Here is a 51999-nt window from a genome sequence, read left to right on the forward strand (position 1 = left end):
ACTTTCTTTAACTGTTTAAAGTTCATTTAGTTCATTTATTGCAATACTCCTCATCCGAGGAGAAGGAGGCATTCGTGGATTTTTTGTCCTTTTTTTTAATGGACTTCGTTAAGCAGTTGCAGTCCCCAACACTTGGTTTTTTGATTGGTGGTATGGTCATTGCCGCTCTCGGTAGCCAATTGGTAATTCCAGAGGCGATTTGTCAGATCATCGTCTTCATGTTGCTCACCAAAATCGGTCTGACCGGTGGTATTGCGATCCGCAATTCCAACCTGACGGAGATGGTGTTACCCGCAGCGTTTGCTGTAGCAGTAGGGATTCTTGTTGTATTCATCGCGCGCTATACGTTGGCCAAGCTGCCGAAGGTCAAAACCGTAGATGCGATTGCGACGGGGGGGTTGTTTGGTGCTGTGAGTGGCTCTACCATGGCCGCCGCCCTGACGCTACTGGAAGAACAAAAAATCCAATACGAGGCATGGGCTGCCGCACTCTATCCCTTCATGGATATCCCAGCGCTCGTAACGGCGATTGTGGTGGCCAACATTTATCTCAACAAGAAGAAGCGTAGAGCAGAAGACCAGTATCTCAGCAAGCAGCCCGTTGCAGCAGGCAATTATCTCGATCAGCAAGATTATCCCAGCAGCCGACAAGAGTATCTCAGTAAGCAGCAGGGTCCTGCAAATAATCGGGTCAAGATATGGCCGATCGTGCAGGAAAGCCTCCAGGGTCCTGCCCTATCGGCAATGTTGCTCGGCATTGCTCTTGGCCTGTTCACCCAGCCAGAAAGTGTCTATAAAAGCTTCTACGATCCCCTCTTCCGCGGCTTGCTTTCGATCTTGATGCTGGTCATGGGTATGGAGGCTTGGTCAAGGATTGGCGAACTGCGCAAGGTGGCCCAGTGGTACGTCGTGTATAGCGTGGTGGCACCGCTGGTGCATGGGTTCATCGCCTTCGGTCTCGGCATGATTGCCCACTACGCCACGGGATTCAGCCTGGGCGGTGTTGTGATCCTGGCCGTCATCGCCGCCTCCAGTTCAGACATCTCAGGTCCGCCCACGTTGCGAGCTGGGATTCCGTCGGCCAATCCCTCCGCCTACATCGGTGCCTCCACAGCCATCGGTACACCCATTGCGATCGGCTTGTGTATACCGCTCTTCCTCGGACTCGCCCAGGCGATAGGCGGCAGCTAATCCCGACGGGTCGCGGTCTGTCGGCCCTCCCTTGACCCGGCAGACCAAGCGACTCAATATATAAGATCAATTACGGTAAGGAGGTAACCAACATGGCCAAGCCAGCCAAAAAGCTCGTCATCATCACGGAAAAGATTCTGCTGAAAAAGATCGCCGATATCATCGAAGAATCCGGGGCAACCGGTTATACGGTTCTGGAAACCGGCGGTAAAGGCAGTCGCAACGTGCGCTCGTCGGGACAACCCAGCGTTTCTGACACCACGGCGAATATAAAATTCGAGGTGCTCACCCCGGATCGGGATATGGCCGAGAATATTGCGGATCAGGTCGCAGTGAAGTTTTTCCTCGATTTTGCGGGCATGATCTATATCTGTGACGCGGAGGTACTGTACGGGCACAGTTTCTGTGGACCAGACGGCTGTTGAATCGAGACGACACAGACCTAAAAAGCCGGGTCATGACCCCGGCTTTTTGGTGACCGTTACTCAAAACGTTAGTCGATTTAGATGATGCCCAAGCGGAGAAGCTGATTGTGACTCAAGATAATCTCAACACCCATTCGCCCGCGTCACTCACTGACAACTAAGCTTGTCTCGATCCAGGCAACCGCATCCAAAGCATGACCATCTTTGATCGGTTGCCTTTTTCATACCCCCCGCAGTTTTATGACTTCCTCAGACCCTTAACCTTCATCGTTTTAAACTCATGATTCTGTCCAACATTCTGCCTCCTTTCAGTAGTGGGATCGCCGCTCTCATGGCTCCGATACCATTCCTGGCGACCGTTGTTGCTGAGGATTCACCCATTATTCTGTCTGGCGTATTGCTGACGCTGGTGGTGATTTATCTGGCCAGCAAGTTCGGCGCAGAAGTCGCTAGGCGATTGGATTTTCCGCCCGTCCTGGGGGAACTGGTCGCCGGTGTGATTGTCGGTGTTTCGGCGTTGCACCTGGTGATCTTTCCCGAAGGGGGGCTGTCTGCCTCTGACTCGGTGATTATGACGGCGCTGCAAGGATTGAATCAATTGGCACCGGATGCGCTGACCCGCATCTTTGAGTCGCAAAGTGAAGTGATTTCGGTTCTAGCTGAAATCGGCGTGATTATTCTGCTGTTTGAAATTGGACTGGAATCCGATCTGCGGCAACTGAAGGAAGTGGGAATTCAAGCCACGGTTGTCGCCTGTGTCGGAGTCGCGGCACCTTTTGCGGCGGGCACGGCAGGGTTAATGATGCTCTTTCATGTCGCAGCAATTCCAGCGATTTTTGCGGGGGCCGCGTTAACGGCAACGAGTATCGGCATTACCTCTAAAGTGTTATCAGAGTTAGGTCAACTCAAATCCAAAGAAGGGCAAATCATTGTTGGCGCGGCGGTGATTGATGATGTCCTCGGCATTATTGTCCTGGCTGTAGTCGCCAGCTTAGCCAAAACCGGTGAGATTGATGTCGCCAATGTCATTTACTTGATTGTCAGCGCTACGGCATTTTTGATTGGATCAATTTTATTGGGGGGTATCTTTAACAAAAGTTTTGTGGCGATCGTGGATCAGCTCAAAACCCGTGGAAATATTGTGATTCCGGCATTTATCTTCGCTTTCTTTATGGCATTTTTAGGGAACGCCATTCATCTCGAAGCGATTTTAGGTGCCTTTGCAGCGGGTTTGGTGCTCGATGAAACCGATGCCCGGAACGAGTTAGATGAATTAATCAAACCGATCGCCGATTTACTGGTACCCATCTTCTTTGTGACGGTGGGAGCGCGTGCCGACCTCGGTGTTTTGAACCCGGCGGTACCGGAGAATCGGGCAGGACTATTGATTGCTGTCTTTTTGATGGGGGTGGCGATTATCGGCAAGCTGATCACAGGTTGGGCAGTGTTTGGACAACCCGGCATCAATCGAGTGGCGATCGGGGTTGGGATGATCCCTCGAGGTGAGGTGGGTCTAGTGTTTGCTGGCATCGGCTCAGCTAGCGGCATTTTGGATAAGCCGCTGGAGGTGTCGATTATTATCATGGTAATTTTGACAACTTTCCTGGCTCCACCTTTTTTACGGGTTGCCTTTGGTTCATCCACGAATCCCATCCCAGAATCTACCACGGCTGTAGAAACAGCAAGTGAGTAACGGTTTTACGAGATTACGGCTGTTTACTCAATGGGTGTGGTCAAAAGTAGTTGGTAAGTGAGCGATCGCTTAATATCCGGCAGCTAAATATAATGATAATCGCCTGAGGTGGGATGGGGAGGTGGAGCATCGCTCCACCTCCCCAGGGCAAACGCATCTTATTTACTAATAAAAACTAAGGAAGATTTAAAAATGACATAGAGAATTGTAAAAATTGATAAAATGATAAATAAAATAAATCAAATATTTTCCCAAAATGTGAATTAGCTTATCTTCAACTGAATGACTAATCATTAATACTAAAATAATTTAATTATGGGACACATAAAATTATATTTACCTGGAGAATAGATAAAACTTTTATGTAAAATATTAAACTCAAGTTTGGATGTACTATTTTAAGCTAACGCTAAAATACTTAGTAAATATTTGTTATCCATCGCCGCGAGAAACTGTTTATTTTTGATTCCACGTTTGACACGCTTCTCTTGAGTTAAAAGATTGACTGCAATATGTCTGAGAATTGCAAAATTCTGTGGAGCATTATCTTTTCTAATCCGACAGTCATCTTCCCTCTTATAGTGCATTCTACTTTTATCCATGCTCATCAATATTTAGATGCGTTTGCCCTGGTTAAGCGCCCTTTCTCTCTTCCGAAACTTCCTCAATCCAAACTCGAACAGTACAAGGACGTGTTGACACACAAATTTGCCAGAATTCTGCGGTACTTTTTTAAAAAAAATACCATCCGTCTTTATTTCAGAAGATAAATGATTTTGATCTTTGACGACCCACTCCATCTAGAACTTTGAAGGCATAAAATTCTTTTACTTTAATAAGTTGAAGGTGCAATCTCTTCTTGCTAATGAAAGAAAGCGTTTTAGTATAGACAAATATTAGGGTAATAGAACATACATATAAAGTCCAATGTCTTATAATTCTGATAGCTATAACTTTTAGGTATACCCAATCAATTCATGGAATTACGGCATCTTAAATATTTTTTGACCGTTGCAGAAGAACTTAATTTTAGCCGTGCTGCCGTCCGACTGTATATTTCCCAACCTGTGTTAACCCGTCAAATCAAAAACCTTGAATTGGAAAATTATTGAAAAAAAGTTGCTTCAAAAAATTAATGAAATAGCTTTTATTTATTCAGTAAAAATATCCAATCTTTATAGATACATCGGAAAATAAAGAAAACACGGAGACACTTACGACGCGGAAAAAATTATCTCTGTGTCTTTTGATGTCTCCGTTTCTCATTGCCGCGACCAACAAAGCCGCAACCGTTCATTCTTGTTTCTCGGTTTTTTTTACACTCAACTCACACACACATAATGAGAGTCTATTGAAGGACGGGTTTTTATGGCATTGGTGAATTTACTGATTTTGTAAAGAAAATAGAAAGTTAAGGAGAAAATTGTGCGGAAATCAGGCATTGCATCCTGATAAATGTAAATGAAGAAGAAAAGAATAATCAAAAGTGAAAATTGAAAAATTTTCCACACTTACCTTCCTTTAAATGTTTCTAACCAACATTTAAGGAACACGAGTATAAAGGAAAATACTCTTGCCAAAGTACCTATTGGATTTACAGCACAAGTAGCATGGCAAACCCTTCAAATCCTGCACCAAAACCATGCAGATCAAATCAGGCGAATTCAAGTCCACTCAAGCGCCTAACTGAAAAATTCAAGGAAAAGCCTCAACAGGGAAGTTGGCTAGCGTCGATGGTAGCAATGACAGTTTTGTTATGCAGCGCTGGTTTAATTACGACTTTTGCCTGGATTAGCGTTCAATTTATACTTAATCCAGAGCAGGTAAGCTGGCTAAATAAATCTTTACCAGGATGGGGAAATATTTCCGACAATAACTCAAAACGCTCCCAAACCCTTAGAGAAATTCAAGATTCCCTCAGCAAACAAGGACAAATAGCGGGACAAATCCTACCTTTGGAACGCGACACAACAACTTCTTTTTTACTCCCTGTTTTTAAGCAGCGTGCTAATTGTCAGTCTGATTGCAAGTATATAGTTGAACTTAGGGTTTATCAACGCGCAGGAAACCCAGAACTGCAATCTGTATCAAAGGCATACTATCATCTAGCTGCTCAACTCAAAGTGACTGGACCAGAAGAATCTTTTGTCGTCGCTCCCATTGTGAATGCTACTGATGACAACCAAGGTTCCAGTTTACCTTTGCCTTTAAGCGAAGTAGGTCGTTTTGAAGGCGATACACCCTCGCCAGGTGTATGGTTTTATTTACGAGGACAGCGTCAACAAGGAACAAGTGGAATTGCTTATGGTCAGATAGTTTACTACAATCCTGATGGCGCTCACCTACAACTGATGCTGCCTTGGACAAGTCCCAGTGGACAACTCCCTCAATGGCGGGAAGTCACCGGTGGTGATGCAAAAGAGTTAGTTGTGGATCAAACAGTTGGTTTAGAACCGCAACTACGCGTTTATCAAGTCAACTCTGTCAAGTTTGTCCTTAACCCTATTCAACTAGAGCAAATTTCCCTGACTCCACCAGCCCTCGAAGATTCAGATTACCAAAATGCCTTGATGTTAGCCCGTAATGGACTGTGGACACCAGCCTTTAAACAGTTGGAATCTTTCAAAAAACAACTGACAGAGCAGCTTCCACAAGCAGCACAAGCGCAAATGGATGTGATTGATTTGCATTCCCAAGTTACCAAAACCCAAGCAGACACAACTTCGACAAGCCCCAGCCAACAAGTCCTGGCAGATTTAATAGATGGTCGTTGGGACAAAGCTTTACAAGTGTTTGAGGCTTCCCTGCAAAATGCCCAAGAAATTGGCACCCTACTAAAAGCAGATAAAGGACGGTTGTGGAGTCGTGTAGAAGCACAATTGCGGGTGAACCCAAATCAACAGTCGGTGCAAGCTTGGGGTGCCTTGATTTTAGCAGCCAAGTATGGGCAACAACGGGCAAATTCCTGGTTAAATACGCAATCCAAAACCACAACAGACACCCTTACCTATATTCAAGGGTTGTTAGGACAACTCAATGGTGACGCCGCATCTCAAATCCCTACTCACTCGAGCCAGATTGTTGGTTCGGTACAATCAATCGCTGAAGTTAACGCCGCTGACTGGCTAAAACCTCCCTCACAACAGACGCGTCATAGGGTTTTTGAAGATAAGCGCCATAGTATTTTTGTAGATACGCAGCAAGACGTGTCTCTACAAAAAGCTGATAACCAGGTTTGGTATCAGGTGGAAGTCTCTGCATTTCATGATGGAAGACGCTGGTTATATTTCCCGTTTACAAATTTAAAGCCTCCTCAAACTTCGCCAGAAAAATTTTTGTGGAAGGCTTTAGGTATAGATTCTGACCCGGAAATTCAAATAGTCGTCTGGCTGGCAAACAGAGAACAGGTAACGACGACAGCCACCATCAAAGCCGTGCAATTTCGCGATGGCGTCTTGCGGTTACTCGTTGCTGCAGATGAGAGTGTAGAGACTTTATATGCAACGTCTCTACAACAACCACTTTTAGCGATGACAAATTCTGCTTTAGAATGGGTTGAGTCAGTACCAATGACGCTCCAAGAACTGTACCAACAAGACGCGCTCAGGGTAAAAGCCATGCTACCGGTATTGTGGCGATCGCTCCAAGAATCTGGTCAGTTGCCTGATGGTACGGTTCCAGACTCGCAATATATCCTGCAAAACCTAGGAAGTTTGCCTGTTCAAGAGGTTGATTTAACAGGTGATGCAATGCCGGAAACTGTGCTAACCATTTCGCCAGAGGCAATAGCATCTTTAGATATGCAAGATACCAGCGAGGACGGAAGTTTTCAGCCGCAACAGTCAACACTCACAAGTCCTGACAAAAATCAATCCCGTCCTCGCACGCTGATCTTGTCTGATACTGGTCAAGTCATTTATACTGACTTAAAGCAAGATTCCCCAGCTTTGTTAAGGGCGATCGCCAAGCTTTCGGGAGGACAATCTGTAGGTTTGCTTCTAGAGAACGCCCACGGTTATAGGTTGAAAGTTTGGTCACAAAAGAATCAGCGCTTTGAATAGTAGACTGCTCACACTGCTACACAGAACTTATCCATAGTTGTCCATGACATCTACTTTGTCTGCTTCCTGCTTCTACCAAGAGAGACGGCTCTTACTTGTCCACAGGCGTTACTTCGGAGCTAGCCGCTCCTACATGTATATTGAGAAAATTCTCAATTAATAATCCATGTTAGTCCGCTTGTTTTTCGCGCTTCATGACTAACTTTAAATAAGTATCGCTAATATATTGGCGACTTATTCCTCCTTGTGTGTAGCAGATACGTTTTGCCTTTTCATACTTTGCAATTGCTGTAGCAAGCAATCTACCTCTGCCTGTAGATGCATAAACTTATCTAACTGCTCGGCTTGGTAATAACACTTGTTCAACTTGTTTGCCCAGATAGCCCGGGACTCGTTTTCAGAAACACTAGATGTAGACATTGCCATATCTATCCAGAACTCAACTCACACCACTAGAGATATTATAGTAGCCAAGTTTTAAGAATCATTAAAAAATTATAAACTTTTCTACCACAAATGAAATATGTCTCAGGTTGTGTACTAGGAGACTGCTTATGCAGTTGTCTTGTTCCCAACTAAACACGTGAACTAAGAGGGAGGGAGTGAGGGAGGGAGTGAGGGAGGGTTCCGGAGGGGGATGAGGGTTCCGGAGGGTTCCGGAGGGAGACAAGGTAACTTATTGATAACATCTTGCGCGTCGGTGGCATCTGGAGTGCAAAATATATACCAGATGCTGTTTTCAATTGGAGCTAAGAGCTTTTAAATACCGTGACTTTGAGCCTGTCTGCTGCTAAATCTCATCGCCAACCCTGGCTTGGACTGATAGAGCAATATCGCGAATACTTACCTGTCAACGAAACAACACCAGTTGTCACACTGCAGGAGGGCAATACACCTTTAATACCTGTTCCCTCAATTGCAGAACGCATTGGCAGACAAGTGCGTGTCTTCGTCAAATACGATGGTCTGAACCCCACTGGTAGCTTTAAAGACCGAGGAATGACATTGGCAATTTCTAAGGCAAAGGAAGCTGGAGCAAAGGCGGTCATTTGTGCCAGTACGGGCAACACCTCAGCAGCAGCAGCGGCTTACGCTCGGCGTGGGGGAATGCGTGCCTTTGTGATCATACCTGATGGCTATGTGGCGTTGGGCAAGTTGGCACAGGCGCTGCTGTATGGGGCAGAAGTCCTGGCAATCAAAGGTAACTTTGACCAAGCGCTGGAAATTGTGCGCGAAATGGCAGAAAGTTATCCGATCACTTTGGTAAATTCCGTCAATCCTTACCGCTTAGAAGGGCAAAAAACAGGGGCGTTTGAAATTGTTGATGTTATGGGCGATGCTCCTGATTGGCTGTGTATTCCAGTGGGTAATGCGGGAAATATCACAGCATATTGGATGGGATTTTGTCAATACCATCAAGCCAGAAAGTGCGATCGCCTACCTAAGATGATGGGATTCCAAGCAGCAGGTGCAGCTCCCCTCGTGAATGGTCAGCCAGTGGCACATCCAGAAACCATAGCCACAGCAATTCGCATTGGCAACCCTGCCAGCTGGCAAAAAGCAGTTGCCGCCCAACAAGCAAGTATGGGCAGTTTCCACGCCGTCACCGATGCGGAAATTCTTGATGCATATCGCCTTTTGGCTTCAGAAGAAGGGATTTTCTGCGAACCCGCCAGCGCCGCTTCCGTTGCTGGTTTGTTGCAGGTGAAAGACCAAGTTCCTACAGGCGCGACTGTAGTTTGTGTCCTCACCGGCAACGGTTTAAAAGACCCAGATACTGCCATCAAACACAGTCAAAGTCAATTTAAACAGGGCATTGCGCCAGAATTATTGGCAGTCGCAGAGGCGATGGGATTTTAGGAGAGAGGGAGGGAGAGAGGGAGAGAGAGAGGGAAACTTCTCTGAGTCTCCCCACGTTCCTATCTCCCTTGCTTGCCTAGTTATGTATTACCTCTTTCCTTAGTTAAACCATCTATAGCATCACCTAAGGCGGTGGTTAAGCTTTTGCGCGTTTGGGCGTGGTTGTCTTGCTCTGTTTTCAAAGCTTGTAGCAGGCGATCGCGTTCTTTCGTTACCGCAATCAATCTGGCTTTCAATTCCTCCACTGATTCGAGTTGTTCGACTTCTTGTTGAATGGCTGTTGTCGCTGTGGGATCATCAAGTTGTGCTGACTCAATACCTTGGATTTGGTGTATTTGTGCTTTTAAAGAGGCGATCGTCTGTTGCGCCATCTGAGCATCTGTACGCCGTTGTTCTGCTTCTGTGTTGTAGAGTTTCCGCCATTTTTCGGCACTTTGCCATCCTGTATCATGTTCTGCTTGAAGTTCCGCTATCTGCTGTTTGAGTGCTTTAATTTCTGCCAACCACTGGGAAGTTAATTCTTGAGTCATAAAAGCTGATACATATCACCCGCAAAACCTGAAAACATAGTTTATAGCAAAAAATTAGTACATATTGTTACATATACTAGAGGTAAGCCATTCACTTTCCCTGCATAAGAGTAGAATATTTAGGCGTTTAACAACTCAAATGCAAACGCCCTCATCTCTGAATTTCCCCCTCACTATCCACAATGGAACTTGATGCCAAAGCACCCACTTTAAGAAGACTGCGTCAACTTAGCCGCTTACTCGATAGAGTCATTACCGTTCCGGGAACACAAATTAGTGTTGGTTTAGACCCCATATTGGGATTAATACCTGTCGGCGGTGATTTTTTAGGAGTTATGCTTTCAGCATACATTGTCCTAGAATCTGCCCGGTTAGGTGCGCCAGCATCTACTTTGAGCAGAATGGTATTGAATATCATTATTGATGCCGTAGTAGGGGCAGTACCGATCGCAGGGGATTTATTTGATGTCGGCTGGAAAGCTAACGAGTATAATATCAAGCTATTGGAAGATCATTTAAAGTTTCCTAGCCAGAGGAAGAGGGCAGACAAGTGGTTTGTATTTGCGGTTATGACAGTATTGTTTATAGTCGCTATTGGATTAGTCGCATTTACCGTGATGCTCATGAAACTGCTTGGAATGCTGCTTGGATTGTTTACGGGCGGTTAGATAAGTGACGACGAAATTAATGAAAGACTGGTGGCAAGCGACTTTCCCCAAAGGGCGGCAAAGTCTCGTAATTACCGATGCTAATGGGTATCCTGTAAAAATCGCTTACGGTGAAAAAGGAACAGGTAAACCTTTATTTCTCTTACATGGTGTTGGCAGCTGGAGCTACAATTGGCGTCACAGTGTCGAGCCACTCTCAAAGTATTTTCGGGTTATTTGTTTTGATGCCAAAGGTTACGGGTTTTCCGAAAAACCTGTGTTTCGCAGAGAACAGGCTGGTCATCAAATTATTGAGTTAGAAAGAGTCATTCTTTCCTTATGTGATGAACCCGTGGTTCTTGTGGCAGAATCTTTAGGTGCATTAATTGCCCTTGGTCTTGCCCAAGCAAATCCCCAGTTAATAGCGCGGCTTGTGCTGGTAAATGTCCCTATCTTTCCCCAACGGTTACCTCATTGGGGAATGTGGTTGCTTTCCCAAATCCCTTTAGAAATCGTGCAAGCAATTGACTCCTCTCGTCTAGCGCATCTGTTTGCACCACTGGTGAGAGAAATTATGGCAATAGAAAGGCGTGGAGTCTTGTACGACCCATCAATACTGACGCAAGATGATGTTTACTGGATAACTTACCCTTACACTGAAATTTATGGGACTCTTACGAAGGTGGCTGAAGAGTTACAAATAGCAGCGCGGGAAATTGAACACTTGCAAACAGATAAACCAAATCTAATTAGTAAAATTCAGAATAATCTCGGTGCCATAACATGTCCTACCCTGATTTTATGGGGCGAACAAGATAGTTGGTTTCCTGCTAGCGATGGGGAAAAATTGCGTCAGCGCCTTCCCCAGGCTAAATTACAAATCCTGCCTAACTGCCATCATGATGCGTCCTCTGGTGCTTCAGAAGCGGTGAATGCAGCGATTCTTAATTTCTTGCAGGAAACCAATTTCTGTTGAACAAGGATTAAGAAGAACACATAGGTCAAAACACAGGACTCAGTTCAATTCTGAGTCCAAGCGCTGCGGAGTTCTGAGTACTTAGTGGTGTCCACGCGATCACATGATTGCACTGCGCTGTGCGCAATCGCATCCCAGGCGCTGTTTCTGTAACTTGGATTGAAGATGTTCGCATTAAGAAGGGTGAAAATTTGCCTTTTTGGTTGTCGCGTGTAGAGGCGCAATTCCCCACGGATATAGGTGAAGAAGGTGTTGCGATAGTTGCTTTAGGTCGGGCAGTTATTCCATTTTTTCAGCTAACCTCTATCTCTGCTTCTTATAAAGGGGTTAAGCAATTATAAAATCTTGATAGAAAACTCGCCAGTTATCTTGAGCGTGTAGCTGTTCCCACACTTGTTCTAAATGCTTACCTTGCCATTCTAGAGCAGGATTCTCTGGATCGGGATTCAGCCAAGGTAAATTTAAAGCTTTATTGATTACAATCCCGATATATTCTTCTGTCCCAACTGTATCAAACTGGATATCGTCGCACATTGCATCTTGTAGAGGTATCAAGACGCTTTTCTCCACTAGTTGATAGCTAGGAGCAAAAGCTTGAGAAGGTGTAACTAAGTATTTAGTTGCAGTATTGCCTTGAGCATCTAACCCCCGATTGAACAAGAGTAGATAACTTCCTGGACTATCGAGATTTATTTTCAAGCTCAACGGAGTATTAATAGGAATAATCTCTTTAGGTAAGGCTTGGGGAATTTTCATTCCTCTAGAAGAATATTCGGAAGGGCGATCGCAAAACTGTATCCACTCTACATTAGTTTCTGCTCTTTGTTTCCAATTGTCCCAAATATAGTCTTGTAGCCAACGAGGATATTTTATGTCCCACAACCATTCATAAGCAATCTGCCAAGGACTTTTTGTGTCGGATGTCTTTCTACCTGGATCTTGATTCCCTAACCCAAGCTGTTGTTCGGTAATACCATCTTGAGCTAGTTCATCTCGAAATCGGCGATATATTTTTTTTATGACTTCTTTAATATGCTGATTAATTCCTGATGCATAATCTTTACCTTGCATCTGGGTTAATCCTTCAGCTATTTCAATACTTTTGATAGAGTAATTATTAGGATTAAAACGTTCGATAAAAGTCCAATACTGAAGCTCAGGACGTACATTGCCAGGAAAAATTTGTTCGCTTATGTACTCTAAGTATTCTCTTTCTAAGAATGGCATTTTTGGAACCCAAAAGCATTTGATTGTTATTGTAAAGTAACTCTGGAAAATTTTCGGCATTTATTTAAATTGATTTTTATTTATGTAATTTTATTTATTTTATTTTTTTGTGAGTAGAAAGTATAAAATTATAGTATTTTTAGTTAGTAGTAAAAAACCTAATTATTTCTCCCAAAAAATAATATTTATACATTTTGTAAGGCGTAACTCACCTAAGTGAAAAAGGCTATAGAAATATTTTGTGTAGGTATGATTTTAACACCTGAAACTGGTTTGATTTGGGAAATCGAACCAATACCTAAAAATCTCGTCAGTAAATTTTGGTTTTTAAATATTTAACTTAAGGATTGAAGGTTATAGATGTCAGCTATAGTAAGTAATCCTAGCACACAACAGTTAGAACGAGGTCAGGTTAAACTCTGGATGGTTTTAGTCGGAGTAAACCATTATCAAGATAGTCAAATTCTCGACCTGAAATACTGCGCTAATGACTGTAAGGAGTTAGCAGAAGCTTTAACCATAGCGACTCAACAGTTTCAGGAAACAGAAATTATTGCTCTTTATGATGGTGGGGAGAAACCTCCTAATTTATTAGAAATCATTACCAGTATCCAACAGTTTCGTTCAGCTAAACCAGAAGATACGGTTTTATTCTACTTTTCAGGACATGGTTATCTTGACTCTAATAATCGACCAATTTTATGTGTGACGGATACGAGTTTAGAAGATTTAGCAGGAACGGGATTAAAGTTAGATATTCTGTTAAATGAACTCAGACAATGTAAAGCGCAACGTCAACTTGTTTGGCTGGATGCTTGTCAAGAACGAGAACAACAGCAAGATAACAGAATTAGACAAAATCCGACTGGTCAACTGTTGGCAGTTTTGGAACAGCAAGCAGAACAAAGTCAGGATTTTTATGCTATGCTTTCCTGCAATAAAACAGAACGTTCTTGGGAAATTCCCGAATTAAGACATGGCTTATTTACCTACTGTCTGATTGAGGGTTTACGAGGGAAAGCAGCTAACGCTGAAGGTAAGATTGATGCGGACAGCTTGTTTAAGTATGTCGAACGCAGTAGTAAGAAATTTATTGAATATAAGAAAAACCCTCTAAATGAAGATAGCTTTTCTAAGGGGATGTTAGGGAGTTTAAAAGAATCATCTACTAAATTAAAAGTTAAGCGACTCCCTTTTGATGCTTCTCAAACTCCACAACGAATTGCTATAGGTGGTGGGGAATTCATTATTGGATTGGCTACTCCTTCTACTCATAAAAAGGCTTTGATTGTCGATAAGTTATCTTCTTCCGAAGCTGATATTAGCCTATGTAGAATACTGCAAGCTAGAGGAAGTTATGCAGTTGATTATTATTATTCTTCTATTCGAGATAAGCAGAGACGAAATCTTCAACAGGTTATTGCTAGTTATTTACAGGAGGAAATTAAGAAACCTCTTCTATTGTATTTAGCAGGAACAATTGAATCGACTAACTCAGAAACATACGATTTGGTTTGCAATCAGGACACCAGAATCAATCTTAATTGGCTTGGTCAACAGTTACAGGATTCCCCTGTGAAGGAAATTATCATTATTGCTGATATTTTAGACACAAGTGGGAATACTAAAAATTTAATTGACATCTTGCAACCCAGTGAGGAGAAATCTCTGTGTTTGATTACCGCAACTACTTCTGTATCTAATAATAGAAAGTTCCTCCATAAATTAGTAACTGTATTAGAAACCGCAGGAGAGTCGGAAAAGGAATTTTGGGTTTCGGAATTAATTACTCAATTACAAATTAAATGTTCAGGGGGGCGCGACTCCCAACCCGATATTAATTTGAAACTTTGGTTATCGGGTTCTACTGAAGTGATGGAAATTTTATCAGTAGAAGTACAACGTTCCCATAATGAGATATTTGAAATCGAAGTTTGTCCTTATAAGAGTTTAGAAGCTTTTACCCAAGATGATGCTTACTTTTTTCACGGTCGAGAAGAATTAATTGCAGAAATTATCGAGAAATTGCAATCTACGTCTTTCTTAGCCGTAGTAGGGGCTTCGGGTAGTGGTAAATCTTCTGTAGTTAGGGCGGGAGTTATACCCCAGTTAGTAACGGAAGGGTTATTTGATTTTGAATCGGAACAGTATAAATCCTGTCAATCTTGGGTGATGCTTCTAGGGGATAATCCTTTAGCTGCTTTAGCAAAAACATTAGCACCAGATAACCCAGATTTTTTAGAAGGGGTATTACATTTAGGAGTTGATTCTTTAGTGGAATGGTTGCGCCAACAACCCAAAGAAATATCTGTGTTAGTAATTGACCAGTTTGAAGAGTTGTTTACCCTGACAGCAGAAACAGACCGTGTGAATTTTATCAGTCTTATTTTAGGTACAATCAAAAAAGCTAGGGACTGTTTCAAAGTAATTATCACTCTCAGAAGTGATTTTCTTAATGAATGCTTGGGAATGAGCGAATTAGCTCCTTTAATTACAAAATCTCAAGTATTAGTCCCATCTTGTCGTCTTGAAGACGAACAATATCGTCAAATTATTGCCAAACCAGCGCAAAAAGTAGGTTTAGAAGTTGAAGATGGTTTAATTGCTCTTCTGCTGGGAGAATTAAAAGAGGGAAGTTTACCTTTATTACAATATGCCCTAGAAGAATTATGGCACAAGCGCAGCCGAGGAAGGTTAACTGTTAAGGATTATCAGCAATATATTGGTAAGTTGGGCAAATTTCTCAGCAATAAAGCCCAAGAAACCTATAATAACCTGAATGAAGCTCAACAAAAATGCGCCCAGTCAATTTTTCTGTCTCTAGTTTTTTTAGTGGAAGAACAAGGCGATAGCAATAAAGATACCCGACGTCGCTTACCCATATCTAAATTATCAGTTAATAAGTATAAGAATGTTTTAGATTCTACTTTGCAAGCTTTGATTGAGGCGCGATTAATTGTAGTCAGTGGCGAAGAAAATAATTTATATCTAGTTAAGAAAGAACAGCTTATTGCTTCTGATGAAAAGGAGAATCAGCAAAAAAGTAATTTAGCTGTATCTGCTGTTGTTAAAAAAGAAACTATCAGCAGTCAAAGCAAAGATAAAGTAACAGTAGAAATCGCTCACGAAATCTTATTGCGGGATTGGGAAGCGCTGAAATGGTGGTTAGATGAGAATCGAGAGAAATACCGCTTAATTAGAGAAATTAATCAAAAAGCAGATGAATGGGAAAAAAATGGGAAGCTAGATGGTTTCTTATTATCCAAAGGTGCTTTAGCAAAATATGAAGAGTTTTATACTAAGTATGCTGATGATCTTTCTGGGAAAAGTAACGAGTTTGTTAATGCCAGTATTCAAGCCAAAGAAAAGGCTGAAAAACTAGCTAAACGTCGTCAGCGTCAGATTATTGGTGGTTTAACAGTAGGGATAGTAGCAATTTCAATGATAGCTGGTGCTGCATTGTGGCAACTGCGTCGAGCCACTATTAGTGAAATTAATGCGCTGAGTAATTCTGTTGAAACACTTTTGGCATCGAATCAGGAATTTGATGCACTTATTGCTGGACTTAAGGTAGGAAGAAAGATTGAAAATAGTTTTCTTGTATCTGATACTAAAACTCGAACTAAGTTGACAAGTTTACTTCAGAATACTCTGGTTAGAGTTAAAGAGTTTAATCGTTTAAAAGTTGGCGTGATTGATAGAGTCAGATCTGATAAAGATACATCATTTTCATATATCTCACTTTTAGATTCACGTACAGGATATGGAGAAAAAAGAATATTTTTTAATCCTAATGGAAAAGTAGTTGCTTTTATAAGAGGAGATGGAAAAATTGAATTGTGGAATAAAAAAGGAGAATTACTTCATATTATTCAAGGTCATTGGTTAGTTTTTAATTCTGATGGGAAAACAATTGCTACTATTGATGGAGCAGATAAAACAATTAAACTTTGGGATCAAGAAGGAAAATTACTTTATATCATTAAAAGTCATCTCGACGATAATGACCGTGACTGGAGTTTAGTGTTCAGTATTGATGGAAAGAATATTGCTTATACTGATAATGAGGACAAAATCATTAAAATTTGGAATCTTGAGGGAAAATTAATTAGTTATTTTAAAAGTAATGAAGAAAATGAAAAGGTCGGTAGTTTACAGATTAGCCCTGATTTTCAATTGGTTGTTTCTTATAGCTCTCATAGTAAAGATGGCATAGTAAAACTGTGGGACTTTCAAGGAAACTTACTGAATACTTTTCAAGCTCATACAGAGCAGATTATTTTAACAAAATTTAGTCCTGATGGGAAAACTATTATTTCTGCTAGTTGGGATGGCATAGTAAAACTTTGGAACTTTCAAGGAAATTTACTTCAAACTTTTCAAGCCCCTACAGCAGAAACCTTTGCAATGAAAGTTAGCCCAAACGGAAAATTTATTGCTACATGGACAGACATAGAAAATGAGGGTTTTAAACTGTGGAGTGTTCATAAAAATTCGGCTGAAACCTTTTTTGAACGTGAGGGTGCTAAAGGTAGCGGTAGAGTAAGAAACATCACATTTAGTCCTGATGGACGTACTATAGCTTTGACTATCGAAGGTACAATCAAAATATGGCATCAATTTGAAAGTGGCCCTTACTCCTGGGTTGAATCCCTTCAAGATGATGCGCAAGATATCGAATTCAGTCCAGATGGTAAAGTTTTAGCTTCGCTGAATGACGGCATAGTAAAAATGTGGAATATAGATCAAACCGATCCATATACAGATAATAGTGACGATATTAAGTTCAGTCCTGATAATAAAAATATTATCAAAAGTGATAATGGGCTTAAGCTGCGGAGTTTAGATTTAGAGGATGTAATAAGACACGGTTGCGATTGGGTGCGAGACTACCTAACCAATAACCCCAACGTCAGCGAAGAAGACCGAAAAATCTGCGATGATATTGGTAAGGAATAAACAATACTTATCAGCTAATAATTAAGCATTTAATCACTCTGATTTCTTTTTATTTATTTACCTCCAATTTATCTTTATTTTGGAGCGGTTTTACCATGCCTTCAGTTGAATAAAACAAGGTAAAACCCATGAAATTTCAAAAACAACTCAGTCAATTAATTAGCTCCGACGACATAATCAAAACCCTCCCCATAATTGAAATTTTCTCTTGTGCAAAAGACCACAATCACTTCAATCGACGTTTGCAACAAAGAGCAATTAATTGGGACATGATTAAACTGGCGATCGCTTATGGTAAATTCCAATATCATTCCGGAGCTACAACCTGGACGCTATTAGATAAAAGCCTAAAGTACACACCCTACGAAAGATTTCTCGACAAATTAAGAGGGCTACGAATTATTGCTGCCAACTACTCTTGTGATGACACTCTCAAACTCAGCACTGCTTACTGGACATACGACTTGAGAAGATAATTTATCAATTTTATTTTTTTTGATCTTCTCCCCATTTTTTTTGATCTAGTACCCACTTTATGATGCCAGTGTTGAGAGATTAAATAGTGAAATGAAGAAATTACTTGCAGGTATCGCAGCATTAGGTGTATGCATTACTTCTCCAGCTATTGCTAATGCACAGCAAATTGTCACGTCAATGGTTTCAGAGGATAGTGCCAATAGCCTGATAAATAAGGGTAGCAATATCTCCGACGCTTCTTTATCTTCTCGCTTGAATGATAAGCAATTAATAGCTCAGTCTGTTGCACGTTTAAACTTCAGTTGGCGTACCGCACCCTTAGAACTTGCTGTGGTAGCAACAGAATTCATTGTTAAGGGTAAGGCATCTAATTTTATAGCACTTGCGGTACTCCTAGCTTCAGGGCATGATGTTTACGTTGCGAGAGTTACGCTACATAACACTGGGAACGTTCCTTTGAGAGTCTATCCTCAAAATATCAAAGTCTATTATGGCAACAAATCGACCAATGTGATACCCATAGCAGATAATCGTTTCTTGCAACCTGATATACTAGAACCGAATTACTACATAGATAAACCTGTTATTTTTATAGCACCGTATGGTTTAAACCTTCTAAATCATGTCGAGATGGCGTATAGAGGTTAATCTATTCAAGTAACTTAATGATTGGCGTCACTCCTTCTTCTTGTGCCAGTTCTGATACTAAAAACTGCATAAGCCGCAGCTTATCTGCACGAGGCAATGCTCGTAAAACCGACAGCAGGTCATTTGAGATGGTCATTGCAGCGTAATTCGCTCTTGATGGCTAATTTTGGCATAATACCAAAATCAATTGACACCTTTGTTAAACATCTATCAGCCGCAGGGCGGTGCTGTCATTATAAAGAGAACCCAGGCGTTTGCCAGACTGGGGTAGATTGCTATCAAAATTGTCTACACTTGTTTCTATACCGCCATTTGAGGAATCGTTGCTATCAATAGTGATATCAACTTTTGTCTGTACTGGCATCTACACCAGAATCTACACAACCTTCGCGCTCCAACATGAGCTAAAACCCTGATTATTCCGTTGAAAAAATTTCATTGAGTCTGCGAATCGACGTTGGGCTGGGCGCGACTTGGTAAATATGCGAAAATTAGAGAAACTGCTCTCACAGAAGAAGACTCACCACCATGACAGTGACCACCGCTAAATGGAGCCTAGAAGACTATCATCGCATGATTTCAGTCGGTCTTTTAGCAGGTCGTCACGTCGAGCTATTGAACGGGGAAATTATCAATATGGCACCAGAGGGGCCAGAACATGCCCAACTCAGCACTGATGCTGCTGACTACCTGCGCGAACTGCTCAGTCAGCAAGCCCTAGTGCGAGATGCCAAACCTATTACTCTCCCCGAAAGCAGTTCTGAGCCAGAACCTGATTTGGCTGTTGTTGAACCGCGCCGAGTTGAATATCGAACCCGTCATCCTTACCCGGAAAACATTTTTTGGCTGATTGAGTATGCTCACAGCAGTTTGAGTAAGGATTTGGATCCTAAACGCAAGACTTATGCTGCTGCGGCAATTAAGGAATATTGGATTGTAGACTTAAAACATCGACAAGTCAAAATATTTCGTGAACCAGTCGATGGCGATTATCGCTCTGAACTCACTTTGACAGATGGAGAAATTAGCCCTTTGGCATTTCCAGAAATTACGGTTTCTGTGCAGCGATTATTGGAGGGGTGATTTGCAGGCGGGAAGTGAGATATTTAGCGATCGCTTAATGGTAGTAATGATCAAGAAGTAGTCAGGAGTCAGGAGCCAGGAGTCAGCTTGGGACGAGTGTGCGTATGCGCAAGGCGCGGCTCCCTTGGAGCATCGCCTTTTTGCGGTTTGCTCGTTCAGATAAGTCTGTTGGTGCATCTTGCAGGAGATGTTGAGGGTGTCCACCTCGCCTATCAACCAAAGTTCTGCCTGCTTGCAAGTTAAGCCAGCGCTCAGCAATCAAGCGTCGGATCAACTCACTCTTGTCTGTTTTCTCGTGAGCCAAGATATCGGCTAGCTGGCGTTCTGTTTCTTCGTCTAGTCTGACTGTGAGCATGGCTTTTGTCATACTTGTATTGCGCTTATGACAAGTATAACAGAGGGCTTTCTACAGGGCGATTCGTCCAAAGGACAATCGCCTGTGTGTTGGCATAAAATCACGTATGCGTAATTTCTGCTTGTTAATTTCCCCCAGAACTGAAGGGGCGATAAGCCTCATCATCGTTAACTATTAAATTGCACATTTTGGATCGGATAAATCTCGTAGAGACGTTGCATGCATCGTCTCTACAAACTCTACAAACCATCAAAACTAATGACATGAACCACTAGCTGCGGAGTACTTTTTGTTAAACGACTCGGTTCTGACGGATACATTCTGCGTACCATTCAAAGCTGGCTTTTGGGATGCGTTTTTGTGTTTTGTAGTCCACATAAACAATCCCAAAGCGTCGGGAGTATCCCCAAGCCCATTCAAAGTTATCCATGAAACTCCACAAGAAATACCCCTTTAAAGGATACCCTTCACTGATGGCTTGATGAGCTGACTTTAGGTGCTGGCGTAAGTACATAATTCGGTCAGTGTCAATGACTTCACCAGTAGAATTCACTTCATCTTGTGCAGCACAGCCACTTTCAGTAATGTACACTGGTAAGTCATTGCGCCCCACCGTTTCGCTGATATGACGAATGCCCCAATAAATACTCTCAGGCAAGATATTTAGCCAGGGCATATACATTTGTGGGTAGCCTTTGGGAAGGTTGAGGAATTCGTAACCATCTTCATTATCAGCAGCACGAACATAAGTGCCAGTGTAAATGTTAAGACCAAGGGAGTCGAGGGGTTGGTGAATGATTTCTAAGTCACCAGGTTCTATACTTGGGGCATCTTCTTTTAACTTTGCCAGCATTGCTGGACTGTAGGTACCAGTGAGGGCTGGGAAAATAATGCCGCCATTTTGTCCACAGGTGTGAAAGGCGCTTTTTGCTGCTGCAATATTGGCAGGAGATTCGTTGATGGGAACTGTAACGGCGATGTTATCTACTAAAGCAACTTTACACGGAACAGGTGAAGCTGCACGGATAGCTTGACACCCCAAGCCATGAGCAAGTAAAGCATGGTGAGAAGTTTGCCAAACTTCCTTTCGACTCTTGACTAGCGTCCCTGGGGCGTGGGGTGGTTGCTGCTTTTCGTCATAACTCATGTGGGTGAAACAGGGAATTTCGTTGAGAGTCATCCAATGAGTGATGCGATCGCCCAACCGCTTCACAACTGCCGTGACATAATCAGCGTAATCGTGTGCCATCTGGCGACTTTGCCAGGAACCGTATAAGTCTTCTAGTGCTTGGGGGCTATCCCAGTGAAATAAAGTCGCATGGGGAGTGATACCGTACTCTTGTAAGCAATCTACCAAGCGTTTGTAGAAATCAATGCCTTCTTCATTGACTGCGCCGCGACCATCAGGAATGATGCGAGTCCATGCGATACTAAAGCGATAGTGTTTGATACCCAATTCTGCCATGATCTGCACATCGGCTTTGTAGCGATGATAATGGTCGCAGGCTACAGCACCCGTATCACCGTTAAGAACCTTTCCCCGAGTCGCGCTGAAAGTATCCCACACACTGGGTTTGCGTCCACCTTCTTGATATGCGCCTTCAATTTGATAGGCAGCAGTCGCAGCACCCCAGCAAAAATCCTCTGGAAATTTATACATAGTCATAATTTTAGGTAACTTCACTATTTTCTTGAACAATGGCAAAGTTTGCTAAATAATAGTGATTGTAAAGAGTTATAACAAAAACCGAAATTTCTGATGAAGAAATTGTATTTGACAGAATTACATAGATTTTTCCGGTTATGATGTTAATCCGTGACCTCGTTCAAGAGGCTATAACAACTGGATATCTGAGCGTTGCAGCGGAAGAACAATTACGAAATCTTCTAAAAACAAAGTATGAGTTGGAAGATTTTGATGCTTTCATGAGGTTGCAAGAAGCTGCTTGTTCAGGGAGGATTCGGCAGGAGTCCCGTGAATTGAGGTGTGACTTGCAGGAGGTGCGATAATGGATGGGCGATTGCAAAGGTGCCAGTGCTATGCAGGGCGATCGCCATCTCATGTTGTCGTTGTGATCAAGTCATTGCGAGAGCGACCACTGTGTTAATTTAACATCAGTCAAATATTAGGTAATCAGACAGATTCTGTGCGCAGCTTTGAGAGTCTGTCTTTGTCGTTTTTTCTTTTTCCGGAAATTACTGCTCATAGAGTGATGATATTAATAGAGACTTAGCCATATAGATTCAAATACAGGCAATGATTGCAGATTTATCGATGCCTCAAGAATCACAAACCCCGAAACAACAACATAGAGGTGAATGCCATGACTACTGTAGAAATGGACTCCAAGAAACAGGAACACAAATCCGCTAAGAAAAAACAAAAGTCTTTTCCTCCCACAAATATTGGTACTCCTCAAGCACCTTTACGCCCACGTCAGACAAAACAGCAGGAGCCTGAGCTACTGAGCGATTGGGAACATGCAAGTTGATTTTGACAAGCCGTGACGTTCTCCCACCACCTTTCCGGTGTACCGTTATGGTGGGGGCTTCTCCAAATCGCTTTGAAGCGAAGCGGTTCCTTTTAGGAACTAGAAATTTCCTGCTTCATTGGTCGTTACTCCAGATGCCCCAAGGCAAGCCATACAGCAACATCTGCGCTCCGATACCTCCACAGGCAGTTTAGACTCTCCTGACGCCCCACGGAGAGTTGTACAAAAAGCAAAGCTTTGTACTACCAAACCAAACTGGTTTTACGCATTGATGGTTTCATGCATGAAGCAATCTTTCTCAATGCAACCCCTTACCAATTGTCATGGTTCTGTACCGTTCCCAACGTATGCCCTTCGGGCACGCACTCGCGTTCGCACTGTACACCTAGCAAGCTAGTCCGTTTGTGTCGAGTGGTCAGTGGTTAGCTGATAAAAATATGATAGCATTTATGTGGCATTTTGTGTACACAAAATGAAAGAGAAATCATTGCGGTTTAGGATGTCTGAGCGCCGATACAATAAGCTGAAGCTGTATGCGGCTAAAAAAGAAAAGACAATGACACAACTAATAGAAGATTGGGTTGATAGGTTACCAAACTTGGAGAGTGGAGACTCCTCCATCACCCCTAGCACTGAACAGGAAAGCGGTTGTTGACGTTTAGGGGCGATTCGTCGCCTCCCGTCTTATATCCCGGCGCTAAACGGAGTACCGTTATAGCGCGGGACTTACGACGAAGAAGTTAAAGCTCGTAAAATTTTATATTTTTAAGTAGATATCAGTGAATGTAATTCCGCGCAACTTGCACAAACGTTTATTGAGTCTTGTGCAGGAACCAAAGCCATAGCTTTTGGTTCCTCGGTCTCGTTGCACTCGATTAGCGGTTGAAGGCTTGCCGTAGGGATCTAACCTTTCTTAGCTGTATTGACGGTACGCAGAATCTTGGCAAAAATGGCGTTATCACTAAAAAACTTTTGCTGAATCGTAGCCCAACCGCCATAATCATTAGCTGTTGCGATTTTGACTTGAGGGTATTTATCAACAAACTCTTTTGCTTGCGCTACACTCGAATCGATTGGTCGGTAACCAGTTTGAGCAAAGATTTGTTGAGCTTCCGGAGTGTACAAATACTGAATAAATGCTTGTGCCACTTCGCGGGTGCCGTGCTTGTCTACATTTTTATCAACAATAGCAACTGGGTTGTCAATCGAGAAATTGACATCAGGAACAACGTATGGAGGTTTTTCGCCACTTACAGCTTTCAACAACACTTCATTTTCGTAAGTGATCAGAGCATCCCCTTTGCCCCCCTTGAAAAAGGTATCGGTTGCCTCACGGGCACTTTCAGGCAAGATAGGAACGTTTTTAAAGACATTAGTGACAAATTCTAATGCCTTAGACTCGTCTCCTCCGGCTTTAATTGCTGCATTCCATAACGCTAGGAAGTTCCAGCGTGCGCTTCCAGAGGTTATGGGGTTCGGCGTAATCACACTGACCCCATTTTTTGTTAAGTCTGTCCATGTTTTGATGCCTTTGGGATTACCCTGACGGGTTAAAATTGCGGCTACAGACTTACTGACGATACTGTTGTTAGAAAACTCTTTCTCCCAACCTGGTTGAATCAATCCTGCTCGCTCAATCTTTTGAATATCCGGAGCAAGGGATAGATGTACTACATCAGCTTCTAGTCCTCCCTCAACCACCCCAAGAGCTTGAGCACTAGAAGCGCCGTAACTCTGCTTAAAGGTGACATTTTGGTTACGCTCTTTTTTCCATTTTTCTACAAATTTGGGAATAATCTTGTCATGGGCAGCTTTGGTGACAGAGAAGGAAACAAGGTTCAGTTCAATATTGTTCTGTTGAGCGATAAGATTGCCGCTCTTTCCAGAATGACTCGCGCCTGAAACATTGCTACTACTTGCGGCGTTAGCAGCGAGTACCACACTCAAGCTGACACCTACAAAAAATAGAGGTATAAAACTTTTAAAAAACCTCAGCTTAAATCTACCTTTTGATAGTCGCTGATATCGCTGTCTAATTCTCCGCAAAGCTGAAAAAAGAACCGCCATCCAATCGAGATTGGGGGTTAGATGCCTGCTCACTACACTCCTCCTATCAAAGCCCGTAGAAGTTATTATTTTTTACATTAATAAACACAACGTTTTTGCTGTACTTACTTAAGTCAATTTTATACGGTAAATTCGTAGAATTACCGTATATTATTTACTAATACGATAAAATAGCTATGTGAAAACTATCGAAACATAGTGGGAGGGTGAGAACCCCTACCTTTTAAGGAGGGGAGGAAACCTGACTCATAGGGCTTTAGCCCTTTGTTTCTTTTTCTACAAATTGTCTGACTGCTTCGCGAATTAAATCATTGAGAGAACGCTCTGTTTTGTGAGAGAGATTGGTTAAATCTTGATGCTCTTTATCCGAGAATCTTACAGTTAGCTTTTTTGTGACATCATATTGACGCTATAATAAGGTCATACTAACACAAGGATGAAAAACTCCAAAAAACAAACGTGTTGGTGAGACACTCCGTTGGACGGGTTCCCCGGCTTGAAGGAAGTGTCGAACCCGTAAGGGTAGACTGAACCACGACAACTGAAGATATAAGGTTGTGTTGAGAAGAACTTAACAGTTGCCTTCAACACGTAAAATCTTCATGGTTGGAAGATACCGAAGTAGCCGCACAGCCAAGAAATTGGTCGAGGCGGGTAGGGCTGCATGAACCAGCCAACGTGTTTTTTGTAAAACACAAGACAAAGTTGCGGAGTGTGGCGCCTATCCCACGTAGCAACAACAGTCTAGAATCCTGGTTTTTCAAAGCCAGGAGAGTTCAATACTTAATAAATCCTTAAATATTTTTTAACCAACCAAAATGCACTATGCTGAGTAGTGCTGCTTTTCAAAGAGGGTTGCCATCAAAGCGATGATCGCCCTCAGTGGGTGATCCGCAACCATCGCTTGCAGCGCAGTGCCCGCGTATAGCGATTGCCCAAGGGGTTGGGTGAAACCATGACAAAACAGGACAACATCCCCCACGAGTACTCCTTAAGGTCCCACAGATATCTGTGGTGGGGGCATGCGTAGGCGGTCATTCTCAATTATTTGTACTTGTTGAAAGATTTACCCGCCTTTTTTGCTAAGGTTGTCCGGTTAAGTCTCGGAAAAATGTAGCGGCAGTGGCAAAGTCAATCGCAAAAATAACCATTGTGGTTTTGTAGCAAATATTCAATCAGAGCATAAAATCAGAATTTTGTCAAAAATTTGTCTAAAATGAGAACAAAATAGGGCAGAACGCTATCAATTATCACAATGGACAAAGAGCAATAGTCTCTTGGTCGTATTGTAAGTTAGGGCTTTGTTTCAAAGATTAGAGCGAAGAATCACCGACGCCGACATCTTTCAAACGCTAAAATAAGCACAACTTCTCGTTGCTATCTTCTTCTCTGCTCTGTCTCATTCATGACCAAGCATCCTAGACAACCTTTCTTTGCATTGCTGAAAGTTGCACTTTTGGGAGTTTCATTTCCCCTGCTGTTGACAAGTCACAATTGGGTGCAGGCATCTAACCAGGATAATAGTCTGGTATACGCTCAAACACCAGCGCAGTCTCCACTCCAACCGAGCAAAATCGCTACACCCCAACCGAGTCAACCAGAGTCAGCAAAAAAGACAAATCCACCGACTCAGGAGAAAAAGCAGGAGGAAAGGAAAAAATCTGAACAACAGAAAATGCAGGATCTCTCTTTGATTGTCCTGGGGGTAATGCTTGGGGAAGTCGTGGTTGTGTACCTGGGAGTTCTCTGGTTGCGTCCGCTTTGGTTGCTGTGGCTACCTGGGGAATTGAAGCTGCCTAAATTAGGAATCATCCCAGAATTCAAACTACCACTTCCTGTGTTGCTTTGGCTGAAATATCGACCCAGGGTACTGGATTTTTGGGTGAAGAAACACATTGACACTTTCGCCCTGAACTTTGTCAAGAATGAGACAGTTGCCGAGCGCAAATATTACGTTTCCATACCAGTGCGATTAGACACTGAGGAGATTAAGGAACTGACTGCAGAAACCTTGAGGAAAACTTTTAAACAAAAGCGAGTGCGACTGCTGATTTGGGGAGAGGGAGGTTCGGGTAAAACAGCGCTTGCTTGTCAGATTGCTAAATGGGCAATGGAAGATGAACAGTCCAAACGCCTGACCGAACACAAGATGTTACCAATCCTCATAGAGCAAGAACTTGACTCCGATCTTGGGGAAGGCAAGAAGCCTTTGATGGAAGCAATTGCTGGAGAAATCCAGGATGCTTGCGACAACGAACAACTGATTTCTGATGAATTACTCGAACAACTTCTCCGACAGCGCCGGATACTGGTAATTGTGGATCATCTCTCAGAGATGAGTACACACACCCGTAACAAGATTAAACCTGCTTTCCGAGACTTTCCCGCTAATGCTTTGGTAATTACCTCGCGAATCGAGGAAAATTTCAAAGGAATTGACACCAAGATTGAGACTCTCCGCTTCGATGGAGAGGAGTTGGTTTCCTTTATCAAGAATTACCTCAAGCAGCTCAAAAAGTGGCATTTATTTGAGAACGAGGACGAGCCAGGGGAGTTGTTGCAAGAGTGTGCCAAACTTCAACGCATCGTGGGTGACAAGAAAACGATTACAGTTTTGCTGGCTAAATTATATGCGGAGCGGATGATTAACGCTAAAGAGAATATATCAGCATCTGCTCGCTCGCTTGACAACATTCCAGACCTGATGCTTGATCACCTAGAAAAGCTCAACCGTCAGGCAGAAAGAGTCATCGGGCAAGAATATCCCACAGTCAAAGACGATGCCAAGGTGATTGCTTGGAAATGCGTGGAACGCGAATATAAACCAAGCTATGTAGAGCGTGAGGCAGTGGTTAAAGCCTTGGGGGAAAATAAAGCTGATGCGTCCCTTCAGTATTTTGAGGGAAAGCTCCTTCTGATCAAGTCTGGATACAATAAAGACACAATCAGCTTTGCTCTCGATCCGTTAGCTGAGTATTTGGCTGGGCTATATCTGGTAGACAGTTACCGCGAAAACGAGACATCCTGGCGGGAGTTTCTGGCACAAGCAGAAAGCAAACCACAGGAAGAAATTAAAGGTTTTTTGCTAGCAGTGAGAGACTGCTGTCTCTCCAAAGGCTCACAAGCCAAAGTACCCGGTTTTGTCGCAGAGGAACTGGGCAAACTCGCAGGACTGGATCTGGAAGCCCTAAAACAAGAACAACTGAAGCGACGCATTCGACGCTTAACGGATGATCTGTTTGTTCCAGAGGTAGAAGATAGGCGACGTGCTGCGGAAGAATTAGGCAAGATTGGTGCAGCAGCTAAATCTGCAGCTCCTACTCTCCTGCGAGCTTTGAAAGATGAGGATTCTGAAGTGCGTGCCATTGCCGCCTCTACCTTGGGCAAATTAGGTAATGCCTCCGAGCCAGTGCTGCAAGGACTACTGGCGCTGCTGCAAGATGAGGATTCCTATGTGCGTCTTTGCGCTGCCGAGGCGTTGGGCAAGTTAGGTAATGCCTCAGAGCCAGTGCTGCAAGGGCTACTGGCGCTGCTGCAAGATGAGGATTCTTGGGTGCGTGAGGAAGCAGTTAAGGTGTTGGAAAAATTGCGTAATATTTCTGTAATGATTTAGTAATAAAAATAACTATATAGTACAATACGCTTGGTGATAAGACCAGAACCCTTATCAGAAACAGAATGTAGAACTCTCGGATGGCGCGTCTCTACACTACGTTATTTTTTACACATAAACCTGAACTGAACCGTATTGCTATATAGTTGGCACAGTAGATTGCCCTCCATTACCATAACCGCAGACATCCATCTCTGACTTAAAGAGCGTTGTCATCTACTAGACTTCGCTTCCTGTTGTTACCGTTGCAGAAGTGCGATCGCTCGTGACTGGTTTATTGACTCCTACTTCTGTGCGAAGGTTAGCTATGACGTAATCCACGTTTTTAGCCGTCATTAAATTTATAGGGTTGTACAAATTTGTGCAACCCTATTGTTACAAAAACAACTGGCATTTTGCAGATTATGGGTTTAACGTTATGCTAAATTGAGTACAAAACCTATTTCGGCACAGACCAAGAACGAACTTTGCCCAAAGTGACAGGAATAATGTAACTCACATCAATCGTAAATCGATACACCTTTTTCGCCCTGCGACCATTTTCCGGGTCAAAAAACTTCAGTTTCACATCCCAACAATCGCTATCCAGACGACAGAAAGGACTTTTTTCCACTTCGATGTTGTCGAGTTCCATGCCTCTAGACACAGCTTCACTAAAGCAGGAAGCAGCTTGAAAAGCATTAGTCGCAGCAAAATTCAGCGCTCTATCTTTGGAAATTTGCCCTAAGTTTTGCAAATCAAAGTATACTCTTTGCAAGAAACTGTTGAGCGATAGCGAAGCGCTGCTGCTTTCAGCAGATCGCCTCACTCTCACATCATCAGCATCAGTTTGTTGGGTAGTTACACTTTCGATGGCTGCACTCACCAAGCTATTCACTTTCCAGCCGTACATACCCCGGATATTTGGTAGTGTAACAACAGGGACGACTTGCCCAGAAAACAACTCCACGGTTCTATCAGTTAACCGTCCAGGGAAACTTACCCTTCGATGTAGTCTTCACTGTCTTGGGGTTGCACTTGTCCGGCTAATACTGCTTGCAAAGTTTCGTAAACATCAGCAGCAAATGCACCTTTGGGGTCAATTGCATAGATGAGAGTCAGTTCTTGGTTAAGCGTCCAAATTAAAGATTTCCCTTCTGATGGGTTTTGTTCCAGGTAAGAAGCCATCTGACGGGCATCGTAAGGATTGGCGGGAACAATTGTACCGTCAATTTCTACAGCTGGCATGAGCTGTTTAAACGAGTCGCGCCGTGCTTCAGTACCGAAGTCGTAACCTAATGTTCCTAAAGCGTAGACAAGGTTTGTCTTCAGGCTGGGGGTAATGCCATCATTCGGTTGACTGGGGGTGAGGGTAGCAACTGCTGCACCGGCGTGGGTTGTAACAGCCACGTCCGCCAGGGAATCAATTCCCTGGCTTATAGCTAAAGTCCGTTGAAACGGACTATGATTATTTTGCTCGTTCCCAGCCTCAGGCTGGGAATGCAGGCTACGAGGCTCTTTTTCGACTACCAGTACTGGAGGCAGAGCCTCCTGGTAGTTCATTCCCTGGCTCAGCCAGGGAACGAGAGAAATTTCCGGGCGGGTGATTAACTCTTCCCCAGTCACTAACTGATAAGCCCCTGGAATATTCAACTTACCCAGCAAACAGCGTTCCACCTCTTCCACTTCTTCGGGGTCACAAGGAATCGCACTATTTAAAATCGCTTGGCGAACTGCTTCGGCGTTGGGTTGTTCCCCCCGTTGCAATTGCAGACTCATCAGCAACGCAGAAATACCCGTAACAATAGGTGCAGCACAACTTGTCCCTTTTTGGCGGATGGGTTCGTCAGTTCCTGGCTGTGCGCCTAAGATATTTTCCCCATTCGCCATCACACCTTTGCTTTGATAGTCGCCGCCGTAGTTGCTAAATTTAAACGGCTGTCCGTCATCGCGCATTGCACCCACGGTGAGGACACCAGGGATAATCGCAGGAATACACCAACACTCACCTTTATCATTGCCGCCTGGGGCAACAATTAAGATGTTATTGTCTTGGCATTGTTTGACAGCACGGGCAAATAAATCTGGGGTGACACCTGTTTGCGTGGGGTGACAAGCGGCTATGTGGATGATGTTTGCCCCCCATTTCAAAGCGGTATTAATCGCATGGGTGAGGTTGACAGGTGAGATGAAGTTGTCGCCATCATAAGCGATGGGAATATTGATTGCTGTGCAGTTGGGTGCAATGCCGGGGGCGGGTGAGCCGTGTTGCCCTAAGATGGTGCTAGAGATGTGCGTGGCATGACTGGATAAATACGTTCCCGAATTGGTTTAGGAAACTGCTCAAAAAATGCTTCTCTTTCTTTTTTCGCTTCTTCTTTGTCGTAGTCTGATTCTTCTTTTTTGGCTTTTTGCTGTTGGTTAAATTCTGTCGCTAATTTCAGGTAATAAAAATATTCATCATTGATTTCAATATCTTGTGTCCAGTAGGGCTGATATTGCGTAAAATTTGCCCCAACAAAACAGGCGCGTTCTAAGTCAGCGGGACCATCTAAAATGGCAATTTTAATGCGGGAGTCGCCGAGTGTGCGTGTCCATAATTCAGGAATTCCGGGGATGTCGGTGAGGTCGGGCATATAACAATTCAAATTTTAACCATTCAAATTTTAACAGGAGGAAGTTGAGGGAAACTAATTCATGAGATATTAGTGAGTGGCTTTAAATTTATAGCGAGCTAGAGAACTTATAATGAACTGCAATCAACTTGGCGGATGCCAGCCTGCTTGAACCCAGTTTTTACGCACAGTAATAGCTAAACTATTATTTAGTCTCAAAGCCCTCACTGTTGCACGACCACAGGCTGTTAGAGCGATGATTTCTATTCCCTCTGTACTCCAAGTAAAATGTTCTTTCCACTGTTGTTGACGAGGATTAAACAGAGAAACTGTTTTGCCAGATTCAGGATCTAAACTCTCCGTTTGTGTCCACTTATATTGATTACATAATTCACAAGCTAAACACAAATTATCTTCTGTATCAACTCCTCCTTTTGCCAAAGGTTGTATATGGTCAATTTGCAATCTGCCCAGAATATAATCTTGGTGGCTAAGACAATATTCACAACGATTTTCTGCCCGTTGTCTAACCCTTTGGCGTATGCTTTCAGACAGAGAACTCATGGTGATAAAGGAGTTTTTATTCCCCGTCTCACTGCTTCAGCTAAACCTTCTGACTTTCTTAATTGTCCGATTTGGTAAATTGACATTAAAATTAATAGTTCATACCGTTCTGCTTCCGTCAGTCCCGTATTTTTTCCTTTAGCTTGCAGTTCACCCAGACGTTGGTTTTGTGCTGCATCCATTTTTAAGTTAGCTAATTCCAGTACTTCTTGATCGCAAACATGGGAAATTTCAGAATGAATGCTCATGTCTGAGACATTCTCGAAGGTAGGCAATAATATTTCCAGGGTATCAACCAAAACGTCTGAGAGATTTCTCGCTGTAGCTTCTCCAAGACGCTGAGCAGATTCAACTAAATTTTCGGGTAAGTTGATGGTTATTGAAATAGCCATAATAAGTAAAAAGGTTTGTCACCATTTATCACAATTATAGCTTAGATATAGAGATATTTTTCTCTATTAAGTAATACTATACTGCACCAAATGACTCCTTGTTTGAAACCCCTCAATTCATTGATGGGGTTCCCCACACCCCACACCCTATTCCCCACACCCTTTTCATTATTACTACCTAAAGCTATAGCCAGGTTGTAATTGAGTGTTTCTGTGAGTAAATTACTGGCTGTTAATTCCGGAACAGTCGCGAATATATCACGTTTTTCTAATGTGGTTAAGCCAAACTCTTTCTTGGCTTTAGCTAAACTAAACTCGCTATAGGACATAGAATTAATATTCCGTTTAGCATTTCATGAGTCATTGGTGAGACAATATACAGGGTTTGCAGTTGGTTAATTTTGGGTTACGTTAAACTGGAGAGTTTGAGTGTTTAACTCCATCGGAATTTGCAAACAAGTATCTGAATTCCTGACTGTACATGGTATCTTTTACTAAATAGATAATTTTTCCACAAAACTTTGATGTTCTGGTGTTGATAATCCCTGCTGCAAAACGGCTAATACTTTAGCTAAGTCTCCTGATAATAAGGCTGATTTGGCTAACCACAACCCAGGAAACACTTGTGAGCAAACTATATCATCTGTATTTGGTTCCAGTTGGATATACTCGCCTTGTTGTAACCGAAACCAATCAAATTGACGGTCATAAACTCGCCAGACTAAATATTCTTGGACTTGATTGCGACGATATACTTTCAATTTTTCATGCAAATCATAGGAAGCAGTAGAAGCAGCAATTTCTACAATTAATTCTGGCGCACCTTCGACATAATCATCTTCAGTAATGCGTGACTGTCCACCTTGTTCTATTCTCAATAACGCATCTGGTTGTGGTTCGTTATCAGCATCTATTAAAACTGTCGCGTTATCAGCCAAACCTACGCCTGGTGTCGCTGCTTTGTATGTAGCTAACCAACCTATAATGTAAGCATGGGGTTCTCCATGACTTTTGATTCTCAACGGCGATGCCAAGTAAACAACTCCTTCTATCAATTCTGCTTTCTTTAGATTAGGCATAGCATGGTAGCGTCGCTCAAATTCATGACGAGTCAGCTTGTCGCCATTTTCTAAAGGCGGAATTGTCAAAAGATGAGAAGTTGTGTTAGTAGATATCATAGTTTTCTCTACCATGAGCAACTACTTAGATTATTGCAAATGTTCTGTTTCCTTTTCAATTTACCAAATTACTAAAGAGTAGAAACTAGCTATTTTTTTATCTACTGTCATAATGGCAGCTTGGTTGATTTTGGCAACTGCTACGACTACTCTATCTACTGGATCTCGATGTTCCCATTCTAATTTGACACTTTCTAACCAAATTTCCTCATCAATTGGGATAATCCGAATAACATCTGATTTTTTTAGGGTTGTGATGTAGTCATCAATATCTACTCCTAAATCCAATTTTTTATTTTTGACCTTGATAGCTATTTCCCAGACTGCTGTTGATGGAACTAGACCATTCTTTTCTTGTTCCATTTGGTAACAAGCTTTTTTTGCACGCTCAGAAAGTTTGTCTGGATCTAAACTCCACCAGATAAGAGCGCAAGTGTCAAGGACAATTTTTATACTTCCTGCCATTCTTCAGTAGTTGGAGTAGTTAAATCTTCAAAATACTTAACTTTACCTCGCATATTCTTAAATAATTCTTCGGTTGAAGGAGTTTTTTCATACTGAGAAATCCTCACAACTGGTTTATTTCCATCAGTCACTAAAATTTCTTCACCTTCTAATTCTACAAGTTGCAAAAATTCTAGTAAATTAGCTTTTAATTGATTCTTGTCAATTGTTTTCATACTCTTAGTTTTTGTTTGTAGTTATTATACTGCCAAAAAAAGGGCTAATACTTCATATTTATATTATCTATCACGGTGTTTTAGTCACCAAGCACACACTTTGAACACAAAGAGCGATCGCTTCTCTACGAGACGCTGCGGGAACGCTGCTGCCAATGGCAGATCGCCTCTGACAAAGCAAATTCATTTCACCATCGCTTTGAGTCAAGCGATCGCTTCGCTGCTGCCTTACGCGCAAAGCGCACGCACTCACGTTCAGCAGATCGCCTTCCACAAAACAAATCTATCACCTACGCTTTGAACACAAGAGCGCGATCGCCTCTGACAAAACAAATCTATCACCTACGCTTTGAACACAAAGAGCGATCGCCAACCACAAAGCAAATCTCATCGCTAAGCCTATTTCAGTCAAGGGATAAGTCTCTGGCTTTGGCTTGTGTGTATCGCCGCAATTTGACAGAAATTTTTCATCAGGGCGATGCTCCAGCTTTCTCGCCGCCAAGGGCGATCGCACAAATCCCAATACTAATTTTGGGGAGCGATCGCTCTGATTTCGCCTCTTGAACTTTTGGGGCTAAAGCACACTTACTTAAACAGTGCTTAGGTTAAACTATTGCTCATCTGGTAATAAAGATTTAAGTTTTCGATCCTCTCAGCTATTATTTCTTTTTCCCGCAGCCCAATAATCGTTCCGCTTACAGGTTGCTCTCGATAATAAGCATGAACTCGATTAGCTTGCTCCGCAGCGTAGTTTGGGAATAAAGTTGTTGGGGTCACGGGTACGATAATAAAGGACTTTTTCTGGGTTAGCTTGGCTAAAACCAATCACTAATGACCAACAGCCATCTAAAAGTTGCAATGCTTTAGGCGAGAAAACTTTTGCTAACTTTATTTGTACATCAACTTGTTTAAATTTCTCTCCACGAATACTTGGATAAACCTCAATTTCGCTACGACCATTGAAGTAGAAATCAAACCCGACTACCACGGAATCATCAATCAGCAATGTCTGTAATTCTTGCGGGGGTTGGCATAGGGCAATTGCTGTTGCTAATTTCTGGGGATAATTTTGAATGAGAAACCAAAATTTCAGTCGGGAAGCCTCGAATTCTCTTCGCAAATCAACACCGACTAAAATTTGTCCAACTCGGCTAAAATCAAAGTCATTACCCAGAAAATGTTGGAGTCGTTGATAGTTAAACTTGACATCAGCTCGTGCTTCAACTGAGCGAAAGAAGTTAAGTACTGTTTGGTAATGTTCAGAATTCGGTTGATTGCGAAAGAGATTGAAACGGGCTGGATAAAGTTTATCTTTATCAATCTTACAGGAACACTCAAGCCCCCAATCGTGAACCTGTTGGCCAAAAGTCTCCAAGATATCTAGGGGATAAAGATGTTCAACTTCAAAAACTCGTTTATGTTCAGCAATATAACGTAGATTTTTATTGTTACCGATTAATACATAATCTTCTGCAAGCATTTTTTAAAGTTCCTTATGCCAAGAAAACCTCGCAATATCAAAGCAGGATACTCTTACCACATCACTACCCGTTGCAACAATCGCGAATTTAAACTCTTGCGACGCGAATGTCGGGAAGTGTTTCTCTACGTTAGGGGCTTCTTTAGGGGCTTCGCCTTTGCGCCCTCAGCGGACGCCGTATTTCTTGCGCCTACTCGATGAAATACATTTTTTCTTTTTCCATAACTGAAGTTGGGGGCTTGTACCTTTTTCTTTCTGGTCAATACGACTTGTCCTCCAACACGATTGTAGAATCAGCAGTACGCCCAAACTCTTCTGGTGCATTTTGAAAGATGAAGATTCTGAGGTACGTGCCATTGCTGCCGAGGCGTTGGGCAAGTTAGGTAATGCCTCAGAACCAGTGCTGCAAGGACTACTGGCGCTGCTGCAAGATGAGGATTCTTGGGTGCGTGAGGAAGCAGTTAAGCTGTTGGAAAAATTGCGTAAGATTTCTGTGATAGTTTAGAGAAAAATAACTATATAGTTGGCACAGTAGATTAGCTTCCGTTACCATAACCCAATACCGTTGCCGATAAGACAATTTGCAAAAATCACAACCTTTGTAGAGACGTTCCATGGAACGTCTCTACACTAAGATTATTGCTGCTTTAGAACGGGATGGATGGGTAGTTGTGCGTCAGCGCGGTAGTCACATCAGACTGGAAAAAACCTTGCCAGATAAAGTATTGAAATTGACAGTGCCAGCTCATCGACCAGTTAAGCGTTCCACCCTAGCTCGAATTTTAAAGCAGGCTCGTACAGATGTTGAGCAATTTTTAGATTTGTTGTAGTCAAAAATGGCATTCATTATCACGACTTCTCCCCCAACACGACTGTAGAATCAGCAGTACGCCCAAACTCTTCTGGTGCATATTGCAGGTGGACTTGCGCCCCAGGATAGAGGAATGTACCCGGAGTCACAGAACGTACTAAGTAGTGGAGGCTGTAAACGCCTGGTTCTAGGTGGTCGGCGTAGGCGATAATGCGATCGCGATGGATAGTCCTGAAACCAAGTTGCCAACTGTCTGCTTTTGCCTGTAATGTAGGTGTCGTAGTTTGAAAACTCGCATCCACCGCTTCAAAACCAGCTGGTAACGGGTCGCTAATTATCACATGATTCACAGGATGATCGGCAATAATTTCTAAACCAATATCAAACACCTGTCCAGTTTCTACAGTCAAAGGTTTATCAGAAGCGTATAAACCAAATTGCAACACTTTATCTCTCGTTCCCTGACTCAGGCTGGAAACGGCAGGGCGAATTTCTCTTGTAATTCGTAAACCGTTAAATCTCCCTGGTTGATTTCCCTGTAAGCGGTAGCGATAAGCGACTAAATAGTGCAAAGTGCCATTTCCAGATTTTCGCAGTTGCAAATCATGACGCCCACGTGGTAACTTATTCATAGGCAAATTCACTTCTAAGCTGGGATTACTGTAACCTTCAAAGCGTCTTTCTCCCAACTTTTTACCCGCCAATTCCACTGTAGCAACAAAATTCGGTGGTGTTGGTTGCAGTTGGCTGTATTCCACCAAAGCTGTAAGCGCTTGGGCATTGTTATAATCAGTCTGCCATGTCCCATTGCGACGTAGTGCCAACAGACTTTGCAATAACCTATCGATAACTTCCGGTTTGTACTGCTGGGTAACAAACAGGCGTAAAGCTTGTGCTTGCGCCGTCGTCGGTGAACTCATCCATCCCCAACTGCGCGGTAAACTGATAACAGCTGTACGACCAGTATCATATATATTTTGTTGCAACTGGCTCAACAATTGTTTCGATTCATCTTGCCATTCTGGGAACTGCGATAAGTATCGCGTCAGTTTAATCTGAGTCACGACATCAAAGGCGTCGCGTTGGCGATAGATATCTGCAAGGAAAGTATTGCGCTTGTCTCCCAATTCTGCCAAAGCCATCAAAGCATTAAGTTGCAGTTGACTTTTACATGGCTGCTGTTTGCAAAAGTCGTATTGTCCGGGGTTCGCCAGCATTCTTTGCAAATATCCTTTGAGACGAGATACCATTTTAGTATCTACCAAATCCGGAAACGCCTGATTAGCTAAAGCTAGAGACTGGGCTGCATAGGAAGAAACCCAAGGATCTGACTTTTGTTGTCCAGGATAAGCAGCAAAGCCACCATCCGCTAGCTGAAGTTTTTGCAATTGCCCAAGAGTTTGGGAGGCACGTTTGCTAGGATGAAAATCTGCAAAAGTCTGGCTGTATTTTTGAGATAAAGTTTGCAGATTAGATGCAATGAGTAACTGACTCGCCGCAGGTTCTGCGAAAGGCAAATCATCATCTTCCCAAACTTGTTGTGCTGGTGCTTTAATCTCTGGTATCAGGGTACTTGCCAGTTGAATATCTAAGCCTCCCGCATCAGGGAAAGTGTTTTTGTCAACATTTAAAGGAATCTTCGCCTGATTTGCAGTGACGCCTGTCTCAATCACTTGTTCTGTGATTTCTATGGGCTTAATCTCCAAAGGCACTTCAAAAGCATCTGCTGCTGTACGATTTAATTGAGTCGTAAAGCGAACCTTGCCTTCTCCCACACTACCTGCTACCATCGGAAAGCGATATGCACGGGTAGCCGTTTCAGCCTGGGTTTGCAAATTCGCAGATGTGGGGTTATTCTCAGCAAACTTGACTGTACCGCCGAGTTCACCATGAATTGTTAAACTTCCTGTGTTACCAGTGTTGTTGGTGACGGATAAGCCAGCGAGGATGCGATCGCCAGGACGTGCAAATTGTGGCAGTATGGCGTTAGTGATCAACGGCTTAGTTGTGATGAAAGTCGCTTCGGAGTTGCCGAAACGTAGATTTCCATCAGTGGCGATCGCCATCACGCGCCATGTGGTTAAGTCATCCGGTAGTTTAAATGTGACTTGTGCTTTACCCGTAGCATCTGTAAGGACAGAACCATTGTAGTAAGCTAGAGACTGAAAATCTGTACGGACGCGGGTATTTGCTGCACCTGCTGACAATCCACCACCATAACCCCAACCTTTGGGTTTGGCTATATTTTGTTGATCAACTACGACATTTCTTCGGTTATCGCTAAAGCGGGTAGATATCGGCTGTTCAGCGTAAACTATATCTATTAAATTCGGCGGACGATAACCAGAAAGCTGTAACACCGCTTCATTCACAACCATGACTGTGAACTGTCCTTTGCTGGGGTTTCCTTGGTTGTCTTTGAGTTCTAGTTGTAGAGTTTGTTCTGCACCAGGTTCTAGCGATGTTTGCAGTGGAGTCACTTGCACTTTTAAATACTTGTCTTCCAAGTTCACTTTAAAGGAAGCAAAGCCTATCCGCAACAGGTTGTCTAAACTTCCTGGTTCCAACTGGTTAAGAGGCGCACCTTGTCTTACCAACACAGCTTGTACAGCTGCATTTGGCAACATTTCTGGTGTGACTTGGAATTTAATTTGCGGTGCGCCTCCCTTAACTTTGGTAATCTGTTGATAAAGGGGTTTGTCCTTGACGACAGCAAAGTACAGTTCTCCTTCTGGATAAGGAGATTGAATCAACGCAGTAACAGTTTCACCTGCTTTGAAGGTAGTTTTGTCGAGTTTAATTTCCAGTCGGTCTTTTTCTCCCTCACCCCAATACACTGGATTTTCACCAGTTGCCCAAATTTGCAAATCTGTTGCGCCTAAATCATCCCTAGCATCGCTAAAATTAGCACGGATACGGTAGGAACCAGATTCTTTTGGTGTCAGCGTTACAGATTGAGGACTGTTTGTAGATGTAACTTCTGTTTGTCCTACTGTCTTGTATTCAACTTGGTTTTTTCCCGTCCGACTCCCTTCTACTAACTGAGTCACACTACTATATTTCATCTGTTGTAGTTCCAGACGCACCCGTTGACCTGGAAGTGGTTTTCCTGTAGAATCAGTGACGATGACTATGATGGGAATATCTTTGCCAGCCTCAGCAACGAAATGAGTTTTTAAACCAATCAGGCGATCGCTTGGCAATGCTGTAAAAGTTTTAGAATTCGCCACAGACAGATTAGAAACGTCTGCCACTTGCACATCAACACGATAAATCATCGGATAAGGTAAATCTTTCGCCACAGTTAGCGTTTGGTTACTTTTACCATTTGCATCAAGTTCTGCATTCGTTTGCAACACATCGCTTGGTACAGAAGGCGGTTCCTCAGGAAATAACCATTGTCTGCCAAAAGAATATTCCTCCCAACCTTTCGGGATAAAACGAGTTTGCTGACGAGTCACAAAATATTTCGCTTGTCCTCCTTCCACAGGAGAACCAAATAAATACTGACTTGTAGATTTCGCTTCTACCTTGTCGTTAATTAAGACAAATTCTTTATCCAAATCCAGTTCTACTTTGAAATTAGGCGGTTTAAATTCAGCCACGCGAAATTCACCAGAAATTTCTTGTCCGTTTTTCCCTTTCGCCTGGATGGTATAGTAGCCTAAACGTTGAGTTTTATTGGTTGGTAATTCTAGAGAAAACGTACCAAATTCATTTGTTGTTTTCGTACCTAAATCTGTCTTCTGTCCATCCGGATTGACAAGCGTTAATTGATAAACAGCATTTTTATCCTGCTTGATTTCGCCATTTTGCAAGTAGTCAGCGAAACCAGTCAACGAAGCTTTTTCTCCTGGTTGATATAACTGTCTATCTGAGAAGATAATTCCCCGCGAGACAGGCTTACCATTCTCCCAACCTGCATCAAGTCCATAGCCAAAAGCACCGCTATATTCTTCAGTGCGAGCAAACGCCCAATCTTGATTTTCACGCGCAATAACTAACAATTGAGGTTCTTTTGTAAAGCTTTTATTTCCTGCAAAACACTGACGCAAATTTTCACGATTTATCCTTAGTGTGCCATTATCATCAGTTTTACCTGAAGCACAAGGTACAGGTTGAGGGCGAGATTTTGACTCTAATTGTGATTGATAAATTTCGACAGCAGCAGATTTGACTGGTGAACCATCAGCAAGGTGATGAACTCTAATAAAACCTGATTCGGGAAACCACTGTGTAAACACACCCAAATTCGTCAGTTGAACCATTCCATAAGTCGTAGGTTCTCGCCACAGTTCTTTTCCATTTTCTTTATAAGTATTCGTGCGTGCTTGTACTCCATAAGCTAACATTCCTGTAGCAGCACCAAGTTTTTCTCTGATAGGAACAGCAACTTCAACTTGCTGATTTTTCTTATCTGATACTTTGAAGCTTTCCCAGTCACTTGGTTTTGCTAATAAATCATTACCATTGCCCCTGGGATAAGCAGAATTGAAATAAACTAAATCTGTTGGTTGAACAACTTTATAAGCTGCTTTGTAATTTGATTCTGGCAAATTTGTTGTAGCAATATTTAACCGTAAGTCTTTCGCAGATGGGAAAATATTTAAACCTTCAGGAACCCAGAGACTTCCTGCCAAATCTCCAGTGTCATATTTCGCTGTGACAGGGTTACCCAAAGTCTGCCCAAACTTATCTTTGAGATTCGCACCAATAGTAAATGTATAAGTCGTTGCAGGTTCTAAAGCATAAGGATTGATAGTGATAATTTTTTCTTGATCAATTGCTTGTATAATTCGTGGAATAGATTTTGGTGCAGGATTAATTTTAATATTTTCAATAGCTGATTCAGCAACTAAGCCATTGTTAAATTCAAGCTGAGGGCTACCATTCACAAATCTTCCATAGCTTCCACCAGCATCTGGTTGACCATAAAACTTAATCCCCTGAAAATGTAAGGGAGAATAAGTTGATAACTTACTGACAAATGTTTGCTCACTGGGTAAATTACCATAAGCTGGACGTATCCCAGGAGAAAATTCTAGGCGATAATTCGTCGCTTTTTGTAAATTTTCTTGCAGAGTTAAGTTATAAATCCATTTACGTGTTGAAGAATCGAATTTTTCCAAAGGGTCTAGAGGTTCCGATGGTTTCTCTTCTTTGGCAAATTCTACCTTAAACCGCACACCCTTGTTTTTTCCTTGGGGAATCAGTTGTAAATGCTTCTGTACCGAAGCTAAATCTAGTTCTGTATTCGAGGTGAATTGCAATTTGTCCTGTAAATCAATCGGTTCAAGTTCAGACTTTTCTATAGGATTTTTACCAGGTAAGTTAGTTATTTGGATAGGTTCAGTATTGAAAGTCCAAGCCAAATCTTTGTCGAGACGGTGATTTTTTAAATCCGCCATGCCTGCTTTCAGGGTAACTTGAAACCGCGTCGCTTTTGGCATGGCTTCATCAGCTTGAAATCCCACCATACGCGGTGTCAAAAATCTAAAATGACCAGGTATAGGTGGTAATATTTCAAACTTTTGTAACAAACTTTGTTGTTCTGGACTATCAAGACTTTCAACGGGAATTAAAGGTTCTTGAAACCGGATGCGGATTTGGTTCAGAGATTTCGTGTCTGCAAATGGGCTAATCTGTTCGATCCAATCTGGTAATTGCGGCGGTGCGAGTTGTGAAACCGTAGGAAGTTGCTCTCTTCCTGGGGAGATGTTAACAAAATGACAGTTTGCTATTCCTAGCATAAGTGTTAGGAATAGCAGAGACTGCATAAAAATTCTTATGAACATATTTAGCACGACGTATAGTATTAAAGTTTAAGCAATTAAAAATTTAAAAATTATGACAAGCGAAAGTGTCGTGGACAATGCCCACGCGACAAAGCTATATAAGGATGATTTACATTGATACCCAAGCTAGTCTGATTGTTCCGGAAATGGATAGATTTTTTATATGAAGTATTATGTAAATATTAAATAGATTGCAACATTAAGAAGAGTAAAAATTAAACCACAGATGGACACAGATGGACACAGATAAATAATTACTTCATTCAGATGAAAAGGGCTATAAAGCTTTATTGTTACAGCTTGGAAATATTTCCTGATTCTGTCAGAACCATAGCGCAAAATTTAAGGTATGTCTTGCTGTGCAGGGGATTCATTGATGGGGTTAGGTTTGGGGTGGCTTGTTCAGATGAGAAAGAAAATTTGGCATCAGCGCGATCGCCCTAAGGGCAGTGGCAAAGCCAATCGCACAAGAGGCAAAGTTATCATTGGCTTACTGCTGATATGCCTGACAGTGCGCTTACTCCCATATTTCGCTCCCATTCACACCGCAGATATCGCACAACAGCAACTCGCACTCGAATTTACGGATCGCAATGGATTACCACTGGGAACGTTGCTTACTCGTGACCAAGAGCATACATCTGTGGTGCCATTAAATCAAGTGTCTTCCCATTTTATCCACGCCATTCTCGCAGCAGAAGATGGGGACTTTTATGATCATGGGGCGCTGGATCTCAAAGCAGCAGCCCGCGCACTTAAGGACGCAATACACACTCAAAGAATTGTTTCCGGTGCTTCTACAATTACCATGCAGTTGGCGCGGATGTTAGATCCAGTCTCGCGCACCCTATCAGGCAAAATTCAAGAAATTTGGCTTTCTTGGCGGTTAGTCGCTGGAATGAACAAAGATGAAATCCTCTCTTCTTACATCAATCGTTTACCAATGGGAGGGAATATCTATGGTGTGGAAGCAGCTGCTCGTACCTATTTTTCCATACCTGCGAACGATCTGAATCTTGCTCAAGCTAGTTTGCTCGCTGCTATCCCTAATAATCCCACTTACTTTGACCCACTGCAACATTATCAACGCTTAAAGCAGCGGCAGAAATACGTTCTCAATCGTATGGTACAAGATAGGTACATCACTCGCTCTCAAGCAGAACGAGCATATGCTGAAGAAATTTCGTTTCAGTCTCGCAAACGAGGAATTATTGCTGCACCACATTTTTTGTTTTGGCTAGCAAGTCAGCAAAGCACCCCACCCCTAACCCCTAAGCGCAAGCCTTACTTTTCACAGGTTCTGGAGAACCTCTCTCCAAACCTCTCTCCACCTCTCCCTAACCCTCCCCTAAAAGGGGAGGGAAGAGGAGCAGCTTTTATACTGAGAGAGGCTTTTAATTCTCCCCCTTCCCTATTAGGGAAGGGGGCTGGGGGGTTAGGTTCCGCGTTGGTTTTTCCAGATGACGTGAAAAGTCAGAAGCCCAAGCAGGGAGGGGCAAAATCGGTGAGGAATTCTAGCCCTATCCGCACCACCATAGATCGTCCCTTGCAACAGTTTGTGGAAGCACAGGTGCAGCAAGTACTTTCCAGCCTTGCTGCTAACAATGTCCATGATGCAGCTGCTTTGGTGATTGATAACCACACCGGGGAAGTTTTGGCTTATGTCGGTTCGCCTGATTACTTTAATGAAGCAAAGCAGGGAAGGAATGATGGTGTTCAGGCGCTGCGTCAACCAGGTTCTACTCTCAAGCCGTTTCTGTATGAGTTGGCTTTGGAAAAAGGTGTGATTCGCCCAAATACAATTCTGGCAGATGTCCCTGCTCACTACGCAATTCCCGGTGCAAAACTCTACAGTCCTACAGATTATACCAAAAGCTTCCTCGGACCAGTGCGGGTGCGTGTGGCTTTGGCAAATTCCCTGAATGTACCAGCTGTACGAGTGCTAGAAAAAGTTGGTGTGCAGGCTTTTTTGGATCGTCTCCACGAGTTGAGGTTTGAACACCTCAACCAAAGCGCAGAATACTACGGGTTAGGATTGACTTTGGGTAGTGGCGAAGTCAGTTTATGGGAGTTGGCTAGAGCTTATCTCACTATGGCACGACTGGGAGAAGCAACGTCGCTGATAACTACATTTAATCAACTAGAACCTCACCCCCTAATCCCCACGCCAGTCGCCTCAACGGGGGAAACCCCCGCACGGCGCTGGCTCCTCTCCGCAAGCAGAGAGGGGGGCATTTACTCCCCTCCTCGCTTGCGGGGAGGGGCTGGGGGTGGGGTGACGACATGGCAATTAATGACTGATATGCTAAGCGATCGCCATGCACGTGCAACAGCATTTGGTGTAGACTCAGTGCTGAGTTTACCGTTTCCTGCTGCTGTTAAAACTGGCACTTCCTCGAATTTTCGCGATACTTGGACGGTTGGATTTACCACTGACTACACCGTCGCCACTTGGGTAGGTAATTTCGATGGCGATCCAATGCGCCAGGTTTCTGGAGTCACAGGAGCAGCACCTTTGTGGAATCGGATTATACTACACCTACATGAGCATCAAGAACCAGCAAGTTTTCCCCCTCCAAAAGATATGGTACAATTACCCATCTGTGCAAATTCGGGGTTACGACCAACACCAGATTGTTCTTCAGTAGTACAGGAATATTTTTACGCAGAAAACCTTGGGGAGTATGAACGTCAGAACCGTTTCACTTTGTCTGGTGAGTATGATGAGTGGTTGGCAAGGCAAGACCAATCTAGTTTGACTTCTATTTCAATTTCTGATACAGATTCACACAATTTACCACATTCTCACACGCCTGATGTCTTCGACTCAAATGAAAACCGCCATAACAAGCTAAAGATTCTATCTCCTCATCAGGACGATGTATTCTTGGTGTATCCAGGTGACGAGACGAAGCAAAGACTGGAGTTTAAGCTTGCAGGAACATCCGCAGCGGCTGTGGAGTGGTGGCTGAATGGTGAAAAGTTAGCTACATCATCTCATTCTGTATTTTGGACTCTGCGCCCTGGTACATGGACATTGGAAGCGAAAAATGGTGGAATGAGTGATCAGGTGAGTTTTCAAGTAGAATTAGCAAGCGTAAAACCCACACGTCGGGGCTTTTCTCTTGGTAATCCTTAACAAAAATGTCCTACCCTACCCTTAAAACAGTGAACAGCTACCTACGCAGTGACGCCTGCTATGGTGGGGGATTTAAACCCGCCACCAACGCTCTCTGGTGCTCTTGGTGTGGTGTTTCCCCCAACGATGAAACTGATAACCCTTCGGGTTCGCCAGTCGCCTACGGAGGGAGACCCTCCTGCAGCGCTGGCTCACTGATAACTGATAACTGGTAACTGTTAAATAAGCCGTCCGTTGGATATCTATGCGTCTTAGCAGTTGGTTTAATAAATTTGTATAAAAAACGCAGTATAACAAACACTCTACTGTTAAAATATCTCACCATGCAAGAACAAAAACTAACTGCACACACAGAAATTTTACTGGAACCAGGCACGTTGTGGAAACGTGTTATAGAGCAGACTGAGCATGCTCTCCGATGCAAAGCGCTGGTGTCAATTCCAACAGAGTATGAGTTCGTAGAACAGGGAGGCGTTCGCTTCTTGGTGCGAGTTTTATCCAACCTTGCGCGTAAAGAGGCAGCTAAGCAGAAACAGGAAAAACAAACCACCTCTTCTGGTAAGGAGTTCAATCCTTTTCTTCCCTATGAGGAGGATTTATTTGTTGCGGATATTTCCGACACCCATGTATGCATCTTGAACAAATACAACGTTGCTGATTATCACCTGCTGCTCATCACGCGTGCGTTTGAGGAACAAGAAACTTTACTGACGCTGCAAGATTTTACAGCGATGTGGGCATGTTTAGCCCAAATTGATGGTTTAGTATTTTACAATGGTGGTAAGACCGCAGGTGCGAGTCAGCGACACAAGCACTTGCAACTTGTTCCACTTCCACTCGTACCCACTGAACCGCAGATACCCATTGAACCTCTGCTTGCATCTGCCAAATTTCAAAATGTTGGCACTATACCGGAACTTCCTTTTGTACACGCCTTTACAAGACTAGACCCTGATTGGGCAAAATCTCCATTACAAGCGGCTCAAGCAACGCTTTTGTGCTATAATAAGATGCTGCGTGATTTGAGCCTAAAAAACGGTGACATAAGTTCAAACAGGCAATCTGGTGCGTACAATCTTCTGGTTACACGGCAATGGATGTTGATTGTACCGCGATCGCATGAATCTTTCGAGTCCATCGCCGTCAACTCACTGGGATTTGCGGGTTCCCTTTTCGTACGAAACGAGCAACAAATGCAGATTATCAAAGATCTTGGACCTATGACCCTACTAGAGAGGGTCGCCATACCAATAAAATAGGAGCAGACACATGTGGTATAAGAGCTTTTGGTTCGCCCTAGGAACTTGTTTGGTCATTGGTGAAGCTCTTGGTTTGTCAGGCGAATCTGCACTAGCTCAAAGCAATATCACAGTTGATAACACCTTGGGTGCTGATACAACCGTAGTCACACCCAGTGTCAATATTAATGGTATCAACAGCGAAGTCATTTCTGGTGGGGCAACTCGAGGAGTTAATCTCTTCCACAGTTTTCGCGAATTTAATGTTGATTCAGGACGAGGAGCCTATTTTACCAATACTGCTGGCATTGAGAACATTTTGACTCGAGTCACGGGAACAAACCCCTCCAAAATTTTTGGTATCTTGGGTGTCATAGGCGGTCATGCCAACCTGTTTCTCATGAATCCCAATGGAATCATCTTTGGAGAAAATGCTCGTTTGGATATTAGGGGTTCGTTTGTAGGAACGACAGCTAATGGTATTGGCTTAACCAATGGTGACATTTTCAGTGCAAATCCACTAGAACCTTTACCATCTCAATTACTAAATGTCAATCCCAATGCCTTTTTATTTAATCAAATTGCCAATCAACAAATTAATTCTATTCAAGTCAATAAAGCCACGCTATCGGTTCCTAATAGTAGGAGTTTGTTATTATTAGGCGGCAATGTGAGCTTGGACAATGGAACATTGCAGGCTCCCAATGGTGCAGTGGAGTTGGGGGGAGTCGCAGGTTCGGGAAAGGTAGGGCTTGAGAGTCGTGACAACAATCTTGCCTTGAGTTTTCCCTTAGATATACAGAGAGCCGATGTATCGTTTATCAACAACGCTTCAGTTAATGTCAGCGATAAAGGAGCGGGTAGAGTCGGAATCACCGCTCGTAACATAGACCTGTTGGAAGGAAGTACAATTTTTGCTGGTATAGAAAAAGGCTTAACAGCAAGTAGTTCACCAGGGGGAGACGTTACGCTCGATGTTACTGGAACAGTGAAAATCAATCAGCAGAGCCAGATTGTTAATGTTGTTAATACTGGTGGCGTTGGTAGTGCGGGAAACATTTATATTCGCGCTGGAGATATTTCTATAAATAATGTTGCCAGAAAACCTAATTCGACTGTTGAGCCGGCACTCAATACTCAGCCTCAGGGAAAAGGACGTGGTGGAGACGTATCACTGGAAGCAACTGGCTCAATTTCGTTAATTGGGCAAGATGTCAGCCCGGAAGACAAGGTAATTTCGACTTTCAGCATAAGAAACGGACTAGGGGGCGGAGATATATCACTCAAAGCCAACGGTTCTATCTCTTTATCAAATGCTTTTCTTGTCAGCAGCAGTTTTTCTGATGTCAGAGGTGCAGGAAACATATCACTGCAAGGCAATGAATCAGTGTCTTTAGCTGATAACAGCCAACTGGCAGCCAACAGCTTTAACAGAAAAGATTCTGGAAACATTACAGTACAATCAAATGGTCCAGTGTCTTTGCGTAATAGCTTTCTCCTCACTGAAGTTGGCAGTGAAGCCGCAAATTTCCCCGGTGGACAAGGTAATGCTAATAATATCAATATTAATGGGCGCTCTGTTTCTATCCTTGCTGGGTCCCAAGTGTCAACACAAACGAATAGTGGCGAGAGATCTGGTAATATTCAAATCAATGCTAAAGAATTTGTCGAAATCTCTGGCAAGAAACCATCTCTAGGTGCATTGAAGCCGCGTCGATCGCCTGAAGCTAGTGAGTTGAGAACGCGGAGTGAGCGAAGAGCTAGAGGTCCAGCAGGTAACATCACTGTTAATGTTAGTACTGGAAATTTACGTGTATCTGACAAGGGAAGTTTAACCGCAGAAACCCGCAGCGCGTCGCGAGGAGGTAATATCACGATTCGTGCCAAAGGGGTGGAGTTGACGAATGGTGGTCAATTTATTACCAGTACCTCTGGTCGGGGTGATGCTGGTGACATAGATATTCAAGCTAATGAGATTTCCATAACTCATCAGACAAACGATACTAAGACGAGTGGGATATTTGCCACGACATCTGGCACCGGTCGAGGCGGAAATGTGAACATAACGACTGAGCAGTTCACTGTTCAGGATGGATCGCAAGTCACTGTCAGCAGTCAAGGAACAGGGAGTGCAGGCTCATTATTCATCAGGGCTAACTCGATTACGCTGGACAACGAAGGCAAACTACAAGCAGCGACTGCTTCTGGTGAGGGTGGTAATATTGATTTGCAAGTGCGTGATTTTATCTTGATGCGTCGCAATAGCTTGATTTCTGCTGAAGCTGGCAACAATGCTAATGGTGGAGATATCACCATCAATGCTCCGTCGGGTTTCATCCTCGCCGTCAAGAGTGAGAATAGCGACATTATTGCCAACGCTGACCAAGGGAAGGGAGGTAGAATTACGATTACCTCTGCTGGGGTTTATGGACTCCAGAAGCGTCCTGAACTTACTGATTTGAGCGATATTAATGCCAGTTCTCAGGCAGGTCCTCAGTTAAATGGTACAGTGGAAATCAACAATCCCAGCATCGACCCGAGTCAGGGATTAGTCAACTTGCCAGTGGATATCGTGGAACCACAAGTATCCCAAGTGTGTCAAGCTGGTGCAAATCGACATGAAAACAGATTTGTCATTACTGGACGTGGAGGCTTAGCAGCCAGTCCCACAGAACCCCTGATCAGTGATGCTGCGATCGCAAACTGGATTGTTGTTGACTCTGAAAATGAAACCCGCTCTACACAAAGTGTCAGCAGCAATCCCCATAAGCCCACACCACAACCGATTGTAGAAGCTAGCGGGTGGGTGATAAATGCCAAAGGTGAGGTATTTCTGACAGCGAATGCATCTACTGTCACGCCTCATAGTTCTTGGCGTCCGGCAACTCATTGTAGTGTTTAACCATGAAAAATTTATAGCTACGTGTAAGGTTTTTGCACTCCTCCACGGAATAATAACTAATTAACCGGACTTGATATTATCCCAAAAAACAAGAGACAGTATTTAATGAACCCACATTCCGCAGGTAGGTAAAAAATTCTGGTTAATTTTAAAATCTTTGTATAATAAGACTTTCAGGTATCTACATGGTGCAGCGCTTGCGACTGGAACATACAACACCGATTATCAACTTGTGGCTTAATGTGTAAGTCCTAATTACTCTGCCCGTAAAGAGTAGATAAGCAGTTGTAGTGGTACTGGTGATAGTACGGGCTTCTACAAACCATTACACTTCTTCCCTGATGAATAATCAAGCGCGTGTCAAAACGATTTTGCTGCTGGCTGCAAATCCTAGAGATACTTCTAAACTGCAACTTGATGTAGAAGTGCGGGAAATTGATGAGGGGTTGCAACGAGCAAAGAAGCGGAAACAGTTTAAATTAGAGCAAAAGTGGGCTGTGCGATCGCGTGATTTTTACCGCGCTATTCTCGACACTCAACCGCAAATTGTTCACTTTAGCGGACACGGGGCTGCGGAGGATGGAATTGTTCTCGAAAATGAGATGAAGCAGATGGTGTATGTACAAGCTGACGCGCTAGCAAGTATGTTTAAGCTGTTTGCGAGAAAGGGTGTGGAGTGTGTTGTTCTCAATGCTTGTTATTCAGAAGTGCAAGCAGAGGCTATTAGCCAATATGTAAAATATGTCATTGGCATGAATAAAGCTGTGGGTGATGAAGCAGCTATTGCCTTTGCTGTGGCATTTTACGATGCTCTAGGTGCTGGGCTAGATATAGAGGATGCCTACGAGTTAGGTAAATCTCAGATGATGGCTTTTATGGAGCATCAAACTCCGGTTCTGAAGAAAAATGAATTAACTGATGTCTCAACTACTTTTGAAACAGATGTTATTCCACCCAACCCTTACCAGGGATTGTCTGCTTTTGGGGAAGAGGATGCAGCTTTCTTTTTTGGACGGGAGACTTTTGTGAATGAGTTACTTCAAACGATTCGCAAACAGCCTTTGGTAGGTGTAATTGGTCCGAGTGGTAGTGGTAAATCTTCTGTGGTGTTTGCAGGACTGATTCCCCAGTTGCGAAGTGAGGGAAACTGGCTGATTTCATCTTTTCGTCCTGGTAATCAACCATTTTATCAGTTGGCTTGTGCGTTGGTGCGTTTATTAGAGCCAGAACTGAGTGAAACTGGACTACTACGGGAAGCGGCGGGACTGGCAGGTGATATGCAGCAGGGTAGAATTACTTTGCAGCAAGTAGCGTATAGCATTAAAGAACGCAACGGTGGTAAACGTCTGTTATTAGTTGCAGATCAGTTTGAAGAACTTTATACTCTTTGCCAGAAGGAAGAACAAGAAGGCTTTGCTGATGCAATGCTTGCTGCTATTTCTCAAGAAAATCTCACACTGGTTTTCACCTTACGAGCTGACTTTTACAGTTATGTGCTTTCCTACCGTCCGTTTCGGGATGCGTTGCAGCAGTTTACACCTCAGTTGTTGAGTTCGATGAAACGGGAGGAACTAGAAGATGCGATCGCACTACCTGCACAAAAGTTAGAGGTGCAATTAGAAGCGCAACTGACGCAACGAATTTTGGATGATGTGGGACAAGAACCGGGTAATTTGCCTTTATTGGAATTTGCTTTAACTCGACTGTGGGAGAAGCAAGAAAACCGGGTGTTAACTCACCAAGCATACGATGAAATTGGCGGAGTTAAGAAGGCGATCGCTAATCATGCAGAAGAGGTTTATCAACAACTTAATGAGTCACAGCAAAAACAGGCAGAGCGAATTTTTGTACAATTAGTGCGTCCTGGGGAAGGGACGGAGGATACTCGACGTATAGCGACTCGTGCGGAAGTTGGGGAAGATAATTGGGGCTTGGTGAGTTATTTGGCGGGGTATCAAGCGCGGTTGGTGGTGACGGGGGGAGACCTAACGCCCCTGCCCCCCTTCCCTAGCAGGGAAGGGGGGATTGAAAGCCCCTCCCCTCGTAGGGGAGGGGTTGGGGGAGAGGTCTCTTTCGCACAAGATACGGTAGAGGTGGTGCATGAAGCGCTGATTCGGGAATGGGAAACTTTGCGAAAGTGGATAAATGCTAACCGTGAATTTCGCACTTGGCAAGAACGGCTGAAGGTAGGATTACGAGAGTGGAAAAATAACAACCATGACTCTGGGGCTTTGTTGCGTGGTGTGCCGTTGACTGTGGCAGAAGATTGGTTGCACAAGCGTACCGAAGAAATGACGCAGGAGGAGCGAGATTTTATTCAAGTTAGCGTTCGACAACGAAAACGCAGGCAGCAATTTCTTGTTTTTGGACTGTCTGGTGTTTTTGCGGTTATTTCTGGCTTGGGTGGCTTTAGCTGGTTGCAATGGCGGCAAGCACAACAAATTCAGATAGGTCAAAGTGAAGCCCTTGCTAATTATTCCACTGAACTTTGGAATCAAGACAAAAAGTTTGATGCCTTCATTGAAGCTTTACGTTCCGCAAAACCACTGCGCTCAAAAGATAATCCTCCTCTACAAGTTGTAGCTACCTTGCTCAACGCTGTTTATAATGTCAAAGAACGCAATCGCTTGCAAGGGCATAGCTCTGGGGTCTCGAGCGTGGCATTTAGCCCCGATGGCAAAACCTTGGCTTCTGGCAGTGATGACAACACCATCAAACTCTGGGATGTGGCAACAGGCAAAATTTCGCAAACCCTGACTCGGCATAGCTCTGGGGTCTCTAGCGTGGCATTTAGCCCGGATGGCAAAACCTTGGCTTCTGGCAGTGATGACAACACCATCAAACTCTGGGATGTGGCAACAGGCAAGCATTCGCAAACCCTGACTGGGCATAGCTCTGGGGTCTGGAGCGTGGCATTTAGCCC

General features: G+C 43.2%; 42 protein-coding genes and 3 pseudogenes. 24 read left to right on the forward strand and 21 right to left on the reverse strand.

Annotated features, from left to right (window positions below; translation table 11 throughout):
- The first annotated feature begins 74 nt into the window (after positions 1–74).
- The 3 genes from ACM0OZ_RS04360 (at position 75) to ACM0OZ_RS04370 (ending at position 3308) form a co-directional block, all read left to right on the forward strand.
- On the forward strand, positions 75–1190 hold the full coding sequence (locus ACM0OZ_RS04360; RefSeq protein ID WP_414581589.1) for a sodium-dependent bicarbonate transport family permease: 1116 nt from the start codon (positions 75–77) through the stop codon (positions 1188–1190).
- A 92-nt stretch (positions 1191–1282) separates the two neighbouring features.
- A complete protein-coding gene (locus ACM0OZ_RS04365; RefSeq protein ID WP_414581590.1) occupies positions 1283–1615 on the forward strand; it encodes a P-II family nitrogen regulator in 333 nt (110 codons plus the stop codon).
- A gap of 280 nt (positions 1616–1895) precedes the next feature.
- The gene (locus ACM0OZ_RS04370; RefSeq protein WP_414581591.1) at positions 1896–3308 is read left to right on the forward strand and encodes a cation:proton antiporter; all 1413 of its coding nucleotides are present in this window, start codon (positions 1896–1898) and stop codon (positions 3306–3308) included.
- 398 nt (positions 3309–3706) lie between these two features.
- On the opposite strand, the pseudogene ACM0OZ_RS04375 reads toward ACM0OZ_RS04370, so the two are convergent.
- Positions 3707–3883, reverse strand: a pseudogene (locus tag ACM0OZ_RS04375) (ISAs1 family transposase); the annotation flags it as partial.
- Between the two features lie 402 nt (positions 3884–4285).
- On the opposite strand from ACM0OZ_RS04375, the gene ACM0OZ_RS04380 reads away from it, so the two are divergent.
- Together ACM0OZ_RS04380 and ACM0OZ_RS04385 are read left to right on the forward strand one after the other, a co-directional pair.
- Complete coding sequence (locus ACM0OZ_RS04380; RefSeq protein ID WP_414581592.1) at positions 4286–4420, forward strand: LysR family transcriptional regulator; 135 nt, start codon at positions 4286–4288, stop codon at positions 4418–4420.
- Positions 4421–4918: 498 nt separating this feature from the next.
- Complete coding sequence (locus tag ACM0OZ_RS04385; protein ID WP_414581593.1) at positions 4919–7369, forward strand: hypothetical protein; 2451 nt, start codon at positions 4919–4921, stop codon at positions 7367–7369.
- Between the two features lie 234 nt (positions 7370–7603).
- Here the strand turns inward: ACM0OZ_RS04385 and ACM0OZ_RS04390 are convergent, their stop codons facing one another.
- Entirely contained in the window at positions 7604–7789 is a 186-nt protein-coding gene (locus tag ACM0OZ_RS04390) for a hypothetical protein (RefSeq protein ID WP_414581594.1), read from the reverse strand.
- A gap of 348 nt (positions 7790–8137) precedes the next feature.
- Between ACM0OZ_RS04390 and thrC the strand changes: the two genes are divergently transcribed.
- Positions 8138–9229: a threonine synthase gene (gene thrC, locus ACM0OZ_RS04395; RefSeq protein WP_073632647.1), complete on the forward strand. Its 1092-nt coding sequence runs from the start codon at positions 8138–8140 to the stop codon at positions 9227–9229.
- Positions 9230–9309: 80 nt separating this feature from the next.
- On the opposite strand, the gene ACM0OZ_RS04400 is transcribed toward thrC, so the two are convergent.
- Complete coding sequence (locus ACM0OZ_RS04400; RefSeq protein ID WP_414581595.1) at positions 9310–9759, reverse strand: hypothetical protein; 450 nt, start codon at positions 9757–9759, stop codon at positions 9310–9312.
- A gap of 182 nt (positions 9760–9941) precedes the next feature.
- Here ACM0OZ_RS04400 and ACM0OZ_RS04405 point away from each other — a divergent pair, with 182 nt between their 5' ends.
- From ACM0OZ_RS04405 to ACM0OZ_RS04415, 3 genes are all read left to right on the forward strand, one after another.
- Positions 9942–10427, forward strand: coding sequence for a DUF4112 domain-containing protein (locus ACM0OZ_RS04405; RefSeq protein WP_414581596.1), 486 nt, complete (start codon positions 9942–9944; stop codon positions 10425–10427).
- Between the two features lie 19 nt (positions 10428–10446).
- On the forward strand, positions 10447–11382 hold the full coding sequence (locus ACM0OZ_RS04410) for an alpha/beta fold hydrolase (RefSeq protein ID WP_414581597.1): 936 nt from the start codon (positions 10447–10449) through the stop codon (positions 11380–11382).
- A 119-nt stretch (positions 11383–11501) separates the two neighbouring features.
- Positions 11502–11723, forward strand: a complete 222-nt coding sequence (locus tag ACM0OZ_RS04415; protein WP_414581598.1) for a hypothetical protein — start codon at positions 11502–11504, stop codon at positions 11721–11723.
- On the opposite strand, the gene ACM0OZ_RS04420 is transcribed toward ACM0OZ_RS04415, so the two are convergent.
- The gene (locus ACM0OZ_RS04420) at positions 11710–12609 is read right to left on the reverse strand and encodes a hypothetical protein (RefSeq protein ID WP_414581599.1); all 900 of its coding nucleotides are present in this window, start codon (positions 12607–12609) and stop codon (positions 11710–11712) included. The two genes, ACM0OZ_RS04415 and ACM0OZ_RS04420, sit on opposite strands and share 14 nt — an antisense overlap.
- A 360-nt stretch (positions 12610–12969) precedes the next feature.
- Here ACM0OZ_RS04420 and ACM0OZ_RS04425 point away from each other — a divergent pair, with 360 nt between their 5' ends.
- The 3 genes from ACM0OZ_RS04425 to ACM0OZ_RS04435 all read left to right on the forward strand — a co-directional run bounded on the left by ACM0OZ_RS04425 (position 12970) and on the right by ACM0OZ_RS04435 (position 18693).
- Positions 12970–17568: a caspase family protein gene (locus tag ACM0OZ_RS04425; RefSeq protein ID WP_414581600.1), complete on the forward strand. Its 4599-nt coding sequence runs from the start codon at positions 12970–12972 to the stop codon at positions 17566–17568.
- 128 nt (positions 17569–17696) lie between these two features.
- Complete coding sequence (locus tag ACM0OZ_RS04430; RefSeq protein ID WP_414581601.1) at positions 17697–18044, forward strand: DUF4258 domain-containing protein; 348 nt, start codon at positions 17697–17699, stop codon at positions 18042–18044.
- A 91-nt stretch (positions 18045–18135) separates the two neighbouring features.
- The gene (locus ACM0OZ_RS04435) at positions 18136–18693 is read left to right on the forward strand and encodes a hypothetical protein (protein ID WP_414581602.1); all 558 of its coding nucleotides are present in this window, start codon (positions 18136–18138) and stop codon (positions 18691–18693) included.
- A gap of 1 nt (position 18694) precedes the next feature.
- Here the strand turns inward: ACM0OZ_RS04435 and ACM0OZ_RS04440 are convergent, their stop codons facing one another.
- Together ACM0OZ_RS04440 and ACM0OZ_RS04445 are read right to left on the reverse strand one after the other, a co-directional pair.
- A complete protein-coding gene (locus ACM0OZ_RS04440) occupies positions 18695–18829 on the reverse strand; it encodes a hypothetical protein (RefSeq protein ID WP_414581603.1) in 135 nt (44 codons plus the stop codon).
- A 63-nt stretch (positions 18830–18892) separates the two neighbouring features.
- Positions 18893–19057, reverse strand: a complete 165-nt coding sequence (locus ACM0OZ_RS04445) for a hypothetical protein (protein ID WP_414581604.1) — start codon at positions 19055–19057, stop codon at positions 18893–18895.
- A gap of 164 nt (positions 19058–19221) precedes the next feature.
- On the opposite strand from ACM0OZ_RS04445, the gene ACM0OZ_RS04450 reads away from it, so the two are divergent.
- Positions 19222–19776, forward strand: a complete 555-nt coding sequence (locus tag ACM0OZ_RS04450; RefSeq protein WP_414581605.1) for a Uma2 family endonuclease — start codon at positions 19222–19224, stop codon at positions 19774–19776.
- Positions 19777–19858: 82 nt separating this feature from the next.
- Here the strand turns inward: ACM0OZ_RS04450 and ACM0OZ_RS04455 are convergent, their stop codons facing one another.
- Complete coding sequence (locus tag ACM0OZ_RS04455; RefSeq protein ID WP_414581606.1) at positions 19859–20143, reverse strand: hypothetical protein; 285 nt, start codon at positions 20141–20143, stop codon at positions 19859–19861.
- A gap of 280 nt (positions 20144–20423) precedes the next feature.
- On the reverse strand, positions 20424–21797 hold the full coding sequence (locus ACM0OZ_RS04460; protein WP_414581607.1) for a GH1 family beta-glucosidase: 1374 nt from the start codon (positions 21795–21797) through the stop codon (positions 20424–20426).
- Between the two features lie 137 nt (positions 21798–21934).
- On the opposite strand from ACM0OZ_RS04460, the gene ACM0OZ_RS04465 reads away from it, so the two are divergent.
- The 3 genes from ACM0OZ_RS04465 (at position 21935) to ACM0OZ_RS04475 (ending at position 23278) form a co-directional block, all read left to right on the forward strand.
- Positions 21935–22141 (forward strand): hypothetical protein, encoded by a 207-nt coding sequence (locus ACM0OZ_RS04465; RefSeq protein WP_414581608.1) that lies wholly within the window; start codon positions 21935–21937, stop codon positions 22139–22141.
- Between the two features lie 314 nt (positions 22142–22455).
- Positions 22456–22623, forward strand: coding sequence for a hypothetical protein (locus ACM0OZ_RS04470; protein ID WP_332991757.1), 168 nt, complete (start codon positions 22456–22458; stop codon positions 22621–22623).
- Positions 22624–23095: 472 nt separating this feature from the next.
- Positions 23096–23278 carry a hypothetical protein gene (locus tag ACM0OZ_RS04475; RefSeq protein ID WP_414581609.1) on the forward strand — a complete coding sequence of 61 codons (183 nt, stop codon included), beginning with the start codon at positions 23096–23098 and terminating at the stop codon, positions 23276–23278.
- A gap of 248 nt (positions 23279–23526) precedes the next feature.
- Here the strand turns inward: ACM0OZ_RS04475 and ACM0OZ_RS04480 are convergent, their stop codons facing one another.
- Positions 23527–24690, reverse strand: a complete 1164-nt coding sequence (locus ACM0OZ_RS04480; protein ID WP_414581636.1) for a sulfate ABC transporter substrate-binding protein — start codon at positions 24688–24690, stop codon at positions 23527–23529.
- A 256-nt stretch (positions 24691–24946) separates the two neighbouring features.
- A pseudogene (locus ACM0OZ_RS04485) lies at positions 24947–25060 on the reverse strand (ribbon-helix-helix protein, CopG family); the annotation flags it as partial.
- Between the two features lie 1035 nt (positions 25061–26095).
- On the opposite strand from ACM0OZ_RS04485, the gene ACM0OZ_RS04490 reads away from it, so the two are divergent.
- Positions 26096–28303: a HEAT repeat domain-containing protein gene (locus ACM0OZ_RS04490; protein ID WP_414581610.1), complete on the forward strand. Its 2208-nt coding sequence runs from the start codon at positions 26096–26098 to the stop codon at positions 28301–28303.
- A gap of 439 nt (positions 28304–28742) precedes the next feature.
- Here the strand turns inward: ACM0OZ_RS04490 and ACM0OZ_RS04495 are convergent.
- The 8 genes and pseudogenes from ACM0OZ_RS04495 to ACM0OZ_RS04530 all read right to left on the reverse strand — a co-directional run bounded on the left by ACM0OZ_RS04495 (position 28743) and on the right by ACM0OZ_RS04530 (position 33985).
- Positions 28743–30918: pseudogene (locus ACM0OZ_RS04495) on the reverse strand (S8 family peptidase).
- A gap of 123 nt (positions 30919–31041) precedes the next feature.
- A complete protein-coding gene (locus tag ACM0OZ_RS04500) occupies positions 31042–31461 on the reverse strand; it encodes an HNH endonuclease (RefSeq protein ID WP_414581611.1) in 420 nt (139 codons plus the stop codon).
- Positions 31458–31853, reverse strand: a complete 396-nt coding sequence (locus ACM0OZ_RS04505) for a hypothetical protein (protein WP_414581612.1) — start codon at positions 31851–31853, stop codon at positions 31458–31460. The genes ACM0OZ_RS04500 and ACM0OZ_RS04505 overlap by 4 nt, the downstream gene beginning before the upstream one ends.
- 41 nt (positions 31854–31894) lie before the next feature.
- Complete coding sequence (locus ACM0OZ_RS04510; protein ID WP_414581613.1) at positions 31895–32182, reverse strand: hypothetical protein; 288 nt, start codon at positions 32180–32182, stop codon at positions 31895–31897.
- A 165-nt stretch (positions 32183–32347) separates the two neighbouring features.
- Positions 32348–33031 carry a Uma2 family endonuclease gene (locus ACM0OZ_RS04515; protein WP_414581637.1) on the reverse strand — a complete coding sequence of 228 codons (684 nt, stop codon included), beginning with the start codon at positions 33029–33031 and terminating at the stop codon, positions 32348–32350.
- 60 nt (positions 33032–33091) lie between these two features.
- Positions 33092–33496, reverse strand: coding sequence for a type II toxin-antitoxin system VapC family toxin (locus ACM0OZ_RS04520; protein WP_414581614.1), 405 nt, complete (start codon positions 33494–33496; stop codon positions 33092–33094).
- Positions 33481–33711, reverse strand: coding sequence for a type II toxin-antitoxin system Phd/YefM family antitoxin (locus ACM0OZ_RS04525; protein ID WP_414581615.1), 231 nt, complete (start codon positions 33709–33711; stop codon positions 33481–33483). Before ACM0OZ_RS04525 ends, ACM0OZ_RS04520 begins: the two co-directional genes overlap by 16 nt.
- A 70-nt stretch (positions 33712–33781) precedes the next feature.
- Positions 33782–33985 (reverse strand): hypothetical protein, encoded by a 204-nt coding sequence (locus ACM0OZ_RS04530; protein ID WP_414581616.1) that lies wholly within the window; start codon positions 33983–33985, stop codon positions 33782–33784.
- A 23-nt stretch (positions 33986–34008) separates the two neighbouring features.
- On the opposite strand from ACM0OZ_RS04530, the gene ACM0OZ_RS04535 reads away from it, so the two are divergent.
- Positions 34009–34275, forward strand: coding sequence for a hypothetical protein (locus ACM0OZ_RS04535; protein WP_414581617.1), 267 nt, complete (start codon positions 34009–34011; stop codon positions 34273–34275).
- A gap of 36 nt (positions 34276–34311) precedes the next feature.
- On the opposite strand, the gene ACM0OZ_RS04540 is transcribed toward ACM0OZ_RS04535, so the two are convergent.
- Together ACM0OZ_RS04540 and ACM0OZ_RS04545 are read right to left on the reverse strand one after the other, a co-directional pair.
- Positions 34312–34488, reverse strand: a complete 177-nt coding sequence (locus ACM0OZ_RS04540) for a DUF5838 family protein (protein ID WP_414581618.1) — start codon at positions 34486–34488, stop codon at positions 34312–34314.
- The gene (locus ACM0OZ_RS04545; RefSeq protein ID WP_414581619.1) at positions 34442–35191 is read right to left on the reverse strand and encodes a LynF/TruF/PatF family peptide O-prenyltransferase; all 750 of its coding nucleotides are present in this window, start codon (positions 35189–35191) and stop codon (positions 34442–34444) included. The genes ACM0OZ_RS04540 and ACM0OZ_RS04545 overlap by 47 nt, the downstream gene beginning before the upstream one ends.
- A gap of 292 nt (positions 35192–35483) precedes the next feature.
- On the opposite strand from ACM0OZ_RS04545, the gene ACM0OZ_RS04550 reads away from it, so the two are divergent.
- Both ACM0OZ_RS04550 and ACM0OZ_RS04555 read left to right on the forward strand, forming a co-directional pair.
- Positions 35484–35696: a HEAT repeat domain-containing protein gene (locus tag ACM0OZ_RS04550; RefSeq protein ID WP_414581638.1), complete on the forward strand. Its 213-nt coding sequence runs from the start codon at positions 35484–35486 to the stop codon at positions 35694–35696.
- Positions 35697–35805: 109 nt separating this feature from the next.
- Positions 35806–36021, forward strand: a complete 216-nt coding sequence (locus ACM0OZ_RS04555; protein WP_414581620.1) for a type II toxin-antitoxin system HicA family toxin — start codon at positions 35806–35808, stop codon at positions 36019–36021.
- 19 nt (positions 36022–36040) lie between these two features.
- Here ACM0OZ_RS04555 and ACM0OZ_RS04560 read toward each other — a convergent pair whose 3' ends face one another.
- Positions 36041–41779, reverse strand: a complete 5739-nt coding sequence (locus ACM0OZ_RS04560; protein ID WP_414581621.1) for an alpha-2-macroglobulin family protein — start codon at positions 41777–41779, stop codon at positions 36041–36043.
- Between the two features lie 394 nt (positions 41780–42173).
- Here ACM0OZ_RS04560 and ACM0OZ_RS04565 point away from each other — a divergent pair, with 394 nt between their 5' ends.
- From ACM0OZ_RS04565 to ACM0OZ_RS04580, 4 genes are all read left to right on the forward strand, one after another.
- The gene (locus ACM0OZ_RS04565) at positions 42174–44936 is read left to right on the forward strand and encodes a penicillin-binding protein 1C (protein WP_414581622.1); all 2763 of its coding nucleotides are present in this window, start codon (positions 42174–42176) and stop codon (positions 44934–44936) included.
- Between the two features lie 323 nt (positions 44937–45259).
- Positions 45260–46195, forward strand: a complete 936-nt coding sequence (locus ACM0OZ_RS04570) for an ATP adenylyltransferase family protein (RefSeq protein WP_414581623.1) — start codon at positions 45260–45262, stop codon at positions 46193–46195.
- A gap of 10 nt (positions 46196–46205) precedes the next feature.
- Positions 46206–49076, forward strand: a complete 2871-nt coding sequence (locus tag ACM0OZ_RS04575) for a filamentous hemagglutinin N-terminal domain-containing protein (RefSeq protein ID WP_414581624.1) — start codon at positions 46206–46208, stop codon at positions 49074–49076.
- Positions 49077–49417: 341 nt separating this feature from the next.
- A partial coding sequence (locus ACM0OZ_RS04580; protein WP_414581625.1) for a CHAT domain-containing protein occupies positions 49418–51999 on the forward strand: 2582 nt, incomplete at its 3' end.

The sequence above is a fragment of the Scytonema sp. PCC 10023 genome, assembly GCF_963920835.1.
GTDB lineage: Bacteria > Cyanobacteriota > Cyanobacteriia > Cyanobacteriales > Nostocaceae > Kalymmatonema.

Excerpts from the sequence above, each read along its gene's own strand:
- ACM0OZ_RS04555 (WP_414581620.1), top strand. The coding sequence starts at position 35,806 with ATGGAACGTCTCTACACTAAGATTATTGCTGCTTTAGAACGGGATGGA.
- ACM0OZ_RS04570 (WP_414581623.1), top strand. The coding sequence starts at position 45,260 with ATGCAAGAACAAAAACTAACTGCACACACAGAAATTTTACTGGAACCA.
- ACM0OZ_RS04575 (WP_414581624.1), top strand. The coding sequence starts at position 46,206 with ATGTGGTATAAGAGCTTTTGGTTCGCCCTAGGAACTTGTTTGGTCATT.
- ACM0OZ_RS04560 (WP_414581621.1), bottom strand. The coding sequence starts at position 41,779 with ATGCAGTCTCTGCTATTCCTAACACTTATGCTAGGAATAGCAAACTGT.
- ACM0OZ_RS04440 (WP_414581603.1), bottom strand. The coding sequence starts at position 18,829 with ATGACCATCTCAAATGACCTGCTGTCGGTTTTACGAGCATTGCCTCGT.
- ACM0OZ_RS04425 (WP_414581600.1), top strand. The coding sequence starts at position 12,970 with ATGTCAGCTATAGTAAGTAATCCTAGCACACAACAGTTAGAACGAGGT.
- ACM0OZ_RS04545 (WP_414581619.1), bottom strand. The coding sequence starts at position 35,191 with ATGCTTGCAGAAGATTATGTATTAATCGGTAACAATAAAAATCTACGT.
- ACM0OZ_RS04470 (WP_332991757.1), top strand. The coding sequence starts at position 22,456 with ATGACTACTGTAGAAATGGACTCCAAGAAACAGGAACACAAATCCGCT.
- ACM0OZ_RS04505 (WP_414581612.1), bottom strand. The coding sequence starts at position 31,853 with ATGGCTATTTCAATAACCATCAACTTACCCGAAAATTTAGTTGAATCT.
- ACM0OZ_RS04420 (WP_414581599.1), bottom strand. The coding sequence starts at position 12,609 with ATGCCATTCTTAGAAAGAGAATACTTAGAGTACATAAGCGAACAAATT.
- ACM0OZ_RS04475 (WP_414581609.1), top strand. The coding sequence starts at position 23,096 with ATGAAAGAGAAATCATTGCGGTTTAGGATGTCTGAGCGCCGATACAAT.
- ACM0OZ_RS04480 (WP_414581636.1), bottom strand. The coding sequence starts at position 24,690 with ATGGCGGTTCTTTTTTCAGCTTTGCGGAGAATTAGACAGCGATATCAG.
- ACM0OZ_RS04515 (WP_414581637.1), bottom strand. The coding sequence starts at position 33,031 with ATGATATCTACTAACACAACTTCTCATCTTTTGACAATTCCGCCTTTA.
- ACM0OZ_RS04410 (WP_414581597.1), top strand. The coding sequence starts at position 10,447 with ATGAAAGACTGGTGGCAAGCGACTTTCCCCAAAGGGCGGCAAAGTCTC.
- ACM0OZ_RS04465 (WP_414581608.1), top strand. The coding sequence starts at position 21,935 with ATGATGTTAATCCGTGACCTCGTTCAAGAGGCTATAACAACTGGATAT.
- ACM0OZ_RS04435 (WP_414581602.1), top strand. The coding sequence starts at position 18,136 with ATGAAGAAATTACTTGCAGGTATCGCAGCATTAGGTGTATGCATTACT.
- ACM0OZ_RS04460 (WP_414581607.1), bottom strand. The coding sequence starts at position 21,797 with ATGACTATGTATAAATTTCCAGAGGATTTTTGCTGGGGTGCTGCGACT.
- ACM0OZ_RS04370 (WP_414581591.1), top strand. The coding sequence starts at position 1,896 with ATGATTCTGTCCAACATTCTGCCTCCTTTCAGTAGTGGGATCGCCGCT.
- ACM0OZ_RS04430 (WP_414581601.1), top strand. The coding sequence starts at position 17,697 with ATGAAATTTCAAAAACAACTCAGTCAATTAATTAGCTCCGACGACATA.
- ACM0OZ_RS04510 (WP_414581613.1), bottom strand. The coding sequence starts at position 32,182 with ATGTCCTATAGCGAGTTTAGTTTAGCTAAAGCCAAGAAAGAGTTTGGC.
- ACM0OZ_RS04390 (WP_414581594.1), bottom strand. The coding sequence starts at position 7,789 with ATGTCTACATCTAGTGTTTCTGAAAACGAGTCCCGGGCTATCTGGGCA.
- ACM0OZ_RS04405 (WP_414581596.1), top strand. The coding sequence starts at position 9,942 with ATGGAACTTGATGCCAAAGCACCCACTTTAAGAAGACTGCGTCAACTT.
- ACM0OZ_RS04400 (WP_414581595.1), bottom strand. The coding sequence starts at position 9,759 with ATGACTCAAGAATTAACTTCCCAGTGGTTGGCAGAAATTAAAGCACTC.
- ACM0OZ_RS04450 (WP_414581605.1), top strand. The coding sequence starts at position 19,222 with ATGACAGTGACCACCGCTAAATGGAGCCTAGAAGACTATCATCGCATG.
- ACM0OZ_RS04520 (WP_414581614.1), bottom strand. The coding sequence starts at position 33,496 with ATGGCAGGAAGTATAAAAATTGTCCTTGACACTTGCGCTCTTATCTGG.
- ACM0OZ_RS04380 (WP_414581592.1), top strand. The coding sequence starts at position 4,286 with ATGGAATTACGGCATCTTAAATATTTTTTGACCGTTGCAGAAGAACTT.
- ACM0OZ_RS04385 (WP_414581593.1), top strand. The coding sequence starts at position 4,919 with ATGGCAAACCCTTCAAATCCTGCACCAAAACCATGCAGATCAAATCAG.
- ACM0OZ_RS04365 (WP_414581590.1), top strand. The coding sequence starts at position 1,283 with ATGGCCAAGCCAGCCAAAAAGCTCGTCATCATCACGGAAAAGATTCTG.
- ACM0OZ_RS04565 (WP_414581622.1), top strand. The coding sequence starts at position 42,174 with ATGGGGTTAGGTTTGGGGTGGCTTGTTCAGATGAGAAAGAAAATTTGG.
- ACM0OZ_RS04525 (WP_414581615.1), bottom strand. The coding sequence starts at position 33,711 with ATGAAAACAATTGACAAGAATCAATTAAAAGCTAATTTACTAGAATTT.
- ACM0OZ_RS04455 (WP_414581606.1), bottom strand. The coding sequence starts at position 20,143 with ATGACAAAAGCCATGCTCACAGTCAGACTAGACGAAGAAACAGAACGC.
- ACM0OZ_RS04490 (WP_414581610.1), top strand. The coding sequence starts at position 26,096 with ATGACCAAGCATCCTAGACAACCTTTCTTTGCATTGCTGAAAGTTGCA.
- ACM0OZ_RS04445 (WP_414581604.1), bottom strand. The coding sequence starts at position 19,057 with ATGCCAGTACAGACAAAAGTTGATATCACTATTGATAGCAACGATTCC.
- ACM0OZ_RS04500 (WP_414581611.1), bottom strand. The coding sequence starts at position 31,461 with ATGAGTTCTCTGTCTGAAAGCATACGCCAAAGGGTTAGACAACGGGCA.